We start from the raw sequence: 57492 nt of genomic DNA, 5'->3' as shown, positions 1-57492 counted from the left end.
TCCCGCTCGCCGAGACCGTGCACGAGCGCATGTCGGTGGAGATCTTCCGCGGCTGCACCCGCGGTTGCCGCTTCTGCCAGGCCGGCATGATCACGCGCCCCGTGCGGGAGCGGAGCATCACCGGTATCGGCGAGATGGTCGACAAGGGCCTGAAGGCGACCGGCTTCGAGGAGGTCGGCCTGCTGTCGCTGTCCTCCGCGGACCACACCGAGATCGGTGACATCGCCAAGGGGCTCGCCGACCGCTACACCGAGGACAAGATCGGCCTCTCCCTGCCGTCGACCCGCGTGGACGCCTTCAACGTCGACCTCGCCAACGAGCTCACCCGCAACGGCCGCCGGTCCGGCCTCACCTTCGCCCCCGAGGGCGGCTCCGAGCGCATGCGCAAGGTCATCAACAAGATGGTCTCGGAGGAGGACCTGATCCGCACGGTCTCCACCGCGTACGGCAACGGCTGGCGCCAGGTGAAGCTGTACTTCATGTGCGGCCTGCCCACCGAGACCGACGAGGACGTCCTCCAGATCGGTGACATGGCGGTCAACGTCATCGCCGAGGGCCGCAAGGTCTCCGGCCAGAACGACATCCGCTGCACCGTCTCCATCGGCGGCTTCGTGCCCAAGCCGCACACGCCGTTCCAGTGGGCGCCGCAGCTCTCCGCCGAGGAGACCGACGCCCGGCTGGAGAAGCTGCGCGACAAGATCCGCGGCGACAAGAAGTACGGCCGTTCGATCGGCTTCCGCTACCACGACGGCAAGCCCGGCATCATCGAGGGCCTGCTCTCCCGCGGTGACCGCCGCGTCGGCGCCGTCATCCGCGCGGTCTACGAATCGGGCGGCCGCTTCGACGGCTGGCGCGAGCACTTCTCGTACGACCGCTGGATCAAGTGCGCCGAGCAGACGCTGCCGCCGCAGGGCGTCGACGTCGCCTGGTACACCACGCGCGAGCGCACCTACGAGGAGGTCCTGCCCTGGGACCACCTGGACTCCGGTCTCGACAAGGACTGGCTCTGGGAGGACTGGCAGGACGCCCTCGACGAGACCGAGGTCGAGGACTGCCGCTGGACCCCGTGCTTCGACTGCGGCGTCTGCCCGCAGATGGACACGAGCATCCAGATCGGCCCCACGGGCAAGAAGCTGCTGCCGCTGACGGTGGTCAAGTAATAACGTGAGCCGCGCGGGAGAGCCCATGCTCTCCCGCGCGGCCGCGGGTGAAGGGGAGGCGACGTGACGCCGACGTACCAGGTTCACTTCACGGAGCAGGCCGCCTTCCGCCGTGACCGGCTGGACGATCAGCAGCGTGCCGCGTTCGACAAGGGCATCGCGCTGCTGGCCCGTGACCCCTTCACCGAGCTCTCCCGTCCCATGAGCGCCACCGGCGACGACCGCACCATCCGGCTGACGCAGAACGTCCTCGTCGAGTACACCGTGAGCCTGGGCCGGCTGCTGGTCTTCGTCGTCGAGGTCTTCAACGACAAGGACATCCTCGTCACCGACGAGTCCTGACCCGCCAGGACGCGTCCTTCCCCGAGACACGTACTCTAGGTAGCAGTACGACCGCACTCACGAAGGACAGAACACTGGGCAAGCGACAGCCCGAAGGCCCGCCGCCCGCACCCGTGGTGCAGCGCATTCGCCTGCGCTACACCAAGCGCGGCCGCCTTCGGTTCACCAGCCACCGCGATTTCCAGCGCGCCTTCGAGCGGGCCCTGCGCCGCGCCGAGGTCCCCATGGCGTACTCGGCCGGTTTCACCCCGCACCCCAAGGTGTCGTACGCCAATGCCGCACCCACCGGCACGGGCAGTGAGGCCGAGTTCCTGGAGATCCAGCTCGCCGAGGCCCGCGACCCGCAGGAGCTGCGCAAGCTGCTCGACGAGTCGCTGCCGGACGGGCTCGACATCACGGACGCGGTGGAGGCGCACACCTCCTCCTTCGCCGACCGGCTCGAGGCATCCGTATGGGAGCTGCGGCTGGACGGCGTGGAGGTCGCGGAGGTCCAGCGGGCCGTGGCGGCCTTCCTCGCGGCGGAGACCGTCGAGGTCCAGCGCCGCACGAAAAATGGGTTGCGCACCTTCGACACCCGCGCCGCGGTCGTCCGGCTCGAGGCCCTCGACGCTCCGGCCGATAGGCCCGGCGACGGTCCCTGTGCGATACTGCGGCTGGTTGTTCGGCATTTGACACCTGCCGTTCGACCCGACGACGTCCTGTCCGGTCTCCGCGCTACGGCCGACCTGGCGCCGCCGGTCCCCGCTGCGGTGACCAGGCTGGCGCAGGGGCTGCTCGATGAGGAGTCCGGCACGGTGACCGACCCGCTCGCGCCCGACCGCGACGCTTCCCCGGCCGCAGTAACCACGGCCGCCGGACAGAGCGCCGGTGCCGCGCAGGTGCCGGAAGGTTCTGTGTAAGGACGGCCGTCGCCGCGCCGCCGGTCCACCAGGGAGCCACCCGGGTCCGGCAGGCGCACTGACCAGGAGACTTTCGCCGGTGCCGACGTTTCGGACCCGGCGAGCGAGACGACAGCTCCCGTGCGGCGACCGCGCCCCGGACGGCGGTACCGCGCACATCACGCGGACCGCCGGGACGGACCAAGGCGCGGCGCCCGGGAGCGTGACGGGAGAACCGCCCGCATGCTCGACGAACCCATTGAGCCCGCCAACCACTCCGACAGCGGTCCTGGAGACACGCTGCCGCCGCGACGCCGCCGCCGTGCGGCGTCCCGCCCCGCCGGCCCGCCGTCGGCCGGGGACACGACCGCACAGCCCGTGACGGTCCCCGCCGCCGAGGCGCAGCCGGCGGCCCCGGCGCCCGCCGCCGAGGCCCCGGCCGCCGCCGAAGCGCCGGCCACCCCCGCCCGCCCCCGCCGCCGTGCCACGCGCAAGGCGACGGCCCCTGCGGGCGCCCCCCGGACGGCCGAGCCGGTCGCCGAGGAGACCCCCGAGGCCCCCGCCGCCGTGGCCGCCGAGCCCGAGGCCGCCGAGGCCGCCAAGCCGGCCCGTACGCGCCGTCGCGCCACCCGCAGGGCCAGCGCGCCCGCCGGTGCCCCGCAGCAGGCCGAGACGGCCGCCGAGACGCCCGTGACGGCCGAGCCCGCCGAGACCCAGGCCGAGGCCGCCGAGCCCGAGGCGCCCGCCGCCGAGGCCGCGCCGCCGGCCCGTACGCGTCGCCGCGCCACCCGCAAGGCCACCGCTCCGGCCGGTTCCCCGCAGACCGCGGAGACCGTGGTCGAGCCGGCCGCGCCCGTCGCCCCCGCCGCCCTGGCGGAGGACGAGGACGAGGAGGAGCTGGAGGCCGTCGAGGAGACCCCGGCCCCCGCGCCCCGTACGCGCCGTCGCGCCACCCGCAAGGCCACCGCCCCGGCCGGTTCCCCGCAGGCGGTCGAGGCGCCCGTCGAGGAGGCTCCGGCCGAGGAGGAGGCGCCGGTCGCCGAGACCCGTGGCCGCCGCACGCGCCGCCGCGCCGGTGCCGAGGAGGCCGCCGAGGCCGCCCCGGCCCGTACGCGTGGCCGCCGCCAGGTCGCCACCGGTGACGCCGAGGCCGCCGCCGCCGCGCTGGAGGCCGCCAAGGCCGAGAGCCGTGCGCGGGAAGCCGCCACCGAGACCCCGGCGGAGCCCGCCGAGGCTCCCGCGCGTGGCCGTCGCCGCGCCGTGCGCCCGCCGAGCGCCGTCTTCCAGGCGCCGGTCTTCACCGAGCCGATGTTCCAGACGCCGGAGACCGCCGCGGCGGCCGCCGCCGTCGCCGTGCCGGCGGAGGAGCCCGAGGCGGAGCAGGCCGAGCGTGCCGCCGAGGCCGCCCCGGCCGGCCGCCGTCGCCGCCGCCGTCGTGGCGAGCCCGCCGAGGCCGAGCAGGCCGTGGTGGAGGAGACGGTGTCCACCGTCGCCGAGGAGCCCGAGGTCGAGGACGCCGAGGAGCCCGAGGCCGCCCACGACGAGGAGGAGTCGGACCGCCCCTCGCGCCGTCGCCGCCGGGGTGGCCGTCGCCGCCGCCGCGGTGAGGCCGGGGAGCCCGAGGCCGAGCCCGCCGACGAGGAGTCCGCCGAGGCCGAGCAGGAGGCCGAGGCCGCCGAGGAGGAGCAGGAGGAGGCGTACGGCGAGGAGCCGGGCGCCGGTTCCGCGGGCAGCCGCCGTCGCCGCCGTCGCCGTCGCCGCAGTGGCGACGCCGCCGAGGCCGAGGCGGTCGAGGGCGACCCGGAGCGTACGGTCGTGAAGGTCCGCGAGCCCCGCAAGCGCGAGGAGCGCGAGCTCGGCACCGGCTTCGACGAGGTGCAGTCCATCAAGGGCTCCACCCGCATGGAGGCGAAGAAGCAGCGCCGCCGTGAGGGCCGTGAGCAGGGCCGCCGCCGCGTGCCGATCATCACTGAGGCCGAGTTCCTGGCCCGCCGTGAGGCCGTCGAGCGCGTGATGGTCGTGCGCCAGAGCGGTGAGCGCACCCAGATCGGCGTGCTGGAGGACAACGTCCTCGTCGAGCACTACGTCAACAAGGAGCAGGCCACCAGCTACGTCGGCAACGTCTACCTGGGCAAGGTCCAGAACGTCCTGCCGTCCATGGAGGCCGCCTTCGTCGACATCGGCAAGGGCCGCAACGCCGTGCTCTACGCCGGTGAGGTCAACTTCGAGGCGCTCGGCATGGGCAGCGGCCCGCGCCGCATCGAGACCGCGCTGAAGTCCGGCCAGTCCGTGCTCGTGCAGGTCACCAAGGACCCGATCGGCCACAAGGGTGCCCGCCTGACCAGCCAGGTCTCGCTGCCGGGCCGCTACCTCGTGTATGTGCCCGAGGGCTCGATGACCGGCATCAGCCGCAAGCTGCCCGACACCGAGCGCGCGCGCCTGAAGCAGATCCTCAAGAAGATCGTCCCCGAGGACGCGGGCGTCATCGTCCGTACGGCCGCCGAGGGCGCGAGCGAGGACGAGCTGGCGCGTGACGTGCAGCGCCTCCAGGCGCAGTGGGAAGAGATCCAGAAGAAGGCGAAGAGCGGCAACGCCCCGACCCTGCTCTACGGCGAGCCGGACATGACCGTCCGCGTCGTGCGCGACATCTTCAACGAGGACTTCTCCAAGGTCATCGTCAGCGGCGACGGCGCCTGGGAGACCATCCACGGCTATGTCTCGCACGTCGCCCCGGACCTCACCGACCGGCTGCAGAAGTGGACGTCGGACGTCGACGTCTTCGCCACGTACCGGATCGACGAGCAGCTGATGAAGGCGCTGGACCGCAAGGTCTGGCTGCCGAGCGGCGGTTCGCTCGTGATCGACCGGACCGAGGCGATGGTCGTGGTCGACGTCAACACCGGCAAGTTCACCGGTCAGGGCGGCAACCTCGAGGAGACGGTCACCAAGAACAACCTCGAGGCGGCCGAGGAGATCGTGCGCCAGCTGCGGCTGCGCGACCTCGGCGGCATCGTGGTGATCGACTTCATCGACATGGTGCTGGAGGCCAACCGCGACCTCGTGCTGCGGCGCCTGCTGGAGTGCCTGGGCCGTGACCGCACCAAGCACCAGGTCGCCGAGGTGACCTCGCTGGGTCTGGTGCAGATGACCCGCAAGCGGGTCGGCCAGGGCCTGCTGGAGTCGTTCTCCGAGTCCTGCGTGCACTGCAACGGCCGCGGCGTGATCGTCCACATGGACCAGCCCACGTCCATCGGCGGTGGCGGTGGCGGCAAGCGCGCCAAGAAGAAGGGCAAGGGCCAGCCGCACGAGCACGAGCACGTGCAGGCGGAGGCCGCCGAGCCGGTAGAGGCCGAGGCCGAGGCCGTCCACGAGGAGCCCGAGCTGGAGCCCGTCACGGTGACCGAGGCGGAACTCCAGCCGTCGGTCGGCGGGGACGAGGAGTGGTTCGGCAGCCCGGCCGAGGCGCGCGCCGCCGCCGGTTCGCGCGGTGGCCGTACGCGCCGCCGGGCGACCCGCAAGGCGACCGCCCCGGCGGGTTCGCCGAAGGCCGCCGAGCCGGAGATCGTCGTGGAGACCGCGCCGGCCCCCGAGCCGGTCGCGCCGCCGGTGGTGGCCGAGCCGGTCGCCGAGGCCGAGCCCGTCGTGGAGCCCGCGCCCGAGGCCCCGGTGGAGGCGGCTCCGGCCGCTCCCGCCCGGCCGCGCCGCCGGGTCACCCGCAGGGCGTCCGCCCCGGCGGGCTCGCCCACGGCTGCCGAGGAAGCGGCCGTGGTCGTCGTGACCGCGCCCGCCGCCCTGGCCGCCGAGCCGGAGCCCGAGCCGGCCCTGGTGGAGCTGGAGGCCGTCGTCGAGCCGGCCGCGGAGACCGAGGCGGCGCAGTCCGAGGCCGTGGAAACCGAGGCCGAAAAGGCCCCGGCGCCGGCCAAGAAGACGGCCCGTAAGACGGCCGCCAAGAAGGCCCCGGCGAAGAAGGCCACCGCCACCAAGAAGGCGGCGGCCAAGAAGACGACGACCGCCAAGAAGACCACGGCCAAGAAGACGGCCACCAAGACGGCGGCGAAGAAGGCCCCGGCGAAGAAGACGGCCAAGAAGGCCGCCACGGCCCCGGCCGCGGCTTCCGCCGAGGAATAGGCCGGCGGGTCTTTCCCGGGTGTCTGGCGGCCGGAATCCGGCCGCCAGACACCCGGGGACCCGGCCCGGTGTTCCGCCCGGACGGCCGCTCCGCGGAGCGGCGGCCCGGGGCCGGAGCCCGGTTTGACCCCTTGGGCAGGGCCCCGTAACCTTGCCTTCGGCGTCTGTACGCCAACCCCTGAGCAAATCCCTCCCGGTGAATTCCGGGAGAGGCCGCTCGTCCCTTCGGATATGCGCGGGCTTCGTGCCCACGCGAGCGGCTGGCATCAGAGGTCCCGATTACCAGCGAGAGAGTGAGATCCGCGTGTACGCAATCGTGCGTAGCGGTGGTCGCCAGCACAAGGTTGCTGTCGGCGACATCGTCGAGGTTGACAAGATTTCCGACGGCAAGGTGGGCGACTCCGTCGAGCTCTCCACGCTGCTCGTGGTCGACGGCGAGTCCGTCACCAGCGACCCGTGGGTGCTGGCCGGGATCAAGGTCCAGGCCGAGATTGTGGACCACCACAAGGGTGCCAAGATCGACATCCTGAAGTACAAGAACAAGACCGGCTACCGCAAGCGCATTGGTCACCGCCAGCAGTACACGGCGATCAAGGTCACCGGCATCCCCACGGCTGCGAAGTAAGGGACTGAGAACACATGGCACACAAGAAGGGCGCATCGTCCACTCGGAACGGTCGCGACTCCAACGCTCAGCGGCTCGGCGTCAAGCGCTTCGGCGGCCAGGCCGTCAACGCCGGTGAGATCCTGGTCCGCCAGCGCGGCACCCACTTCCACCCGGGCGCGGGCGTCGGTCGCGGTGGCGACGACACCCTGTTCGCGCTGGCCGCCGGTGCGGTGCAGTTCGGCACCCACCGTGGTCGCAAGGTCGTGAACATCGTCCCGATCGCTGAGTAATCAGCCTTTCGGCGCGACACAGAGCACCTTTCCGAGGGCGGGCCGCTTTTCCTGACGGGGAAGCCGGTCCGCCCTCGGCGTGTTAGTACAGAGACATCCCCGTACGTATCTGGAGGCAACCGCAATGACCACCTTCGTGGACCGCGTCGAGCTGCATGTCGCCGCGGGTAACGGAGGCCACGGCTGCGCCTCCGTACACCGTGAGAAGTTCAAGCCGCTCGGCGGCCCGGACGGCGGCAACGGCGGCCGTGGCGGCGACGTGATCCTGGTCGTGGACCAGTCGGTCACCACGCTCCTCGACTACCACCACAGCCCCCACCGCAAGGCCACCAACGGCCAGCCGGGCGCCGGCGACAACCGCTCCGGCAAGGACGGCCAGGACCTCGTCCTGCCCGTGCCGGACGGCACCGTCGTCCTGGACAAGGACGGCAACGTCCTCGCCGACCTGGTCGGCCAGGGCACCACCTTCATCGCCGGCCAGGGCGGCCGTGGCGGCCTGGGCAACGCGGCGCTGGCCTCTGCCCGCCGCAAGGCCCCCGGCTTCGCGCTGCTCGGCGAGCCCGGCGAGTCCCGTGACATCGTCATGGAGCTCAAGACCGTCGCCGACGTGGCACTGGTCGGCTACCCGAGCGCGGGCAAGTCCTCGCTGATCTCGGTGCTCTCCGCCGCCAAGCCGAAGATCGCGGACTACCCCTTCACGACGCTGGTCCCGAACCTGGGCGTGGTCACGGCCGGTTCGACCGTCTACACCATCGCCGACGTCCCGGGCCTGATCCCGGGCGCCAGCCAGGGCAAGGGCCTCGGCCTCGAATTCCTGCGGCACGTCGAGCGCTGCTCGGTCCTCGTGCACGTGCTGGACACCGCGACCCTGGAGTCCGACCGCGACCCGGTCTCCGACCTGGACGTCATCGAGGCGGAGCTGGCGCAGTACGGCGGTCTCGACGACCGGCCGCGCATCGTCGTCCTCAACAAGATCGACATCCCGGACGGCCAGGACCTGGCCGACATGATCCGCCCCGACCTGGAGGCCCGCGGCTACCAGGTCTTCGAGGTCTCCGCCGTGGCCCGTACGGGCCTGAAGGAGCTCTCCTTCGCGCTGGCCGGCATCATCTCCGCCGCGCGCGCCGCGAAGCCGAAGGAGGAGGCGACCCGCATCGTCATCCGCCCGAAGGCCGTGGACGACGCGGGCTTCACGGTCACGCTGGAGGACGACGGCATCTACCGCGTGCGCGGCGAGAAGCCGGAGCGCTGGGTGCGCCAGACCGACTTCAACAACGACGAGGCCGTCGGCTATCTGGCGGACCGCCTCAACCGCCTCGGTGTCGAGGACGAGTTGCTGAAGGCCGGCGCGCGCGCGGGCGACGGCGTGGCCATCGGTGCCGAGGACAACGCGGTCGTCTTCGACTGGGAGCCGACGATGATGGCGGGCGCCGAGATGCTCGGCCGCCGTGGCGAGGACCACCGCCTGGAGGCCCCGCGACCGGCCGCCACGCGCCGCCGCGAGCGCGAGGCCGAACGGGACGAGGCGCAGCGCGAGTTCGACGGCTTCAACCCCTTCTGACCGGCGGGGAGCAGGCCGCCGCCCGTCTTCCGGGCGCGGCTCGCTGATCGCCCTTGAGCGCCGGGCAGGCTGTGTGCCTGCCCGGCGCTTTCGCGTCCGCGTCGCAGAGGCCCGACGGGCCTGATCCGGGGACGGGCTGGAGGATGCGGGCACGCGAAAGCGCCGGGTGGGCTGGAACTTCCAGCCCACCCGGCGCTTTCGTGCGACCTGACGTCAGACCGACGCCGTCTCGTCCGCCCGCTGCGGCGGGATCTCCGACGCGCGCGCTTCCATGCGCTCACGTCGCGCGTCGGCCTCCGCCGCGAGCGAGAGCGCCGCGGCGTTGAAGCGGACCAGCGACGGCGGGTCGGACGGGCCCAGCAGCTGGACCTTGAGCTCGGCGCGCGCCGCGGCGAAGCCGTCCAGGCGGGGATCGCGGACCGCGGCGAGCAGCCCCGGCACCTCGGTCGCCTCCGGCGTGAGGATCGTCGCCGCGCTCACCGTCGGGAACGCGGCCCGGAACTCCTCCTCGGCCATCCCGCTGGTGTTCGCCACGGCGTACGGCTTCTCGCTGATCAGGTAGTCCGAGACCACGCTGGAGACATCGCTGATCAGCAGGTCGGACTGGTTGAAGCAGGCGTAGAGCGCCGGGCGCGGTCCGGTGATGATCTGGTGCTCCCAGACCGGCAGCGAGGCCCAGTACGCGGCCTCCCAGGCGGCCGTCGCGGCCTCCACGGTCGCGGCGCGCCCCTTCTCGGGCGTGCCCTGGAGCATCATGCGCTCGACCTCGTCGGCGCTGTCCCGGAAGGTGCTGGTGGTGAGCCGGTCCAGCTCGGCCGTGCGGCGCGCCAGCTCGGCGGCCGCCTCGGGGCCGGGCCTCTCCCCGCCGCGCTTGGCGTTGGCCTCGCGGATCATGGCCTGGATGCGCTCGTTGGCGCGCCCGGCGCGCGGGTCGACGGAGCCGGTCATCGGGTGCGGCTTGTAGAGCAGCCGCACCGCGGGGTCGGCCAGCAGCGCGCGGACGATGTTCTCGCCGGCGAGCATGACCGAGGTGTTGCCTGGCTGGCCGTCCCAGCCCTCCCAGGTGGGGGCGTAGAGCACGGTGGTGTACGGCGTGGCGGGTGCCCCGGCGTACGGCTGGATCGGCGCCAGCTGGGGGCGGCCGACCTCGACCACGTCGCGGTCGTCGACACCGATGTCGGCGAGCTGGTAGCGCTCGCGGGCGGCGGGCCCGGCGACCCAGATCTCGTCGTAGGCCTTGGAGTACGGGTTGCAGCTGGAGAGCTTGTCGCTCTCGCCGTGGTTGGTGAAGGCGTGCTTGATGGACGGCATGCGCAGCACCTGCGAGGTCTTACCGGAGTTCGCCGGGTGCAGCATCATCTTCAGCGAGGACTTCTCCAGGGCCATCAGGTGGACGACCTTGGGGATGCACACGATCGGCACGTCGGTGGCGTCGATCTTCTGCACCATGAAGCGCTCGCGGAGCACGATGACCGGGTTGCCGTCCAGCGCGGCGAGCGTGGAGAGCCACATGTTGGCCTGGTAGGCGGAGCTCGTGCCGCCGGAGAAGTACATGCCGACGGTGGGCTTGTAGTCGGCGAGCCAGCGGTCCAGCCACTCCAGCGCCTGCTGGTCGTTCGCGATGCGCTTCTTCGGGCGCAGCCAGCTGGCCAGCCAGGCGGTGCCGCCCAGGGCCAGCAGGAGGGCGACGCCGACGCCGATCTCGCCCCACAGGGGCTTCTCGGTGGCGGCGGTCACCAGCAGGCCCGCGGTGGCGGGGACGGCGAAGCGCAGCAGCCGGCGGCCGTGCTGGCGGGCCAGCAGGCGCGGCGGGGCGGCGGACAGGCGCAGGCCCGTCGTGTCGACGTTCCGGGTCAGGAACGGCAGCGTGCGGCTGCGGCGGACCAGCAGCGCGGTGGCCTGGCAGGCGAGGTGCGCGGCGTAGAAGAGCACGAGGCCGACGAAGACCGGGGCGTAGTCGCGCAGCGAGCCGTCGCCGTGCAGCCGCAGCAGTCCGATCAGCACCATCATGTCGCGCAGCAGCTGCCGCACCATGACGTCGAAGCGGATCTTGCCGAGGACGGCGACCAGACCGGGGTCGCGGTGCTGGAGGTAGAGGTCGAGCGCGAGGCCCGCCGCCGAGGCGGCGATCAGGAGCGGCACGAGGGGCAGCAGCGCCCCGACGAGCTGGGCGGCGAAGAACACCAGCATCGCGAGCAGCGCCACGAGCTGGAGGGCTCGGCGCGAGGCGGTTCCGGCAGAAGGCACTGGGCGGGCTCCTGGCAGGCGGGCGGGGAAGGACGGGGAACGCGGGGGACCGCGGGGCTCCTCCGGGCGGTCGGCCAGGGGAGGAGGACAACGGTCGACCACCGACCGTATGACGGTCGCTGGTCCAGGGGCAATCTTCGCTGATGGCAATCATCGCAAAACAGGGCCGAACGACCACAATCCTCAGACGGTAGATTTGCGTGCCGGAGCAGTCACCACAGGACCGGCGATCACTAGAGGTGTGCGGACGTGACAGGGGCAGGGGCGAGTACGGGGGCAGCGGCGGCGGCGCGGGCGGAGGTGACCGGCGCCCGCAGGATCGTGGTCAAGGTGGGATCCTCGTCACTCACCACCGCGGGCGGGGGGCTCGACGCCGACCGCGTTGACGCACTCGTCGACACGCTGGCCAAGGCCGGCGTGGAGAAGGAGATAGTGCTGGTCTCCTCCGGCGCCATCGCCGCCGGGCTCGCGCCCCTGGGGCTCGACCGGCGCCCGCGCGACCTGGCCCGCCAGCAGGCGGCCGCCAGCGTCGGCCAGGGCCTCCTCGTGGCCCGTTACACGGCGTCCTTCGCGCGCTACGGCCGCCGCGTCGGCCAGGTGCTGCTCACCACGGACGACACCAGCCGCCGCGCGCACTACCGCAACGCCTACCGCACCCTCGACCAGTTGCTGGCGATGGGCGCGGTGCCGGTCGTCAACGAGAACGACACCGTGGCCACGGACGAGATCCGCTTCGGCGACAACGACCGGCTCGCCGCCCTCGTCGCCCACCTCGTACGGGCCGATCTGCTGATCCTGCTGTCGGACGTCGACGGGCTGTACGACGGAGACCCCAGCACCCCGGGCACCTCGCGCATCGCGGAGGTCAGCGGCCCCGCCGACCTCGAAGGCATCTCGATCGGCAGCGCGGGCAAGGCGGGCGTCGGCACCGGCGGCATGGTCACCAAGGTCGAGGCGGCCCGGATCGCGGCCGCGGCCGGCGTGCCCGTGGTGCTCACCTCCGCCAGCCAGGCCGCCGACGCCCTGGCCGGGCGGCCGACCGGCACCTTCTTCCACCGCACCGGCCGCCGCTCCACCGACCGCCTGCTGTGGCTCGCGCACGCCTCCGCGCCGCGCGGGGCGCTCACCCTCGACGACGGCGCCGTGCGGGCCGTGATCGAGGGCAGCGCGTCCTTGCTGCCCGCCGGCATCGCGGCCGTCGAGGGTGAATTCAGCGCGGGCGACCCGGTCGAGCTGCGGGACGCCGCGGGCCGGGCCGTGGCCCGCGGGCTGGTCGCCTTCGACGCGGCGGAGATCCCGCAGCTGCTGGGCCGTTCCACCCGTGACCTGGCCAAGGAGCTGGGTCCCGGCTACGAGCGGGAGGTCGTGCACCGGGACGACCTGGTCGTGCTGCGCCGCTGACGGGCGTCATACAGGGACGAGAAGTCACGATCGGTCCAGCCTTTCCATGGGGACCTTCCGGAAAACCGCCACGCGGCCGCCCGGAGGCTGGTCAACTTTGTTGCGGGGACCGTCACGGGCAGGCGGCTCCCGGCATCGAACACAGGGCGCAGCGAGAGCAGCACGACACGGCTCCGCCGTATGCGCGCGGAGCAGCGATCAACAGGAGGCCGCCGGTGAGACGAGGGCGCCCAGGGGCCATGCCCCGAGGGACGGCGGAGCGCACCCTGACCAGCGTCGGCACGGGGGACGCCGTGGAGGGGCCACGCGGGAGCACGGAGGGCGAACAGCGGGAGGGCGGGGCCCTGGCCGCGGAGCGTGAGGGCGAGGTGTCGCGGCTGTGGCACATCACCCTGAGCGTCTCGGGGGCCGAGGCGCCGCTCGCCGAGGTCCGCCGGGGCCTCGAACAGCTCGCGCACGACCACCCGTTCCTGCTGACCAGCCGCTACGCCAACGACCACGCCGAGATCCGCTACTGGGAGGAGGCGCGCGACCTGCACGACGCGGCGGCCGTCGCGCTGCGGCTGTGGGGCGAGCACCGCTCGTCCGCCCGGCTCCCGCCGTGGGAGATCGTCGGCCTGGAGGTCATCGACCGGGGGACGTACCACCAGCGCATCGCGGAGGGCTACGGCCCGCTGCCGGCCACCCCGGTGGGCGTGCACCCCTTCTGAAGGGCCTCCTGGGGCGCCGCGTTCCGGGCGCCGCGGGGCCCGCGTGCCGTCCGCAGTCCGGAATGCATGGTGGCCCGGGCGCGCGACGCGGCTAGGCTGCGAGCCATGAGCAGCGTTTTCCCCTCCCCCCTCGCCGACCCCATGCCGCAGTCCCCGGTGCTGCGCGCGGCCTACCGTGCCCGCGCCGCGGCCGCCGACCTGGCGCCACTGCCGCGCTCGGTGAAGGACGAGGCGCTGCTGGCGATCGCCGACGCGCTGGAGGTGCGCACCAAGGAGATCGTCGAGGCCAACGCCGAGGACGTCGAGAAGGCCCGCGCCGCCGGCACCAGCGAGACCGTGATCGACCGGCTGACCCTCACCCCCGAGCGGGTGCGGGCCATCGCCAAGGACGTGCGGGACGTCGTGGCGCTGCCCGACCCCGTCGGCGAGGTCGTGCGCGGCTCCACCCTCCCCAACGGCATCGACCTGCGTCAGGTGCGTGTCCCGCTGGGTGTCGTCGGCATCATCTACGAGGCGCGGCCCAACGTCACCGTGGACGCCGCCGCCCTCTGCCTGAAGTCCGGCAACGCCGTGCTGCTGCGCGGCTCTTCCTCCGCCTACGCCTCCAACACCGCCCTCGTGCGCGTCCTGCGCGACGCCGTGGGCGGCGCCGGACTGCCGGCCGACGCCGTGCAGCTGGTCCCGGGCGAGAGCCGGGAGTCCGTGCGGGAGCTGATGCGCGCCCGGGGCATGGTCGATGTGCTGATCCCGCGCGGCGGCGCTTCGTTGATCCGTACGGTCGTGGAGGAGTCCACCGTCCCGGTCATCGAGACGGGCACCGGCAACTGCCATGTCTATGTGGACGCCGACGCCGACATCGACATGGCCGTGGACATCCTCGTCAACTCCAAGGCGCAGCGCCCCAGTGTGTGCAACGCGGCCGAGACGCTGCTCGTCCACCAGGACATCGCGGCGGAGTTCATGCCGCGCGCCCTCGCCGCGCTCGCCGAGGCGGGCGTGACCGTCCACGGCTGCGAGCGGGTGCTCGCGCTGGCGGAGGGCAGCCCGGCGACCGTCGTGCCCGCGACCGTCGAGGACTGGGAGACGGAGTATCTGTCGTACGACATCGCGGCCGCGGTGATGGACGACCTGGACGCCGCCGTACGGCACATCCGGCTGTGGACCTCCGGGCACACCGAGGCGATCGTCACCACGTCGCAGGCGGCCGCCCGGCGCTTCACCCAGCTGGTGGACGCGACGACGGTCGCGGTCAACGCCTCGACGCGGTTCACCGACGGCAGCCAGTTCGGCTTCGGAGCCGAGATCGGCATCTCCACGCAGAAGTTGCACGCCCGCGGGCCGATGGGGCTCCCCGAGCTCACCTCGACGAAGTACATCGTCACCGGTGACGGGCACATCCGCGGCGGAGGCCGTCCGGGAAGCTGAATTCCCGTACCGGCTGCACGGATTGAGCCTTCCCGGGCTACGCTGGACGGGTGCCGGACGACGTGGGGGGTCAGCCGTTCCCGGACGGCGAGGAGCCCGACAGCCACCGCCACGGAGACGCGGACGACGCGTTCGCCTCCGTGGTCTTCGACGAGGAGTTCGTGCGGTCCGCCGCGATCCACGAACCGACCGCGGCCGAGCGGATGCTCGCCGCCGCCCAGGCCCGCGCGGAGGCGGAGGCATCCCGGGCCCGGGCGGGCGGCGGGCCCGCCGACGACGACGCGCTGGATTTCGAGGAGCCCTACGAGGGCGGCTTCGTCGCGGGCCCCACAAGCCACCACAGCGGCCGTGCGAGCGGCTGGTACAGCCTCGCCCACGATCTGGACCCGGACGACGCCTACGGCCCGTACGGGCGCTACGGCGGCGCGCGTGGGCCCTATCGGGGGCACGCCCGGTGGCAGCGCCCCGTGGCGTGGCTGCTCGCCGTGGTGATGGGCATCGGCGTGGTGGCCCTCGCCTTCGCCGCCGTCTACCGGAGCACGTCCTCCGGCAACCGGCCCAGCTCCGACCCGCCGCCCGCCACCACCGGAGTGGACGCCCCGGCGAGCGGGCGGCCGGGCCCGCTGCCGTCGGTGTCGGTCGACTCGGAGCCCCCGGTGGCCTCCGCGGCACCCCGCCGCTGACCAGGTCGGGCGGGGGTTGACATGCGTGCACCCGGCACCCGGAATTTTCCTCACAACTTGTCGTGTACCAGCGCGTTTACCGAGGCCCCGACGGACCTACTCTTGAGGTATGGACGGGCCTGGAGACCCACCTGAGGGGACGCCCGAGGGTGTCCCCGGGGGCGGGGAGGACGAGTACCGATCCGTCGTCTTCGACGAATCGTTCATCCGCGCTGCCCGCCTTCAGGAGTTCTCCGCGCGCGAGCGGATGGGTGACCACGCGCTCGCCGTGCGCAACCGCCATGTGTGGGCCCGCGTCAGCACCTCGCGACAGGTGCTCGTCCTGGTGATACTGATCGCCCTGGCCTTCGGCACGGCTGTCTACATGGGCCTGCGCCATCCCTACAAGGACGCGGTGGTGCCCGTCGCGGAGCCGATGCGCTCCACGGTCATACCCCTCGCCCCGCGCGATCCCGTGCCCGGCGGCCCGGCGGCGCAGCTCTTCGACCACAGCCCGGCCGCGCAGTTCCGGCTGGGCGAGGAGGGCCTCACCCTGCCCCCCGCGCGCAGCACGCAGCACTTCTCCGAGAGCCAGGTGATGGCCGCGCTGGCCGCCGCCAAGGAGTACGTGGTGAAGTCCGCGACCGACCCGGCCGTCCTGGCCGGCGGGGCGCAGCGCACGCTGCGGGTGCTGCTCGACCCGGCGCAGCTCGACCAGTTCGACCGCAGCTTCGACCACCCCTCCGGCGACGGGCGGCACGCCGCCACCGGCTGGCTGATCCGCTTCGACCCCGCCCAGGTGGCCCTGGTGAACACGCCCGTGCGGACCCAGGGCGTCTTCTCCGTCTCGGAGACGGCCCCCGGCACGCTGGAGGTCTCGGGCGACCACACGTTCGTCTACGCGCTGCGGCCCGCGAAGGCGGGCGCCGACCTCGGTGCCGAGACGGACGGCGCCTCGCTGTTCACCGTGCGCCGCACCATGCGCTTCCGCTTCGACCGGGACAGCCTCCAGGACCACCACCTGACCGTGGTGCAGAGCTATCTCCAGGCAGGCCCGGAGTCCTGCTCGGCCGACGACGCGGGCTTCCTCCGCCCCCTGCTGGCGGGCGAGCGCGCGAGCGGGGACGGCCCGGCGGTCACCAACCCCTACACGACGGGCCAGGACGGGACGGCGCTCTGCGGCTCGCTGGCGGCGAGCGCGCAGCCGACCCGTTAGCGGGCCCCGGCCCGGCGGGGCCAGGCCGCCGGCGCCCCTCAGTGGCCGTCTAAGGCCGCGGCGTGCCGCCGCCCGGCTTCCTGTCCTCCGGACCGTCCCCGGGCCTCTCGGGCCCCTCCGAGGCGCTCCGCTCGCCCTCGGAGGAGGACGGCCCCGAAGAGCTCCGGCCGGTGAACGTGTCGCGCAGGCGCCCACCGAGGTCACTGGCCCCGCCCGCGAGGTCCCGTACCAACCCCATCAGCGGGTCCTTGCTGGCCCGCACGGAGTCCGCGTAATGGCTCGCCGACTCCCGGAAGGAGTCCGACACCGAGGTGTTCCCGTCCTCCGAGCGCCGCGGGTAGTGGCCGTCCATGATCCGCTGGTGGTCGCGGCTCCCGGCCCACTTCTTGAGCTCCGCCGCCCGCACGGTCGTGAAGGGGTGCGTGCGCGGCAGCACGTTCATGATCTTCAGTACGGAGTCGCGCAGGTCACCGCCCGCCTCGTACTCCTCGGCCTGCGCGAGGAACGCGTCCACGTTCATCTCGTGCAGGTGGTTGCCGCCCGCGATCTTCATCAGGCCGCGCATCGACGCCTCGAGGTCCTGGCCCACCAGCAGGCCCGCCCGGTCCGCCGACAGCTCCGACTTGCGGAACCACTCGCGCAGCGCCGTCACGATGGCCATCACCGCGAGGTTGCCCAGCGGGATCCAGGCGATCTTCAGCGCGAAGTTGGTGAGGAACAGCAGTATCGTCCGGTAGACCGCGTGGCCCGAGAGCGCGTGGCCGACCTCGTGGCCGACGACCGCCCGCATCTCCTCCTCGTCCAGCAGCTCGACGAGGCCCGTGCTGACCACGATGATCGGCTCGTCCAGACCGATGCACATGGCGTTGGGCTGCGGGTCCTGGGTGACGTACATCGGCGGGACCTTCGGCAGGTCCAGGATGTAACAGGCGTCCAGCAGCATCGTGTGCAGGTGCTGGAACTGCTGGTCGCTCACCCGCACCGAGTCGGAGAGATACAGCAGCCGCAGGCTGCGCTCCGGCAGCAGCCCGCTCAGCGCCTTGAAGACGGTGTCGAAGCCGCTCAGCTTGCGCAGCGCCACCAGGGCCGAGCGGTCCGCGGGGTGCTCATAGGCGCGCGAGGAGATCTCGGGGAACCGCTGCCGCTGCCGGCCGGGCGCCCGCTCGTGCCCCTCGCCGGCCGTGCCGGGAGCGTTCTCGCCCGTGGCGCCGTCGTCCGTGTCGCTCATCAAGACCCCCTCCACGCACTGATCATGGCCCGGCGGCCGTCACCCGCCCGGCTGCCCAACCCCACAGTAGGCGCTGCCCCGGACATGGCTACCGTTGGAGGCATGCCCGACATCCACGCTTTCACCGCGAACCCCGGCCTCACCGAACTGCTCGCCGTCTCCAAGGGCGACCAGGGCCCCGGCGACCTCATCCGAACGGTCCTCGTCGTCGGCGTCGTCGGCATCGTCTTCCTCGCCTGGTTCCTGCTCCGCGGGTACGGCAAGAAGGACTGACCTGTGGAGTCGGCGTGAGGCCGCGCAGGCCCCCCGCATACGATGTGGCAGAAGTCTCTGCCCGACTACCGTCCCGGATAGGTCCTGCCGACGATGAGCGCTTTCGCCTCAGCACACACAGCCCTGGCCACTCTCGCCTCCGAGGGCGAGCACGTGGACACCCACCCGAGCCTCAGCCCGTACATGACCGGCGGAGCCGCCCTGGTCATCCTGGTGCTCCTCCTGTGGATCACGACCCGCTTCAACCGCGACCGCTGAGCACACCCGGTCCCTGCGGGTCCGGCGTCCCGCCGCGCCCAGTAGGGTCTGCACGCATGGGAGAGCAGACAGGGCCCGTGAAGCGGCGGCTCGGAGTGATGGGCGGGACGTTCGACCCGATCCACCACGGCCACCTGGTCGCCGCCAGCGAGGTGGCCGCGCAGTTCCACCTCGACGAGGTCGTTTTCGTACCCACGGGTCAGCCGTGGCAGAAGAGCCACCGGACGGTGTCACCGGCCGAGGACCGCTATCTGATGACGGTGATCGCCACCGCGTCCAACCCGCAGTTCTCGGTCAGCCGCATCGACATCGACCGCGGCGGGCCGACGTACACCACCGACACCCTCCGCGACCTGCGTGCCCTCAACGACGACGCCGACCTGTTCTTCATCACCGGCGCCGACGCGCTGGCCCAGATCCTCACCTGGCGGGACACCGAGGAGCTCTTCTCGCTGGCCCACTTCATCGGTGTGACCAGACCGGGCCACATACTGGCCAACCCCGGTCTGCCCGAGGGCGGCGTCTCGCTCGTCGAGGTGCCCGCGCTCGCGATCTCCTCCTCCGACTGCCGCACGCGCGTGGCGAAGGGCGACCCGGTCTGGTATCTGGTGCCCGACGGTGTGGTGCGCTACATCGACAAGCGCGACCTGTACCGGCACTGAAGGCACGTGAGGGGCACCGGTGAACGACCGACAGGACCCGTACGCGCAGGACCCGTACGGCCGTCAGCCACAGGTCCACGGCTATGACGCCTATGGACAGCCGGTGTACCGGCCGGACGCCCCGGAGCGGGTGTACGACGAGTACGGGCAGCCGGTGCAGCCCGTACAGCAACAGCCCCAGCAGGGCTACGGCTACGAGGGCCAGGGCTACGACCCGTACGCGCGGCCCCAGCAGCTGAACGAGCAGCAGCACCCGTTCTACGAGCCGCAGCAGCAGCCCATGCAGCCCATGCAGCCCGTGCAGCCTGTGCAGTCCGTACAGCCTGTGCAGCCCGTGCAGCAGACCCAGCAGCAGGAGTGGATCCCCCGGCAGGCCAGTGCCCCCGCGCACGAGGCGGGCGAGGCGCCGCGGGAGGAGCGGCAGGAGCCGTCCCCCAGGGTGCCCGGTCAGGCGCCCGCGCCGGACTACCGCACCGAGCAGTTCTCCTTCATCGAGGAGCCGGACGAGGACTCCGAGGACGTCATCGACTGGCTCAAGTTCAGTGAGAGCCGCACCGAACGGCGCGATGAGCGCAAGCGCAAGGGGCGCAACCGCGTCATCGCCCTCGTCGTGGTGCTCGTGCTCGCTCTGGGCGGCGCGGCCGCCTACATGTGGTGGGCCGGTTCCCGTGACACGAAGGGCACGGCCGCGGCGCACGGGGCGCAGAAGCGCGACGTGATCGTCGTCCACCTGCGGCAGACGCAGGGGGGCGGCAGCTCCACCGCGCTGCTGGTCGACAACGAGACCACCAAGAAGGGCACGACGGTCCTGCTGCCGAACGCCCTGGCCGTCGCCAAGGAGGGCGGCGGTTCCACCACCCTCGGCAAGTCCGTCCAGGACGACGGCACCGGCGCGACCCGCGACGCCCTGAACACCCTGCTGGGCGCGGACATCAAGGGCAGCTGGCGGCTGGACACCCCCTATCTGGAGAACCTCGTCGAGCTCGTCGGCGGGATCGCCCTGGACACCGACACCGACGTCCCCGGCGCGAAGCCCGGCGACAGTCCGGTGGTGCGCAAGGGTGCCGCGCAGAACCTGGGCGGCCAGATGGCGGTGGCGTACGCCACCTACCGGGCCTCCGGCGAGGACCCCGGCAAGCAGCTGGCCCGCTTCGGGCAGGTCATGCAGGCGGTGCTGAAGAAGCTGTCCGGCGACCCCGCGGCCGCGACCCGCACGATGGAGTCCCTCGCGCAGATCCCGGACCCCTCCCTGTCCGTCGAACAGCTCGGCGCCTCCCTGGCCCGGCTGGCCACGCTCGCCAAGGCGGGCGCGTACGACACCACGGCGCTGCCCGTGCAGACCGACGGGACGCTCGGCGACCAGGCGACCGGCAAGGTGGTCAAGGACATCCTCGGCGGCACGGTGAAGGACACCGGAGGCAGGAACGCGACGCCCCGGGTCAGCGTGAAGAACGCCACAGGGGCCAAGAGCGCGTCCGGGAGCGCCCAGGTCACGCTCGTCAACGGCGGCTACACCGTCGTCGACGCGGGCACGGCGGGCACAGCCGAGGCGGCGTCCGCGGTGACGTACGCGGACGACCGGCGGGAGGCCGACGCCAAGGAGGTCGCCAAGACGCTGGGCCTGCCCGCGGGCGCCGTGAGGAAGGGCGCCGGAGCCGCCAACGCCGATGTCACCGTGGTGCTGGGCAAGGACTACAAGAGCTGACGGCTGGACCGGCCGGGCGAGAGCCCGGCCGGCCGTGGCGAAAAGGCCAGGAGTGCTGTCGGCGGGTCGTGAGACCCTTGAGGCGTACTGACCCTCTTTATCGAAAGCATGGCTTGTGACCGCCACGGACCGCTCCATCGAGCTCATCAAGGCCGCCGCACAGGCGGCCGCAGACAAGCTCGCGCACGACATCATCGCGTACGACGTCAGCGACGTACTGTCGATCACCGACGCCTTCCTGCTGGCCTCGGCCCCCAACGACCGCCAGGTCAAGTCGATCGTCGACGAGATCGAGGAGCAGCTGAGCAAGCAGCTCGGCGCCAAGCCGGTGCGCCGCGAGGGCGACCGCGAGGCCCGCTGGGTGCTGCTCGACTACGTCGACATCGTCGTCCACGTGCAGCACAGCGAGGAGCGTGTCTTCTACGCCCTGGAGCGGCTGTGGAAGGACTGCCCCGAGATCGACCTCCCGGCCGACGCCGTCGCGACCCGCGGCAAGGCCGAGGAGCACGCCAAGACGCAGGCCGGTGGGGCCGACCTGGACGGTGAGCTGAGCTGAACGGCAGCGCGGGCGGTACGGGAGCGGGCGCCGCGGCCACCAGGGGCCGGCGCATCGTCCTCTGGCGGCACGGCCAGACCGCATGGAATCTGGAGCGCCGCTTCCAGGGCTCCACGGACATCGAGCTGACCGGCACCGGCGTCGCGCAGGCACGCCGGGCCGCCCGGCTGCTGGCCGCCCTGCGGCCGGACGCCATCGTCGCCTCCGACCTCAAGCGGGCCGCGGCGACCGCCGCGGAGCTGGCGGCCGTCACCGGCCTGCCGGTCGCCCACGACGCCGCCCTGCGCGAGACGTACGCGGGCGAGTGGCAGGGCCTCACGCACGAGGAGATCATCGGGCGGTACGGCGAGCAGTACGCGGCGTGGAAGCGCGGCGAGCCCGTGCGGCGCGGCGGCGGCGAGCTGGAGACCGAGGTCGCCGACCGGGCCGCCCCGGTCGTCCTCGCCCAGGCCGACAAGCTGCCCGAGGGCGGCACGCTCGTCGTGGTCAGCCACGGCGGCACCATCCGTACGACGATCGGCCGCCTGCTCGGCCTGGAGTCCTCGTCCTGGGAGGCGCTCGGCGGCCTCACCAACTGCTGCTGGTCGGTGCTCGGTGAGGGCGCGCGCGGCTGGCGGCTGCTGGAGCACAACGCGGGGACGCTGCCCGAGCCGGTGCTCGGCGACGACGACTGAGCGGCCCGCCCGGCGGCCGCCCACGGCCCGATTTCACATCTGGCCAGGTCACAGGCTAAAGTTCTTCTTGTTCGCGGGGAACGCGGAGGGAAACCTCCGGGGAAGCCGAGAACAGCGGGGCTATAGCTCAGTTGGTAGAGCGCCTGCATGGCATGCAGGAGGTCAGGAGTTCAATTCTCCTTAGCTCCACAATCCGGACGATCCCGTCTCTCCGTCAAGGAGAGGCGGGATTGTTGCTGTTCCGACAGGGTCTCGTGGCAGAATCGGACGGCCGGTAGCGGACGGGACCAAAGGGGAGGGAACGGCTGACCCATGGGTGCACACAGCCGGAAGTGCGACTGGTGCGGCAGCGGGACGCCGATCGTCCGCGACATGGAGCCGCTCAACCCCTCCTACCAATACTGGTGCGTGGAGTGCGCGCGGGCGCTGATCATAAAAGGCGACCCGATCGAGACCTACCGCGAGCTCGAGGGCGAGCCCATCTACGGCCGACTGCTCGACGAACACTGCACGTTGAAGCGTTTCTACTCCTTCGCCACCGCCTGAGAGCCCGCCCCCGCCGGCCCTTCCGCCCGATTTTTCACGCCACTTCGGGCAACCCCTCTCGTGCGCGGGCGCGTCCTGAGGGTTGAGAGCTGCCGCCGGAAACGGCCGGCGGCACGGGGGAAGCCGACGGAGGTCACCACGTGACCGAAACAGCGATCGACCCTGCGGCGAAGCAGGAAGCCGCAGCCGAGCTCACGCCCTTCCTGGACCGCCTGCGCGTACCACCGGTACTGCGGCCCGGCCGCACGGAGGCGCTGGAGGGCATCGAGATCGAACTGACCGCCACCTGGGTCCGGCTGCACTCGCAGCTGCCGCCCACCCGGGTGTGGACGTACGAGGGCCACTTCCCGGGGCCGACCGTGGAGGTCCGCCGGGGCCACCGGCTGCGGGTCGCCTGGACCAACCGCATCAGCGGTGACTATCCCGTGACGGCCGTCGAGGCCGCGCCCGTGCCGGGCTCGCCGCCGCCGGGCGACGTGCCGGGCCGCAGCGGGGCCACGCCGCTCCCGGAGGTAGCCGCGCTGCCGCCGTGGACGGTGACGCACCTGCACGGCGCCCGCACCGGCGGCGGCAACGACGGCTGGACGGAGAACGCCGTCTCGCCCGGCGACAGCCAGCTGTCCGAATACCCCAACGACCACCGCGCGGTGGCCTGGTGGTACCACGACCACGCCATGGACATCACCCGGTGGAACGTCTTCACCGGCCTCGCCGGGATGTACCTCGTCCGGGACGAGGAGGAGGACGCCCTCCGGCTCCCGCGCGGCGAGCACGAGATCCCGCTGATCGTCCAGGACCGCAACCTCGACCAGGACGACGACGGGCGGCTCACCGGGCGGCTCCTGCACAAGACCGAGATCGTCGGCCGGGACGCGCAGGGCAAGAACGTCACCAAGCCGTTCACCGGCCCGTACACGCTCGTCAACGGCGTCATCTGGCCGCACCTGGACGTCGAGGCGCGCTGGTACCGCTTCCGGCTGCTCAACGCCGCCAACGCGCGGATCTTCCAGTTCCGTCTGATCGACGAGGACACCGGCGAGCCGGTGCGCGGCGCCGCCTGGCAGATCGGCACGGACGGCGGGCTGCTGCCGCGCCCGGTGCCGCTGGACGGGCCGCTGTCCGTGGCGCCCGCCGAGCGGATGGACCTCCTCGTCGACTTCGGCAGGCTGCGCGGACGCCGGATGCGACTGGTCAACGCGGCGCCCGGGGTGCGCTTTCCGCAGGTGATGCAGTTCCGGGTCGGACGGGATCCGGTGCACGAGTCGTTCGTGCTGCCGGAGGTCATCTCCAGCTCGTTCCGCCGCATCACCCATGAGACCGCGCCCAAGCACGGTCACCGGCTGATCGCCCTCACCCCGCCGGGCACCGCGGGCAACGGCCACCCGCAGCTGTGGGAGATGCGTCAGGTCGACCCCGGCCAGGTGCGGGTCCCCGGCGAGGGCGTGATCCAGATCAAGGCGGCGGACGGCACGGTCCGTACGTACCTCAGGGGCGCTCGTGCCTTCGACGACGCGCTCGGCTTCATGGTCGGGCACGACTCCTGGGAGCAGTGGAGCTTCCTCAGCCTCGGCGGTCCCACGCACCCGATGCACATCCACCTGATCGACTTTCAGGTGCTCGGCCGCGACCTCTACCCGTCACCCGCGGGCGGCGGCTTCGACCAGACGCTGGGCGGCACCCGCACCCCGCTGGAGCGCACCGGGCAGGCGCCGGTGTCGGACGGCGACGCGGGCTGGAAGGACGTGATCCAGGTGCCCGCCGGGCAGATGGTCAATGTGATCGGCCGCTTCCACGGCGCGAAGGGCCGCTTCATGTACCACTGCCACCTGCTGGAGCACGAGGACATGGGGATGATGCGTCCCTTCGTGGTGATGCCGGACGAGGTAATGGCGTTCCACCACGGGGGCGGCGCCGGTCAGCACGGTGGTCACTGAGCTCGGCCGGCCCGGGGCGCGGTGTTCTGACGGCGGCCAGCAGCAGGAAGGCCGCTCCGGCCGCCGGATAGCCGGCCGAGAGCAGCATCTGGCCGCCGCTCTGGTGGAGTTCGAGCCGCGCCGCTGAGGTGTGGGGCACCCGCCACGGCGCGTACGAGCAGAAGAGCGCTCCGGCCGCCGCGGCCGCCGCCCACCAGGCGGCGCGGCGGCGGCCGGTGGCCGTGGCGGCCTCCGAGGCGAGCAGCAGCACCATGGGCACGCACCACACCCAGTGGTGCGACCAGGAGACGGGGCTGACGAGCAGGGCCGTCGCCGCGCAGCAGAGCACGCCCCAGGCGTGCGCGGTGGGCTCCGGTCCGTACAGCCGCGCCCGGACCGCGACGGCGAGCCCGAGCGCGGCCACCACGGCCGCCGTGGCGGCCCACCAGGGCCCGGGGTCGCCGGTGTGCAGGAGCCGGGCCAGGACGCCGCGCAGGGACTGGTCGGCGGCGTCCTCGGCGTGCCCGACGCGGTCGGCCGCGAACAGCATGTCGGTCCAGTAGCGCCAGGAGTCGTACGGCAGGGCGAGCGCGCCCACGGCCGCCGTGCCGGTGAAGGCGGCGCAGGCGAGGGCGGCCTGTCGCAGTTCGCCTCCGGACGCCTCTCCGGGGCGGCGGGTGAGCCCGGTGGCGGCCAGGAAGACGGCGAACAGCGCCGGGGTGAGCTTGATGCCCGCCGCGAGGCCGATGCCCACGCCCGCCCAGCGTCCGCCCCGCCCGGCGGCCCGCGTCAGGTCCCACAGCACCAGCACGGCGAGGAGGAGGTTGACCTGTCCATAGCGCAGGGTCGTCCACACCGGTTCGCACCAGACGCACAGCGCGGCCGCGACGAGCGTCACGGCGGCGCGAGGCGGCCGTCCGGTCAGCCGGAGCGACAGATGGGTGAGGGCGAGCAGCAGCGCGAGGTTGACGGCGGTGGCCAGGGCGCGCAGCGGGGCGGTGGCGAGCAGGGTCAGCGGGGTGAACAGCAACGCCGCGAAGGGCGGGTAGGTGGTGGGCAGGTGCGCGTGGGTGGCCCGCATCGCGTAGAGGTCGCCGCCGGTGCGCACGGTCCAGCCCTCGGCGCGGTAGACGAGCAGATCGATCGTCGAGACGTGGGCCGCGCGCTGGGCGAGCCAGAAGCAGACGAAGGACGCCAGGCACACCGATGCGGCGATCGGTGCGGCACGGCGGGCTGTCACGGGGCGCGACTCCGGGTCCATAAGCGACAAATAGGGCACAGAGGGCCGACGCTACCCCGTTCCCGGTCGTTCCAAGCGCTGCCGGGCAAGCGATTTGGCAGATGGGGGGGAGGTCCGTGTAATGTAATCCGTGTCGCCAGGGAAACCGGGCGGAAAACAGAACAAGGGGCTATAGCTCAGTTGGTAGAGCGCCTGCATGGCATGCAGGAGGTCAGGAGTTCAATTCTCCTTAGCTCCACAGTGAATGAGCGGGTCGTCCGGAAACGGACGGCCCGCTCTTCTTTTGTTCCGCGCATAGGGTCAGAGCCCGTCGGCTCCCTTGTCGAGATGCAGTGCCAGCGCCGGGCAGCGGCGTACCGCCCGCAGCGCGCGCCCGCGCAGGTGCGTCGGCACCCCGGCGTCCGCGAGCGCCGGATAGCCGTCCGGGCCCAGCCGTACGAGTTCGGGCAGCAGCCCCGCGCACAGCCCGTGGCCCTCGCACAGCGTCCAGTCCACCGCGAGCCGCTCGGCGCTCTCCGGGTTCGCGGCGCTAGCCCCGGCGGGCAGGGGGAGCGGCAGCACCCCGGCCGTGCCGCGGCCGCAGCCGCCGCCCAGCACGTGCGCGGCCAGGTCGTCGGTGAACGCGGACAGCGCGCTCAGCGTGAAGCGCGCCGCCCCGTCCGGGTGCCCGCAGGCACCGCGCCCGCGCACCCCTCCCGCGGCCTCCCGCACGGCCTCCAGGGCGCCCCGCCCGCCCCCGGCCAGCACGTCCGCCAGCGCCCCGGCCACCGACGGCAGCCCGAGCCGGCACGGGCCGCACTGCCCCGCCGACTCGGCGGCCAGCCAGTGCGCCACCCGGAGGGTCTCGCCCAGCGGGCAGGTGTCCACGGGCAGCGGCACCACCGCGCCCGCGCCCAGTGCCCCGCCGCAGGCCGCGAGGGACGCGTGGGAGACCGCGGCGCCGTACGCGGTCGTCGTGTCCAGCCACGCGCCGTGGTAGCCGCCGGTCAGCACCCCCTGGAGCGCCGGGTCGGCGCCGCACGCCCGCAGCGCGTACGCCAGCGGCACGCCGCTCGGCACCTCGACGACCCGGGGCTCGGGCACCGCGCCGGACACCGTGAGCAGCAGTGTCCCGGGCGCGTCCGCCGTGCCTGTCGAGGCGTAGCGGTCGGCGCCCAGGCGTGCGGCGACGGCGAGTTGGGCGTAGGTCTCGGTGTTGGACAGCAGCGTCGGCGCGCCGCCGAGCCCCTCCTCGGAGGCGCGGGCGTGGCGGCCGGGCGGCAGCGGGAGCCCGCCGTCGGCGGCCCGCAGCAGGGCGGAGGACTCGCCGGAGACCAACCGCTCGGGGAGGCGCACCACCCGGGCGCGCAGGGCCCGGCCGCGCCGGTCGGCGAGTCCGCGCTCGGCCAGCGCCTCGCGTACGGACGCCTCGGTCGCCGCCCGGGTCACGCCGACGACGAACGTGCCCGCCCCGAGCGCCTCGGCGGCGAGCAGGGCGCCGTCGAGCACCAGGTGCGGGGCGCGCGCGAGCAGGACGGCGTCCTTGCGGCAGGCGGGCTCGCCCTCGCACCCGTTGACCACCACCGCCGGACGCAGCCCCCGCCGCCGCGCCGCCCGGCCCACGGCCCGCAGCTTCCGCGCGAAGGGGAAGCCCGCGCCGCCACGGCCGCGCAGCGCGACGGTCTCGGCCAGCTCGGCCGCCTGGGCCTCCGTGAGCCGGGGCGCCGAACCGTGCACGGCGAGGTGGGCCCTGCGGTCGAGCCGCAGGGCGGTGTCGAAACCGGCCGTCAGCCGCGGCAGGCCGAGTGCGAGCACGTCGGGCAGGCCGGGAAGCGGGCCGCTCACCGGGCCTGCCCCGGGGCGCGGTGCGCGCCGGTTCTCGGTGTGCCGGCCTCGGCGGTGAGGGCGGCGGGAGCGCGCCCGGCGAGGGCGTGCGCGCCGGGCGTGTGGGCAACGGCGGCGCGCGGGCCGGGAACGCGGGCGCGGGCCCGGTGCGAGGTGACCGTGCGCACCGGAGCCGCCGCCATCGTGTGCCTGCCGGGCGGGGGCGCGGCGGGCGCCGGGGGTTCCGATCCGGCGGGGTGTGCGCGGCGGGCGCGTACGAGCCGGAGGAGCAGTGCCGCCGCCACCGCGACGAGGCACAGCCCGTAACTCGTCGCCACCCAACCCGCCGGTGCGCGGCCGGATTCGAGGCCGTGCAGCACGGCGGCGCACCACGCCGGATACGCGCAGGCGTGCAGCGCGCGCCAGCGGCGGGCGCGCCCCTTGCTCGCGAAGGCGCTCCGCAGGACTCCGGTCGCTCCGGCGAGCACCATCAGATACGCCGCGAGGGCGCCGAGTCCGAGCAGGCCGCCCGCGCCCCGCACGCCGGAGGAGAACGGCACCAGGGCGGCGAGGAGCGGCGCGTGGGCCTCCGTGACCTTGACGCAGACGTGCACCAGGAGGAAGCCGAGGGCGCCGATGGCGGTCGCCCGGTGGACGGCTTGCGAGAGCAGCCGGGCGCGCGGGGTGAGCAGCAGCCGGTCGGTGGCGATGAGCCCCCACACGACGGTCGCGGTGAGCGAGACCAGGGTGAGGACTCCACCGGTGTGGTCGAGGAAGCGGTTCATACGGCAGCACGCTAGGCAGGCCGGCGGGGGCGGTGGGTCCGCTTGGCACAACCCCGGTGCGGCGGCCCGAACCACTGCTAACGTCTGTTCGTTCGGCGGCACTTCGCACATATGCCGCCCACCGTCGAGGCCCTGTCGGGATGTCGGCCGACTCGTGGGTTTACTTGCGCCCCCCTGACTGACTGCTGACTCTTCCTTGGTCGCATCTTGGCGAACTCATGTCCCCTGGATGAACAGTTCATCGAAAGAGTGGCGCGACGTATGTGCGTGTCCGTGCCATGTCAGCGCGCGGACGGCCTTACGCGACCATTCGCATCCAGGGGGTTCCATGAGTTCTACCCGCTCCAGAGGACGCGCCGGACTGGCCTTGGTGGCATCGCTGCCGCTGGTCGCCGGGGCGCTCGCGCTCGGTGTTCCCACCGCCCAGGCCGACTCCGGCCCGCACGGCCGGCAGTCGCTCCAGGGAACGAAGCCACTGTGGGCCACGCCGTCGGCCGACCGCGGCACCGTCGCCGAGTCCAACAAGGTCACCGCCCGGGTCTACCTGGCCGGCCAGGACGCCAAGGGCCTCGCCGACTACGCCCGCGCGGTCTCCGACCCGAAGTCGCCCTCGTACGGCAAGTACCTGTCCGCCAAGCAGGCGCAGGAACGGTTCGGCGCCACCAAGGCCCAGATAGCCAAGGTCACCGGCTGGCTGACCGACTCGGGCCTGAAGGTGACCGGCACCAACAAGCACTACATCACCGTCACCGGTGACGCCGCCGCGGCCAAGAAGGCGTTCGGCACGGAGCTGCACAACTACACCAAGGACGGCCGCACCTACCACGCGCCGTCCAGCAACGCCTCCGTCCCCGCCTCGATGAACGGCGCCGTCCTCACCGTCGTGGGCCTGAACAACGCCCCGCGCCTCGCCCGGCACGACGAGACCCTGCCCCCGCCGAGCGCCGCGTTCGTCAACGCCGGCCCCTTCTCGTCGTACTACGGCTCGAAGACCAACGACAGCCTCCCGTCGGCCTACGGCTCGCACGCGCCGTACGCCATCAAGGGCTACACCGGCAAGCAGCTGCGATCCGTCTACGGCGCGAAGAACTACACCGGCAAGAACGTCACCGTCGCCATCACCGACGCGTACGCCTCGCCGACCATCGCCAAGGACGCCGCCGAGTACGCCAAGCGCAACGGCGACAAGGGCTACCGCAAGGGCCAGTTCACCCAGGTGCTGCCCGCCGACTACACCCACACCGGCACCGGTGAGGGCGGCTGCGACGCGGCCGGCTGGTACGGCGAGGAGACCCTCGACATCGAGGCCGTGCACGCGGTCGCCCCGGACTCCGACATCGTCTACGTCGCGGGTGCCTCCTGCCAGGACGACGACCTGATCGACTCCCTGCACAAGATCGTCGACGGGCGCCTCGCGGACATCGTCTCCAACTCCTGGGGCGACGTCGAGGCCAACGAGACCCCCGACGTGGCCGCGGCCTACGACCAGGTCTTCCAGACCGGCGCCGTCGAGGGCATCGGCTTCTACTTCTCCTCCGGTGACGACGGCGACAACTCCGCCAAGCACGGCAGCAAGATGGTCGACACCCCGTCGAACTCCCAGTGGGTCACCTCCGTCGGCGGCACCTCGCTCGCCGTCGGCAAGGGCGACACGTATCAGTGGGAGACCGGCTGGGGCACCCACAAGGCGGTGCTGTCGAAGGACGGCAACACCTGGGAGGGCTTCCCCGGCACCTTCACCGGCGGCGCCGGCGGCGGCACCAGCAAGCTCGTGCAGCAGCCCTTCTACCAGCGCGGCGTCGTCCCCGACGCGCTGTCCAAGGTGAACGGCTCCACCCCGATGCGCGTCGAGCCGGACATCGCGGCCGTCGCCGACTCCAGCACCGGCTTCCTCGTCGGCCAGACGCAGACGTTCCCCGACGGCTCGCAGAAGTACAGCGAGTACCGCATCGGCGGCACCTCGCTCGCCGCCCCGGTGATCGCCGGTGTCCAGGCGCTGGCCCAGCAGGCCCGCCACGGGGTGCCGATCGGCTTCGCCAACCCGGGCATCTACGACCGGTACGGCACCTCCGCCTACCACGACGTCACCGACCACCCGCTGGGCGCGGGCCAGGGCCTTGCCGTCGTGCGCTCCGACTACGTCAACGGCGTCGACGCCAAGGGCGGTGTGGTGACGTCCCTGCGCAGCCTGGGCGGCGACACCTCGCTGTCGGCGACCGTCGGCTACGACAACGTCACGGGCGTCGGCACGCCGGCCGACAACTACGTGACCTCGTACGTGCCGGGTCACCGCCGCTGACCGGCCGGGCCCGCGCCGGATACTCGGTGCGGGCCCTTCGGCCCCTGCGGTAACCTGACCCCATGCGTGCCGTACGCCTTCTGCTTAGCGGGCCGCGCTGATCAGTACCGACCGGTGACCGGTCGGCATCGGCGCGGCGTCCCCTCCTGTGCGAGGGGATTTTTCATTTCCGCAGGTGCCCGCAGGTAGAGACGACGATCGATGGAGCTTTGAGGACGATGAGCGAGACCAACACCGCCGCCGAGGTGGCTGCCCCGCACCGCTACACGGCCGCGCTGGCCGCTGACATCGAGGCACGCTGGCAGGACTTCTGGGACGCGGAGGGCACCTACGACGCCCCCAACCCCGACGGCGACCTGGCGGGCGACCCCGCGGTCGTCGCCCGGCCCAAGAAGTTCATCATGGACATGTTCCCGTACCCCTCGGGTGCGGGCCTGCACGTCGGCCACCCGCTGGGCTACATCGCGACCGACGTCTATGCGCGCTACCACCGCATGACGGGCCACAACGTCCTGCACACCCTCGGCTTCGACGCCTTCGGCCTGCCCGCCGAGCAGTACGCCGTGCAGACCGGCACCCACCCGCGGGTCTCCACCGAGGCCAACATGGAGAACATGAAGGCGCAGCTGCGCCGGCTGGGTCTGGGCCACGACAAGCGCCGGTCGTTCGCGACGATCGACCCGGAGTACTACAAGTGGACCCAGTGGATCTTCCTGCAGATCTTCAACTCCTGGTACGACCCGGAGGCGGGCAAGGCGCGCCCGATCGCCGAGCTGGTCGAGCAGTTCGAGCGCGGTGAGCGCCAGGCTCCCGGCACGCGCGCGTGGAGCGAGCTGACGGCCGCCGAGCGCGCCGACGTGCTGGGCGAGTACCGCCTGGCGTACGCCTCCGACGCGCCCGTCAACTGGTGCCCCGGCCTGGGCACCGTCCTGGCCAACGAGGAGGTCACCGCCGACGGCCGCTCCGAGCGCGGCAACTTCCCCGTCTTCAAGTCCAAGCTGCGCCAGTGGAACATGCGGATCACCGCCTACGCGGACCGCCTGATCGACGACCTGGAGGCGCTGGACTGGCCCGAGGCCATCAAGCTCCAGCAGCGCAACTGGATCGGCCGCAGCGAGGGCGCCCGCGTCGCCTTCGACGTCATCGGCCACGACGAGAAGATCACCGTCTTCACCACCCGCCCGGACACCCTCTTCGGCGCCACCTACATGGTGCTGGCCCCCGAGCACGACCTGGTCGACACCGTCGTCCCGGCCGAGTGGCCCGAGGGCACCAAGGACGCGTGGACCGGCGGCGCCCGCACCCCGGCCGACGCCATCGCCGCGTACCGCAAGCAGGCACAGTCCAAGACCGACGTGGAGCGCCAGACCGAGGGCAAGGACAAGACCGGCGTCTTCACCGGCGCGTACGCCCGTAACCCGCTGACCGGCGAGCCCGTCCCGGTCTTCGTCGCCGACTACGTCCTGATGGGCTACGGCACCGGCGCGATCATGGCCGTGCCCGGCCAGGACGAGCGCGACTGGGAGTTCGCGACCGCCTTCGAGCTGCCGGTCGTGCGGACGGTCCAGCCGCCCGAGGGCTGGGAGGGCGAGGCGTACACCGGCCAGGGCCCCGCCATCAACTCCGCCAACGACAAGCTCGACCTCAACGGCATGGCCGTCGACGAGGCCAAGCGCACCGCCATCGCCTGGATCACCGAGCAGGGCATCGGCGAGGGCACCGTCAACTTCCGCCTGCGCGACTGGCTGTTCAGCCGTCAGCGCTACTGGGGCGAGCCCTTCCCGATCGTCTACGACGAGCAGGGCGTCGCCCACTCGCTGCCCGAGTCGATGCTGCCGCTGGAGCTGCCGGAGGTCGAGGACTACTCCCCGCGCACCTTCGAGCCGGACGACGCCGACACCTCCCCGGAGACCCCGCTCTCCCGGAACGAGGAGTGGGTCAACGTCACCCTGGACCTCGGCGACGGCCCCAAGCGCTACCGCCGCGAGACCAACACCATGCCCAACTGGGCCGGTTCCTGCTGGTACGAGCTGCGCTACCTGGACCCGCACAACAGCGAGCGCCTGGTCTCCGCCGACGCCGAGCGCTACTGGATGGGCCCGCGCGAGGGCCAGCCGCACGGCGGCGTCGACCTGTATGTCGGCGGCGCCGAGCACGCCGTGCTGCACCTGCTGTACGCCCGCTTCTGGTCCAAGGTCCTCTTCGACCTGGGGCACATCTCCTCGAACGAGCCGTTCCACAAGCTCTACAACCAGGGCATGATCCAGGCGTACGTCTACCGCGACAGCCGGGGCATCGCCGTACCGGCCGCCGAGGTGGAGGAGCGCGACGGCGGGTTCTCCTACCAGGGCGAGAAGGTCAGCCGGCTGCTCGGCAAGATGGGCAAGTCCCTGAAGAACGCCGTCACGCCGGACGAGATCTGCGCCGAGTACGGTGCGGACACCCTGCGTCTGTACGAGATGGCGATGGGCCCCCTGGACGTCTCCCGTCCCTGGGACACGCGCGCCGTCGTCGGCCAGTACCGCCTGCTCCAGCGCCTGTGGCGCAACGTGGTGGACGAGGCCACCGGCGAGGTCACCGTGGTCTCCGCCGAGCCCGACGAGGCCACGCTGCGGGCCCTGCACAAGGCCATCGACGGCGTCACCCAGGACATGGCGAACCTGCGCTTCAACACCGCCATCGCCAAGGTCACCGAGCTGAACAACTTCGTGACCAAGCTGAGCGACGTCCCGCGGACGGTCGCCGAGCAGATGGTGCTGCTGGTCGCCCCGCTGGCCCCGCACATCGCCGAGGAGCTGTGGCGCAAGCTGGGCCACACCGGTTCGGTCGTCCACGCGGACTTCCCGGTCGCCGACCCCGCGTATCTGGTCGACGAGGCCGTGACCTGCGTCGTCCAGATCAAGGGCAAGGTCAAGGCCCGCCTGGAGGTCGCCCCGTCGATCTCCGACGAGGAGCTGGAGCAGGCCGCCCTGGCCGACCCGGCCGTCGTCGCCGCCCTGGGCGGCGCGGGCATCCGCAAGGTCATCGTGCGGGCGCCGAAGCTGGTGAACATCGTCCCGGCGTAGCGGGCACGGAGGGGCCTTCGGGGTTTCTCCCTACGGGCGGGTTGGGGGTTCGATCGGAACCCCCGGCCCGCCCTTTCCGTTTACGGTGGAGGGGTGGCGCGGGTCCCCCGGATCCGCGGCGCGCGCCGTGCCCCCAGCCCCTGTGGGCTCCCGTGGGGCGACCCGACCGAGCTCGCTGAGGAGCGCTCATGGAAGCCGTGGCCGTGATCGTCGCGCTGATCTTCGCGGTCCTCGTCACGCTCGGGGTGATCGCCACGGTCAAGACCGTGCGCGCGGTCAAGCGCGGGGTCGACCGCACGGTCACCCAGGCCCGCCGGACGGTCGAGGACACCCGCCTGAAGGCCAGGCAGTACGCCCAGCCCGGCGCGGCCGGCGAGGTCGCGCAGCTGCGGCTCTCCCTGCGGACGTCGATGCGCGCCACCCAGGAGGCGCTGCGGCTCGCCGCCGCCGAGGACGCCTCGCTGTCCGAGGCACAGGCCCTGTTCGGGCGGCTCAGCGCGCACGGCCATGAGCTCGACGACGACCTCAAGCGCCTGGAGAACGAGCCCGACAGGGCCAGGATCGCCGCCTGCCTGCCCGAGCTGCGCGAGCGCACCGAGCGCGTCAAGGGGTCCGCGGACTCCCTCCGCTGGGCGGCGCAGGACCGGGCCCGCCGCTTCGCCGAGGACGACCTGGAGACGCTGAGCGGCCAGATCCAGATGGAGGCGGGCGCGCTGCGGCACTGGATGACGGCGGAGTCGGGGGAGGCCGCCGGATCCTCCGCGCCGGGGCCGTCGGCCGCGTCAGGCTCGCCGTCCGGTGAGCAGGCGCCTGCCGAAGGGGCGTCCGGGGCCGGCGGTCGCGCTGCGGAGGGGGAGCGGTCCGCGATCGCCGGGCGCAAGACCTGGCAGCAGCCCGGCTACTCCTGGCAGAAGAGCCACCGCCCGGAGAGCACCACCTGAGCGCACGGGCTTTCCTGGCCGTACGGCCTTGCTCGGCCGCAGGGGCTTATCTGGCCGTACGGTCTTGTCTGGCCATACCGTCTTGCCCGACCGTATGGTCCTGCCTGGCCGTGCAGGCTTGCCCCGCAGCACAGCACTACCCGACCGCACGGCCCGCTGTCCGGTCTTCCGGCGGAACGATCACGCGTACGGGGTCCGCCCTGCCGTGGAAGCGGCCTGGCGGGTAACCTCCGGAACATGTCCCGCCATGTCGCTGTCGTCACGGATTCCACGGCCTATCTGCCACAGCGAGCGATGGAGCGGCACGACATCACCGCCGTACCGCTCACGGTCGTCCTGGGCGACGAGGCGCTCGAGGAAGGCACCGAGATCTCCGCGCGCTCGGTCGCCCAGGCGCTCCAGAAGCGCCGGCCGGTGACCACCTCCCGGCCGAGCCCCGAGGTCTTCGCGGCCGCCTACCGCGCGGCGGCCGAGTCGGGCGCGGAGAGCATCGTCTCCCTCCACCTCTCCGCCGAGATCTCGGGCACCTACGACGCGGCGGTCCTCGCGGCGGCGGACGCGCCCGTCCCGGTGCGGGTCGTGGACACCGGCATGGTCGCCATGGCACTCGGCTTCTGCGCGCTGGCCGCGGCGGAGACCGCGGAGGCGGGCGGCACGCTCGACGAGGCCGTCGCCGCCGCCGAGAAGCGCGCGCAGGGCACGGTGGCGTACTTCTACGTCGACACCCTCGACTACCTCCGCCGCGGCGGCCGGATCGGCGCGGCGCAGGCGCTGCTGGGGTCGGCGCTCGCGGTCAAGCCCCTGCTCCAACTCGACGACGGCCGGATCGAGTTGCGGGAGAAGGTCCGTACGGCCTCCAAGGCCATCGCCCGCCTCGAGGAGATCGCCGTGGAACGGGCCGGCGCGGCGCCCGTCGACATCGCCGTCCACCACCTCGCCGCGTCCGACCGGGCCACGCTCCTCGCGGATCGCTTGCGGGAGCGGGTGCCAGGGCTGCTCGACCTGCACGTCAGCGAGGTGGGCGCGGTGATCGGGGCCCACACGGGGCCGGGGCTGCTGGGCGTGGTGGTGGCGCCGCGCTGAGGGATGGCCCGCGGTTTCAGGGCGCCGGTGGGGGCGCTTCCGCTCCTCGGGGGCTTATCGCGGTGCTTGTGGGGGCCGCTTCTCGTGGGGCTTCTCGTGGCGCTTCGCGTGGTGCTTCTCGGGGTGGTGGAACGCTTCGTTCGGGTGGTGGAGTTATCCACAACTAGCCGGTTATCCACGGAATTTGGGCGGCATCGGCGGGATCGGGCGAACGCGCCTACCGTCGTGACATGACTGATCGCCGGAACACCCTGACACTTGATCCGCCACGCTCGGGCGCCGGGGCCCGAGCCGACCGCTCGCCTGAGGAGCGGGCGGCGACGCTGTTCCCGGAACGGCGGACCGGGCGTGGCAGCCCCGATCCGCCCGCCGGGAGCGTGCCCAAAACGCCTCGCGCGCACGGGGGTTGGCGGGCGGCCGTGGTGGACCGGCTCCCGATGTGGGTGCGGCTCCGCTGCGGGATCGAGCCGAAGACACTGGCCGCGCTCGCGGTCGTGCTGGTCGCGGCGTGCGTGTTCGCCGCGTACCACTTCTGGGCGGGCCGCCCGCGGACCGTGCGTCCGCCGGACCGGGAGACACCTGCCGCGGTGGCCGCCGTCCCGACGATGGTGCCTCCGGCCGACCGCGCGAGTCCCCCGAACCGTGGTGGCGGCAGCGTGGTGGTGGACGTGACGGGCAAGGTGCTGCGGCCCGGCATCCAGCGGCTGCCGTCCGGGTCGAGGGTGGTCGACGCGCTCGACGCCGCCGGAGGCGCGCGGCCGGGCACGGACACCACGGGGCTCAACCGGGCCCGGGTGCTCATGGACGGCGAACAGATCGTCGTGGGTGGGCCGCCGGTGCCGGCGGGCGGGCCGGCGCCCGGAGCCTCGGCAGGCGGCAGACCCGCCGGTCCCGTCAGCCTCAACTCCGCGACGGTCGAACAGCTCGACGCCCTGCCGGGCGTGGGCCCCGTCCTCGCCCAGCACATCGTCGACTACCGCACCGAGCACGGCGGTTTCCGCTCCGTGGACGAGCTCCGCCACGTCAACGGCATCGGCGCCCGCCGCTTCACGGACCTCCGCTCTTTGGTCCAGCCGTGACCCCGCCGGACGCTCGCCTGCCCGGCACCGGTCCACTGGATGCCCTCCGGCCTGACGGCAGCCTGCTCGATGCCCGCCCGCCGGGCGCCCTGCGGCCTGACGCCCGCCCACCTGATGCCCATCAGCCCGACGCCCACCGCCCCGACGCCCGTCCACCTGAGGCACAGCCTGACCCATCTCCGCCCGACGACCCGCACTTTGACGACTCCCGCCCCGCCGCCCGCCCACCTGACGCACCTGCGCCCGATGACCCCCACCCCGACGAGCCCCGTCCTGACGGGCCTCTGCCTGACAACTCCCGCCCCGACGGTCCTCCGCTTAATGACCCCTGCCCCGGCAACCCCCCACCCGGCAACCCCCCACCCGGCAACCCCCCACCCGGCAACCCCCCACCCGGCAACCCCCCACCCGGCAACCCCCCACCCGGCAACCCCCCACCCGACCTGCGCCTGGTGATGCCCGCCGTGGCCGCCTGGGTGGCCGCGGCGCTGGCTCTGGTCGCGGACGGCACGACGGTGGCAGCGGTGGCAGCGGTGGGTGCGGCGGTGGCGTGCGTGGTGCTGGTGGCCCTCCGGCGAAAGGGCACGCGTGCGGGGCTTGGCGCGGAGGAGGATCCCGTCGGCCTCCCCTCGCCCGGAGCCGCGGCGAAAGCCACCGTCAGCGCCGTCGCGGCGATGCTGCTCTGTGCCACCGCCGCAGCCACAACGGCCGCTCTGGCCACCGCCGAAGCGCACGCGGGCCCCGTCCCCGCCCTCGCCGCTCACTACGCCGAGGCGACCCTCGACGTCACGGTCACCGACGACCCGCACGCCGCTCACTCCCGTCCCCGGACATCGGAGACCCCCACCGTCGTGGTGGAGGGCGAAGCGACCCGCCTGGTCACCGCGGACCACGAGATGGCCGTCCGTACGCCCGTCCTGCTGATCGCCCACCCGTCCTGGCTCGGACTGCTGCCCTCCACCACGGTCCGGGTCACCGGGCGCCTCGCCCCGCCCGCCCGGCAGGGCGACAAGATCACCGCGGTCGTCCGTGTCAGCGGGCAGGACCCACCCCACGTCGTCGAGCGGCCGAACGCGCTCCAGCGGACGGCCGCCGGGCTCCGGGCGGGCCTGCGTGATGCCACGGACGGGCTGGCGCCGGATGCCCGGGCGCTCCTTCCAGGGCTGGTGGTGGGGGATACGTCACGCATCCCGCCCGACCTCGAAGACGCCTTCCGGGCCACGGATCTGACGCACCTGCTGGCCGTTTCCGGGAGCAACCTCGCGATCCTGATCGCGGTGCTCATCGGCCCGCCGCACCTCGCCACGCGGGCCGAAAGACGCGGCCTGGCCGCCCGGTTGGGGCTGCCGCTGCGGCTCACGGCGGTGCTGGGCGCGGTGCTGGCGCTGGGGTTCGTGGTCGTGTGCCGCCCGGAGCCGAGCGTGCTGCGCGCGGCCGGATGCGGGCTGATCACGCTGCTGGCCATCGGCACGGGCAGGCGCCGCAGCCTGCTGCCCGCGCTCGCGGCCTCCGTGCTGCTGCTCCTGCTCTGGGACCCATGGCTGGCCCTGAGCTACGGCTTCCTGCTGTCGGTCCTGGCCACCGGTGCCCTGCTCACCCTCGCTCCGCGCTGGGGCGACGGGCTGCGGCGGCGTGGGGTCCCGCCCCGCGCCGCGGAGGCCCTGGCCGCGGCCGCGGCGGCGCAGGCCCTGTGCGGGCCGGTGATCGTGGTCATGGCGGCGCGGGTGAGCCTGGTCGCCGTTCCGTGCAATCTCCTGGCGGAGCTGGCCGTCGCTCCCGCGACGGTGCTCGGCTTCGCCGCCCTGGTCGCCGCGCCGTTCGTCCCGCCCCTCGCCGAGGGGCTCGCGTGGCTCGCGGGCTGGCCCGCCTCCTGGGCCGCGGGCGTGGCCCGTACGGGAGCGAGCCTGCCCGGCGCGGAGCTCGGCTGGCCGAGTGGCTGGTCCGGCGGGCTGCTGCTGGCGGTGGTGACCGCGGCCGCCGTGTTCGCCGCCCGCCGGACGCTCCACCGGCCCTGGGTGTGCGCGGCCTGCGCGCTGCTCCTGATCGTCGCGATCGTCCGCCCGGTGCCCCTGACCCGGGTCGTCACCGGCTGGCCGCCGCCCGACTGGAGGTTCGCGGCGTGCGACGTGGGGCAAGGTGACGCGTTGGTCCTGGCAGCGGGGGAGGGCACTGCCCTGGTGGTGGACGCCGGGCCCGAGCCCCGGGCCGTCGACCGCTGCCTGCGTGCCCTGGGCGTGGAGCGCGTGCCGCTCTTGCTGCTCACGCACTTTCACGCGGATCACGTCGACGGCTTGCCCGGCGTGCTGCGTGGCCGGACGGTCGGGGCGATCGAGACGACGACGTTCGCCCAGCCGCCGGGCAGGGCCGCGTTCGTGCGCCGGGAGGCGGAGCGGGCGCGGGTTCCGGTCGTGGAGGCGGCGCCGGGGGAGCGGCGGCACCTGGGAGAGCTGTCCTGGGAGGTGCTCTGGCCGCCACCGCCGGGGGCGTCCGGCGCGGCGGAGGACGGGCCGAACGACGCGAGCGTCACCCTCCTGGTCCGGAGCGCCGGGCTGACCCTGCTGCTGCCCGGCGACCTCGAACCGCCCGCCCAGCAGGCCCTGGCGGCGGCCCGGCCCGACCTGCCCCCGGTGGATGTCCTCAAGGTCGCCCACCACGGCTCGGCCCATCAGGACCCCCAGCTGATACGCGGGCTCCGGCCACGGCTGGCGGTCGTCTCCGTGGGCGCGGGCAACCGCTACGGGCACCCGTCACCCCGCACCGTCCACGCCCTCCAGGCCCAGGGCGCGACGGTGGTGCGCACGGACAGGGACGGGCCGGTGGCGGTGACCGGCGATGCCGCGGCGGTCCTGGCGAAATGAGGAGGAAGCCGGTCCGGGCGCCGCCGCGTCACTCCGATTCGAGCCAGCCGTCGTACTCCTCGGCGAGCTCGCGCAGGGCGTCGGGGGAGAGGGTGCCGCGGGGGTCCTCCAGGACCACGAGCCACTGGGCGTCCTCGGCGTCGTCCTCGCCCGCGAGAGCCTCGCGCACCACCTGCGGCTCCTCGTCCAGGGCGAAGCGCTGGGCCGCCTCGTCCGCCGCCTCGTCGGCGGCGTCGCGGTCGGGGAGCACCAGCAGGTGCCGTACGGGGCCGGCCGCGTCGAAGGTGGGCGACGGGGAGGAGGCCGGAGAAGACGGAAAGGAAGGGGGAACGCTGCTCACCCGATCATTGTGCGGTATGCCCCTCCGGCCATGCGGGCGGGAGTGTCACCGGTGCGTGGGATGCTGGACGCGATGGCCAGGAAGACTGCAACCGACGACATGCTCGCCCCCGTCACGCTCGCCGTGGGCCAGGAGGATCTCCTCCTGGACCGCGCCGTGCGCGAGGTGGTGACCGCCGCCCGTGCCGCCGACGCGGACACCGACGTCCGGGATCTCACCTCGGACCAGCTCCAGCCGGGCACGCTGGCGGAGCTGACCAGCCCGTCGCTGTTCGCCGAGCGCAAGGTCGTGATCGTGCGCAACGCGCAGGACCTCTCGGCCGACTCGGTGAAGGACGTGAAGAGCTATATCGGGTCGCCCGCCGAGGAGATCACTCTCGTCCTGCTGCACGCGGGCGGTGCCAAGGGCAAGGGCCTGCTGGACGCGGCCCGCAAGGCCGGGGCCCGGGAGGTCGCCTGCCCGAAGATGACCAAGCCGGCCGACCGCCTGGCGTTCGTGCGCTCGGAGTTCCGGGCGACGGGCCGCTCCGCGACCCCGGAGGCGTGCCAGGCCCTGGTGGACGCGATCGGCAGCGATCTGCGCGAGCTGGCCAGTGCCTGCGCCCAGCTCGTCGCCGACATCGAGGGCACGATCGACGAGGCCGTCGTGGCGCGCTATTACACCGGCCGCGCCGAGGCGTCCAGCTTCACCGTCGCCGACCGGGCCGTGGAGGGCCGGGCGGCCGAGGCCCTGGAGGCGTTGCGCTGGGCGATGTCCACCGGCGTCGCCCCCGTGCTGATCACCAGCGCCCTCGCGCAGGGCGTCCGGGCGATCGGCAAGCTCGCCTCCGCGCCGCGGGGCGCCCGCCCGGGTGACCTGGCCCGGGAGCTGGGCATGCCGCCGTGGAAGATCGACCGCGTGCGCCAGCAGATGCGGGGCTGGTCGGCGGACGGCGTCGCCGTCGCGCTCCGGGCCGTCGCCGCGGCGGACGCGGGTGTGAAGGGCGGCGGGGATGACCCGGAGTATGCCCTGGAGAAGGCCGTCGTCGCCGTGGCCCGCGCGGCCCGCAGCCGCGGCTGAGCCGCTTCGATCACCGGAGGGCCGAACGACCGGCCTTCCGATCACCGGGGGACGGGAGACCGGCCTTCCGGCACACCACCGCGCGCCCGAAGGGCCCCGCCGCCACGATCGGCGCAAACGGCCTGCGGAATTCTGCCACGGGCAAGCCGAAGGCCCCGTACCCGCCCGGGGAAGGGCTGGGCACGGGGCCTTCGGATCGTTCAGCGAGCCGTGAGGCTCATGCCGCACCCGCGTGGCGAACGACCGAGTGCGGCGAAGGGTGCCGGGACGGAGCGGTAGAGAGGGTCCGCTGGGTCCGTACCGACGGGTCGGGGCTCAGGCCCCGGAAAGGCTTCAGGCCTTGATGGCCGCGGCCTGCTTGGCCAGCGCCGACTTCTTGTTGGCAGCGGCGTTCTTGTGCAGAACACCCTTGCTGACGGCCTTGTCCAGCTTCTTGCCGGCCAGGGCGACGGCGGCGGTGGCCTTGGCGGCGTCGCCGGCGGCGATCGCCTCGCGGGCCGCGCGGACAACGGTCTTGACCGAGGACTTGACGGCCTTGTTACGCAGGCGCGCCTTCTCGTTGGTCTTGTTCCGCTTGATCTGGGACTTGATGTTCGCCACGAAAGAGCCTTTTCAGGTTCGTTGGATTTCGATGTTGCGCACTCGCACGTGAGAGGGCACGAGGCACAGTGGACCAGGCTACCAGCAGGCGCTCCGGGCTCCCAAACCGGACCGTACCCGCCGCTCATGGGACGATGGAGGGGTCGTATACCCGACTCCCGCCGAGACTGGCGTTCAAGCGCCGAAGTCACCGAATGGATCCTGCGTGCCCGCGACCCCTACCAACGTGCCCGAGCCGAGCCGTACCGACCCGGCTCTGATCCGTAACTTCTGCATCATCGCGCACATCGACCACGGCAAGTCGACGCTCGCCGACCGGATGCTTCAGCTGACCGGCGTGGTCGACCAGCGGCAGATGCGCGCGCAGTACCTCGACCGGATGGACATCGAGCGCGAGCGCGGCATCACGATCAAGTCGCAGGCGGTCCGGCTGCCCTGGGCCCCCACCGAGGACAAGGGCAACACCCACATCCTCAACATGATCGACACCCCTGGTCACGTCGACTTCACCTATGAGGTCTCGCGCTCCCTCGCCGCGTGCGAGGGCTGCATCCTCCTCGTGGACGCGGCCCAGGGCATCGAGGCGCAGACCCTCGCCAACCTCTATCTGGCGATGGAGAACGACCTCACGATCATCCCGGTCCTCAACAAGATCGACCTGCCGGCCGCCCAGCCCGAGAAGTTCGCCGCCGAGCTGGCGCACCTCATCGGCTGCGACCCCTCCGACGTGCTCAAGGTCTCCGCGAAGACCGGCGTCGGCGTGGACGCGCTGCTCGACAAGGTCATCGCCGAGGTCCCGGCCCCGGTCGGCGTCAAGGACGCCCCCGCCCGCGCGATGATCTTCGACTCGGTCTATGACTCCTACCGCGGCGTGGTCACCTACGTCAGGGTCGTGGACGGCGAGCTGAAGAAGCGCGAGCGCATCAAGATGATGTCGACCGGCGCCACCCACGAGCTGCTGGAGATCGGCGTCTCCTCGCCCGAGATGACCCCCTCCGACGGCCTGGGCGTCGGCGAGGTGGGCTACATCATCACCGGTGTGAAGGACGTCCGGCAGTCCAAGGTCGGTGACACGATCACCTCGTTCGCCAATGGCGCCACGGAGCCCCTGGGTGGCTACAAGGACCCCAAGCCGATGGTGTTCTCGGGCCTTTATCCGCTGGACGGCTCGGACTACCCCGAGCTGCGCGAGGCCCTGGACAAGCTCCAGCTCAACGACGCCGCGCTGGTCTACGAGCCGGAGACCTCGGCCGCCCTCGGCTTCGGCTTCCGCGTCGGCTTCCTCGGCCTGCTCCACCTGGACGTGATCCGCGAGCGGCTCGAGCGCGAGTTCGGCCTGGACCTCATCGCGACCGCCCCCAACGTGGTCTACCGCGTCAACATGGAGGACGGCACCGAGCACATCGTCACCAACCCGAGCGAGTTCCCCGAGGGGAAGATCGCCGAGGTGCACGAGCCGGTCGTCAAGTCCACCATCCTCGCGCCGAACGAGTTCGTCGGCGCGATCATGGAGCTCTGCCAGTCCCGCCGCGGCTCGCTGCTGGGCATGGACTACCTCTCCGAGGACCGCGTCGAGCTGCGCTACACCCTGCCCCTCGCGGAGATCGTCTTCGACTTCTTCGACCAGCTGAAGTCCAAGACCCGCGGCTACGCCTCGCTGGACTACGAGCCCACCGGCGAGCAGCAGGCCAGCCTGGTCAAGGTCGACATCCTGCTGCACGGCGACAAGGTCGACGCGTTCTCCGCGATCACGCACAAGGACAAGGCGTACGCGTACGGCGTGCGGCTCGTCGCCAAGCTGCGCGAGCTCATCCCGCGGCAGAACTTCGAGGTGCCGATCCAGGCCGCCATCGGCTCGCGGGTCATCGCCCGTGAGACGGTGCGCGCGATCCGCAAGGACGTCCTCGCCAAGTGCTACGGCGGCGACATCTCCCGTAAGCGCAAGCTGCTGGAGAAGCAGAAGGAAGGCAAGAAGCGGATGAAGATGGTCGGCAGCGTGGAGGTGCCCCAGGAGGCATTCATCGCGGTGCTGTCCTCGGACTCCGACGGCGGCGAAAAGGGCAAGAAGTAGCACGCCGGACCAAGTCCGGCAGGCCGTGAGCGCCCGTCCCCCGCGTGGGGGCGGGCGCTTCGCGTTCCCCGGAAGGCGCAGCTCGAACCGGGTGCGGGCGCCGTCCGGACGTTCGGCCGGTCACAGCTTCGACAAGCCGTCCACAGCCCCTTACGCAAGGGCCGAACGGGCTCTAGTCTGATCACTGCTTGGAAGGTTACTCGCGAGTCACCAGCAACGAATCGGGCCCCGGAGGACGCCGTGACCGAGACACAGGCTTTGATCGAGAACCGTCCGCCCTCCGTGGCGACGATCCTCGTCGAACGCGTAGAGGCGACCCCCGACGCCGAGGCGTACCGCTATCCGGTGCCCTCGCCCTCCGGCAGCCGCCCCGACGTCTGGGCCTCGCTCACCTGGCGGGAGGCCGCCGACCGCGTCTTCGCCATCGCCGCCGGCCTGATCGACCTCGGCGTGCGCCCCGAGGAGCGGGTGGCGCTCGCCGCCTCCACCCGGGTGGAGTGGATCCTCGCGGACCTCGGGGTGCTCTGTTCCGGCGCCGCCACCACCACGGTCTACCCCAGCACCAACGCCGAGGAGACGGCCTTCATCCTGGCCGACTCCGAGAGCCGGGTGCTGATCGCCGAGGACGCCGCCCAGCTCGCCAAGGTCCGCGAGCACCGCGCCGACCTGCCCGGACTCGTCCACGTCGTGGTGATCGACGCCGAGGACGCCGCCCCCGCCGAGGACGACCCGGAGGGCTTCGTCCTCACCCTCGCCGAGCTGGAGCGGCGCGGCGCCGCCCACCTGAAGGCCGGCCCCGACGCCGTGCGGGACCGGATCAAGGCCCTGCGGGCCGACCAGCTCGCGACCCTGATCTACACCTCCGGCACCACCGGCCGCCCCAAGGGCGTACGCCTGCTCCACGACTCCTGGGCCTACATGGCGCGCGCCATCCAGGCGTCCGGCCTGGTGCGCGCCGACGACGTGCAGTATCTGTGGCTGCCGCTCGCGCACGTCTTCGGCAAGGTGCTCACCGTCAGCCACATCAGCACCGGGCACGTCACCGCCGTGGACGGGCGCGTGGACCGCATAGTGGAGAACCTCGCGGTCGTCCGGCCCACCTACATGGCCGCCGTGCCGCGCATCTTCGAGAAGGTCTACAACGGCGTCGCGGCCAAGGCGCGCGAGGGCGGCGGAGCCAAGTACAAGATCTTCCACTGGGCCGCCGAGGTCTCCCGCGAGTACGCCAAGACCGCCCAGGACAACTACCGCCGCACCGGCAGCAGAACGGTCCCCTTCGGGCTCGCCGCCCGGCACAAGGTCGCCGACGCGCTCGTCTACACCAAGATCCGCGAGGCGTTCGGCGGGCGGCTGCGCGCGTGCGTCTCCGGCGCCTCCGCGCTCGCCCCGGACATCGGCTATTTCTTCTCCGGCGCGGGCGTCCACATCCTGGAGGGCTACGGCCTCACGGAGACCAGCGCCGCCAGCTTCGTCAACCCCGGCGAGTCCTACCGCACCGGCACCGTCGGCAAGCCGCTGCCCGGCACCGAGGTCCGGATCGCCGACGACGGCGAGGTCCTGCTGCGCGGCCCCGGCGTCATGGCCGGCTACCACGGGCTGCCCGAGAAGACCACGGAGGTCCTGGAGTCCGACGGCTGGTTCCACACCGGCGACATCGGCGAGCTGTCCCCGGACGGCTATCTGCGCATCACCGACCGCAAGAAGGACCTGATCAAGACGTCGGGCGGGAAGTACGTCGCGCCCGCCGAGGTCGAGGGCCAGTTCAAGGCCGTCTGCCCCTTCGTCTCGAACATCCTGGTGCACGGCGCCGACCGCAACTTCTGCACCGCGCTCATCGCCCTCGACGAGCCCACCCTCATGGTGTGGGCCGCCGAGCACGGCCTCGGCGGCAAGCCGTACGCCGAGGTGGTCGCCGCCAAGGAGACCGAGGAGCTCATCGACGGCTATGTGCGGCGGCTCAACGAGGGCCTCCAGCGCTGGCAGACGATCAAGAAGTTCCGGCTGCTGCCGCGCGACCTCGACGTCGAGCACGGCGAGCTCACCCCGAGCCTCAAGCTCAAGCGGCCCGTCGTGGAGCGGCAGTACAAGGACCTCATCGAGGAGATGTACGCGGGCGCCCGCGAGGCCTGAGGCCGAGGCGTGGATCATCGGCCTGCCGGCCGGGACGTACCCGGGCGCCCGCGAGGCCCGGGCCGGGCGGAGGTGAGGAGTCCGGCGGCCGATGCCGGACAATGGACCCATGCCTTCCGTACTGCCTGACGGCGAACCCATGCCCGAGGACGGGGCGCTGCCCCACCACGCCCTGGAGGGCGCCGGGCGGCGGCCGCTCGGCTTCTATCTGCACGTGCCGTACTGCGCGACGCGCTGCGGGTACTGCGACTTCAACACCTACACCGCGAGCGAGCTGCGCGGCTCCGGCGGGGCCCTGGCCTCCCGGGAGAACTACGCCGAGACGCTCGCCCACGAGGTCCGCCTCGCGCGGAAGGTGCTCGGCGACGACCCGCGCCCGGTGGAGACCGTCTTCGTCGGCGGCGGCACGCCCACGCTGCTGCCCGCCGCCGACCTCGTACGGATGCTGGGCGCGATCCGCGACGAGTTCGGGCTCGCGGAGGGCGCGGAGATCACCACCGAGGCCAACCCGGAGTCCGTCGACCCCCGCTATCTCGCGGAGCTCCGCGAGGGCGGCTTCAACCGGATCTCCTTCGGCATGCAGAGCGCCCGGCAGCACGTGCTGAAGATCCTCGACCGCACGCACACCCCGGGCCGCCCGGAGGCATGCGTCGCGGAGGCGCGGGCCGCCGGGTTCGAGCACGTCAACCTCGACCTGATCTACGGCACACCGGGGGAGTCCGACGACGACTGGCGCGCCTCCCTCGACGCCGCGATCGGCGCGGGCCCCGACCACGTCTCGGCGTACGCGCTGATCGTCGAGGAGGGCACCCAGCTGGCCCGCCGGATCCGGCGCGGCGAGGTCCCCATGACGGACGACGACGTCCACGCCGACCGCTATCTGATCGCCGAGGACCGGCTCACGGCCGCGGGCTTCAGCTGGTACGAGGTCTCCAACTGGGCCACCAGCGAGGCCGGGCGCTGCCGCCACAACGAGCTCTACTGGCGCGGCGCGGACTGGTGGGGCGCGGGCCCCGGCGCACACTCCCATGTGGGGGGCGTGCGGTGGTGGAACGTCAAGCACCCGGGCGCCTACGCGCAGGCCCTCACCGAGGGCCGCTCCCCGGGCGCGGGCCGCGAGGTCCTGCCGGACGAGGACCGGCGCGTGGAACGCATCCTGCTGGAACTGCGCCTGATCGACGGCTGCCCGCTGTCCCTGCTGGCCCCGGCCGGCGCGGAGGCCGCGAAGCGGGCTCTGGAGGACGGCCTGCTGCAGGCGGAGCCGTACGAGCAGGGACGCGCGGTCCTGACGCTGCGGGGGCGACTGCTGGCGGACGCGGTGGTGCGGGATCTGGTGGACTGATCACCTGTTCGGGTGAACTGACGAGCATGGGCCGCACGCCCGCCTACGCTGTCCATAGGCTGCCGCTAAATGTCACGCGGCGCATGTGGAGGACCACGGAGATGACCGCTGTGGATGACCGGATGAAGATTGCGACCTTCGAGAACCTTGAGGTTCCCGAGGGCTGGCGGGTCGAGCTGTTGCGGGGGGAAATTGTGATGATGGCAGGGCCCGACTGGGTCCACAACATAAACATTCTGCTCATCGAACGGCAGATCCCCCTGGAACGCTGGTATCCACTCCAGACGCAGGACATCGCCATCCCCGGCGAGGCAAGCGAACCGCAGCCGGATCTTGTCGTGCACGAGCACGGAGCATTCAAAGGCCCCGGGCGGCTCCTCCCCGCACCGGCAGTCACTTTGGTCGTGGAGATGGTTGCGAAGACCAGCGTCCACCGCGACTATGTGATCAAGTCCTCGATTTACGCGGCCGGGCGGGTGCCCGCGTACTTGATCGTGGATCCGATCAAGTCCAACTGTGTCCTCCTCACCGGCCCCATGGGCGTCGGCGAGGAAGCGAGTTACCGGACGCGGAACACGTACAAGTTCGGGGAATCGTTGCCCATTGAGGCGCTCGACCTGACCTTGGACACTTCCATGCTGCACAGCTTTCCCAGCGCCTAATCGACCACCGTCACAAAGTCGATCAGCTCCTCGACCCTCCCGAGGAGCTCCGGCTCCAGGTCCTTGTACGAGCGCACACTCGACAGAATCCGCTGCCAAGCCGCCCCCGTATTCACCGGCCACCCCAGCGCCCGGCACACCCCCGACTTCCAGTCCTCCCCTCGCGGCACCCGAGGCCACCCCTCAATACCCACCGACGCCGGCTTCACCGCCTCCCACACGTCGATGTACGGATGGCCCACCACCAGGACGTTCTCGTCCGTGACGGACGCCGCGATGCGGGACTCCTTCGAGCCGGGCACCAAGTGGTCGACCAGGACGCCCAGCCGCGCGTCCGGGCCGGGGGCGAAGGAGCGCACGATGGCGGGGAGGTCGTCGATGCCCTCCAGGTACTCCACCACCACGCCCTCGATCCGCAGGTCGTCGCCCCACACCCGCTCCACGAGCTCCGCGTCGTGGCGGCCCTCGACGTAGATACGCCCCGCGCGGGCCACCCGCGCCCGCGCTCCGGGGACGGCGAGCGAGCCGGAGGCCGTACGGGCCGGGCCCTGCGGCGCGTTCGCGGCCGCCGGGCGCACGAGCGTCACCACGCGCCCCTCCAGCAGGAACCCGCGCGGCTCCATCGGGAAGACGCGGTGCTTGCCGAACCGGTCCTCCAGGGTGACCGTGAGCCCCTGCGCGGTCTTCTCACAGCGGATCACCGCCCCGCAGAACCCGGTGGTGACCTCCTCGACCACGAGATCCGGCTCGGCAGCCACCTCGGGTGCGGGCTGCTGACGCTTCCACGGAGGGGTGAGATCGGGACCGTATTCTCTGCTGCGCATGGCGACCATTCTGCGAGAGCGGCAAGCGTCCCCGGCCGGGGGTCCGGGGGTCCTCCCCCGGGAGAACGCAGCCTCTGCTGCGCATGTGCGCCATTGTGGATCAAGATCCGGACGTCGCGGCACACCTCACCCCCCACCTCACCCCTCACCTCACCCCTCACCTCACCCCTCACCTCACCCCCCACCTCACCCCCGCCTCACGACACGCCGAACCGCGCCGCCAACGCGTCACGTTGTTCCCGTACGAACGCAGCGTCCACCACGGCACCGTGCCCCGGTACGTACAGCGCGTCCGCGCCCCCCAGCGCCAGCAGCCGGTCCAGCGCGGCCGGCCACTGCCGGGGGAGCGCGTCCGGGCCCGCCTGCGGATCGCCCGACTCCTCGACCAGGTCACCGCAGAAGACGATCTCCGGCGCCCCGTCCGCCCCCGCCACCAGCACCGCCAGGTCGTGCGCCGTGTGGCCGGGACCCACGTTGGCCAGCAGCGCCTGCCGCCCGTCGCCGAGGTCGAGCGTGAGCTCGCCGGAGACCGGGTGGCGGGGCCGTACGAGCAGGTCCGCGGCCTCCGCGGCGGCCGTCGGGTCGGCGCCGTGCCGCACGGCGTCCCGCGCCAGCTCCTCGCGCTCGCGGAGGAGGACGTCGGCGAGCCCCACCGCGCCGTACACCTCCACCCCGGCGAACGCCGCCGTGCCGAAGACATGGTCGAAGTGGGGGTGCGTCAGAGCGATGTGTGTCACGTCACGGCCGATGAGCTCCCGCACCTCCCGCCGGACCTCCGCGCCCTCGCGTACCGTCGCCCCGGTGTCGACGAGCAGGACGGCCGCCGGGCCCGCGATCACCCCGATCGTGGCGTCCCACACGGGCATTCTGCGGCGCGCGACCCCTGGCGCGAGCCGCTCCCAACGGGCTGTCCCCTCATGGCTCTCCATACCCGGACGCTAGCCGGAGCGCGGTACGGTTGCCCGCCCGACGGGCGTGCGGCGGCGGTGTGTGCGGGCGCACGGCGGGACCGCTCTTGCCCTCGCCGCGGTGCACGGCCGTACACTGGCTGAAGGGATCTGGCACTCGTGACCATGGAGTGCCAGGGAAGGACCCCGTAAGACGGCTGGACTGGAGGTGCGCGGTGCTGAGCGAACGCAGGCTCGAGGTGTTGCGCGCCATCGTCCAGGACTATGTGGGCACCGAGGAGCCCGTCGGCTCCAAGGCCCTCACCGAGCGGCACCGCCTCGGCGTGTCCCCGGCGACCGTGCGCAACGACATGGCCGCGCTGGAGGACGAGGGCTTCATCGCCCAGCCGCACACGAGCGCCGGCCGCATCCCGACCGACAAGGGTTACCGCCTCTTCGTCGACAAGCTCGCGGGCGTCAAGCCCCTGTCGACGCCGGAGCGGCGCGCCATCCACAATTTCCTCGACGGCGCCGTCGACCTCGACGACGTCGTGGGCCGCACGGTGCGGCTGCTCGCGCAGCTGACCCGGCAGGTCGCGGTGGTGCAGTATCCCTCGCTGACCCGCTCGACCGTGCGACACGTGGAGCTGCTCTCGCTGGCCCCCGCACGGGTGATGCTGGTGCTGATCACGGACACCGGCCGGGTCGAGCAGCGCATGGTCGACTGCCCGGCGCCGATCGGCGAGACCTCGCTGGCGGATCTCCGCGCGCGGCTCAACAGCCGGGTCGTGGGCCGCCGGTTCGCGGATGTGCCGCAGCTCGTGCAGGACCTCACCGAGTCCTTCGAGCAGGAGGACCGAGGAACCGTTTCGACGGTCCTCGCGACCCTGCTGGAGACCCTGGTCGAGGAGACCGAGGAGCGGCTGATGATCGGCGGCACCGCCAATCTCACCCGCTTCGGGCATGACTTCCCGCTGACGATCCGGCCGGTGCTGGAGGCGTTGGAGGAGCAGGTGGTGCTGCTCAAGCTGCTCGGCGAGGCCAAGGACTCGGGCATGACGGTGCGCATCGGTCATGAGAATGCTCACGAGGGCCTGAACTCCACATCCGTCGTCGCCGTCGGCTACGGTTCGGGCGACGAGGCAGTCGCCAAACTCGGCGTGGTCGGACCGACCCGCATGGACTACCCCGGAACGATGGGAGCGGTACGCGCAGTGGCACGTTACGTCGGACAGATCCTGGCGGAGTCGTAAGTGGCCACGGACTACTACGCGGTCCTGGGCGTACGGCGCGATGCCTCGCAGGACGAGATCAAGAAGGCATTCCGCCGCCTCGCCCGTGAGCTGCACCCGGATGTGAACCCGGACCCGAAGACGCAGGAGCGGTTCAAGGAGATCAACGCCGCTTACGAGGTGCTCTCGGACCCGCAGAAGAAGCAGGTCTACGACCTCGGCGGCGACCCGCTCTCCGCGAACGGCGGCGGCGGGGGTGGCGCCGGCGGCTTCGGCGCGGGCTTCGGCAATTTCTCCGACATCATGGACGCCTTCTTCGGCCAGGCGTCGCAGCGCGGCCCGCGCTCGCGCACCCGCCGTGGCCAGGACGCCATGATCCGGCTCGAAGTCAGCCTCAGCGAGGCCGCGTTCGGCACGACCAAGGAGATCCAGGTCGACACCGCCGTCGTCTGCACCACGTGCAGCGGCGAGGGCGCGGCCCCCGGCACCTCCGCGCAGACCTGTGACATGTGCCGCGGCCGCGGTGAGGTCTCGCAGGTCACCCGGTCCTTCCTCGGCCAGGTCATGACATCGCGGCCCTGCCCGCAGTGCCAGGGCTTCGGCACCGTGGTGCCGACCCCGTGCCCGGAGTGCGCCGGTGACGGCCGCGTCCGGTCGCGCCGCACCCTGACGGTCAAGATCCCGGCCGGTGTCGACAACGGCACCCGCATCCAGCTGGCGGGCGAGGGCGAGGTCGGCCCCGGCGGCGGCCCCGCCGGCGATCTCTATGTGGAGATCCACGAGACCGCGCACCCGACCTTCCAGCGGCGCGGCGATGACCTGCACTGCACGGTCACCATCCCGATGACGGCCGCGGCCCTCGGCACGAAGGTGCCGCTGGAGACCCTGGACGGCGTCGAGGAGATCGACATCCGCCCGGGCACGCAGTCCGGCCAGTCGATCCCGCTGCACCAGCGCGGTGTCACGCACCTGCGGGGCGGCGGCCGTGGCGACCTCGTGGTCCACGTCGAGGTGATCACGCCCAACAAGCTCGACCCCCAGCAGGAGGACCTCCTCCGCCAGCTGGCGAAGCTGCGCGGCGAGGAGCGCCCCATGGGCGAGTTCAAGCCGGGGCAGCAGGGGTTGTTCTCGCGGTTGAAGGACGCGTTCAACGGGCGGTAGGCGCTGGGCCGGGGGTCCGGGGGTTGGTCCCCCGGGCGGGCACGGTAAGCCGGGGCAGCAGGGGCTGTTTTCGCGGTTGAAGGACGCGTTCAACGGGCGGTAGGCCGCGTGAAGTACGTACCGACGGATGGGCTGGAGCGATCCAGCCCATCCGGCGTTCGCGGGCACCCCGCAGTCGGGAACCACCGTCGTCCACAGCCCACCCGCCGGTGCCACCCGCGTGTGACACGATGTGGTCATGGCCATCGACACCCGGGGTGACGCCGTGCTGACGGACCTGCTCCGGCACCCCATCGTGCAAGCCCCCATGGCCGGCGGCGCCTCCGGCCCGCCGCTCGCCGCCGCCGTCTGCGAGGCCGGTGGCCTCGGATCGCTGGCAGCGGGCTACAAGACCCCGGCCGCGATGTACGAGGAGATCAAGCAGCTCCGCGCCTGCACGGCCGCGCCCTTCGGCGTGAACCTGTTCATGCCGCAGCCCCCCGCCGCCGACCCGGCCGCCGTCGAGGTGTACGCCGAGCAGCTCGCGGGCGAGGTCACCTGGTACGAGACGCCGCTCGGCGACTGGTGCCAGGGCGGCGACGACGCGTACGAGGCGAAGCTCGCGATCCTCCTCGACGACCCCGTCCCGCTGGTCTCCTTCACCTTCGGCTGCCCGTCCGCCGCCGCGCTGGAAGCGCTGGCCAAGGCCGGTACGGTCACCGTCGTCACCGTCACCTCCGCCGCCGAGGCGCGGGCCGCCGAGCTGGCGGGCGCGCACGCGGTGTGCGTCCAGGGCATCGAGGCGGGCGGCCACCAGGGCACCCACCGCGACGACCCGCACCTGGACGGCGCGGGCGCCGGCGTCGGCCTGCTGGCGCTGCTGGCCGAGGTCCGCGAGGCCGTCCGCATTCCCATGATCGCCGCGGGTGGCCTGATGCGCGGCGCCCAGATAGCCGCCGTGCTCGCCGCCGGCGCCAGTGCCGCGCAGCTCGGCACCGCGTTCCTGGTGTGCCCCGAGTCGGGCGCGCAGGCCGTCCACAAGCGGGCCCTGACCGACCCGCTGTTCGTCGGCACCGAGCTCACGCGCGCCTTCTCCGGCCGCCCGGCCCGGGGCCTGGTGAACCGTTTCATCCGCGAGCACGGCCCGTACGCGCCCGCCGCCTATCCGCAGGTGCACTACCTGACGGCGGGGCTGCGCAGGGCGGCCGCTGCGGCGGGCGACCCGCAGGGCATGAACCTGTGGGCCGGCCAGGGCCACCGGCTGGCCCGCGAGCTGCCGGCCGCGCGGCTGGTCGAGGTGCTCGCCGCCGAACTGGCCGTGGCGCGGGCCGCGTTGGCGGACGGCACGTCGGCGGGCGACGGGAGCGCGGGGGCAAGACCGGGGGGAAGTGAAATGCGAGGGAGCGAGTCATGACAGCGCCGGTCTTCCTGGTCGAGGAGGACGCCCTCACGGGCGTCTTTCCCGGTACGGTCTTCCCGCTCGGCGGCCCCGAGGGGCGGCACGCCGTCTCCGTGCGGCGGCTGCGCGTGGGCGAGGAGATCGTGCTGACGGACGGCGCGGGCACGGGCGCGTTCGGCACCGTGGCCGCCGTCGAGGGCAAGGACCGCCTCGACGTCGCCGTCACCTCGGTCCGCTCCGAACCCCTGCCGGAGCCGCACATCACCGTCGTGCAGGCCCTGCCGAAGGGCGACCGCGGCGAGCTCGCCGTCGAGACCATGACCGAGACGGGCGTGGACGCGGTCGTCCCCTGGGCGGCGTCGCGCTGCATCACGCAGTGGAAGGGCGAGCGGGGCGCGAAGGCCCTCAGCAAGTGGCGTGCCACCGCCCGCGAGGCGGGCAAGCAGTCGCGCCGCCTCCGCTTCCCGCCGGTGTCCGAGCTCCTGACGACCAAGCAGGTCTGCACGCTGCTGGCGGACGCGGCGTTCGCGGCGATCCTCCACGAGGAGGGCCACAGCGCCCCGCTCGCCACGGCCGAACTCCCCCTCACGGGCAACATCGTCCTCGTGGTGGGCCCCGAGGGCGGCGTCTCCCCCGAAGAACTCGCCGCCTTCGCGGAGGCGGGCGCGAAGCCGTACCGCTTGGGCCCGAGCGTCCTGCGCACGTCGACGGCGGGCACGGCGGCGACGGCACTGCTGCTGGGGCGGACGGGGCGTTGGTCGTAAGGCGGCCCGGCGAGGGCGACGGCAGAGCCGACTGGCCGTGCGGCCGTGGAGGACTTCGTCAGGTTCGGTGAGGCGTAGGGCACCCCACCCGGCGGGCAGGTCGGAAGTCGGCTGTCCGTCAAGGGATTTCCACCGTCAGGGCAAGCGGCTCCCATGAGCGGGTAAGAAAAGCCGCTGGTCACCACATGTTCACCTCGCGGCTCTACCCGCATAGATCTCTTGAGTGGTGTCATGCCCACAACAGCCCGGATCGGCCGGGCCTCATTGTGGAGCCCCCCATGCGCTCTTCGTACGGACTCGCCGCCGCCTCGGCCTCCCTGGCGCTCGCCGCCTCCGGCCTGCTCGTCGGTGCCGCCCATGCCACCCCGCACGCCGCGGGCCTCGCCTCCTCGTGCAGCCAGTCGAGGCTGCCGCTGCCCGACCCGGCCTGTCAGCCCGGCGCGTACAACCCGGACGTCACGCAGGACACGATCGGCTCGACGATATGCGTGCCGGGCTGGACGAAGACCGTGCGCCCGCCCGTCTCGTACACCACGCCGCTGAAGATCAAGCAGATCGGCGAGTACGGCTACAGCGACACCAGCACCGCGGACTACGAGGAGGACCACCTCGTCCCCCTCGAACTCGGCGGCGCCCCGAAGGACCCCAAGAACCTCTGGCCCGAGCCGCGTTACGGCGATGAGCCCGCTCAGAGCAAGGACACCGTCGAGAACCGGCTCAAGACCGCCGTCTGCGGTGGCAAGGTCACCCTCGACGCGGCGCGCAGCGCGATCGCCCAGGACTGGACCACCGCTCTGTCGAACCTCGGCCTCAACTGACAGCTGTGCAGGCGGGCGGCCGTGGACGCGGCCGGCTGTGCAGGCGGGGCGGCGTCAGTGGCCGTCCACGCCGTCACCGGGAACGGCGGCCTGTAGCGAGGTGTGCCAGTTGGTGACGACCGGCCTGTCGACGGTGATGCCGCCGGTCGTCAGGCCGACCGGCCCGGTCGGGTCGCCCTCGCCCACCGAGACCGTGATGCTGTGCAGTTCCTTGCCGCCCGCGGAGTTGGTGGTCTTGGGGTTCATCCCGGCGTACGCGGTGACGCCGCCGCTCAGCCTCACCTCTTCGGTGACGGCCTGTTCGGCGGGCCCCGCCTCGGTGCCGTCGGAGCCGAAGGCCACCACGGGGTGCACGCCCGGGAGCGTGCAGGTGATGCCCGGCTTGGCCTTCACCGAGATGAGGATGTAGCCGCCGGCCTGCGTCTCGGACCTGGCGCTCCAGGACAGGTCGTTGGTGCCGCAAGCCTGACCGTAGCCGCTCTTGCCGCCGCCGCCCCCGCCGGTGGACGCCTTGCCGCCGGTGCCGCCCTTGCCACCGGTCGAACTCCCGCTGTGCGCAACCGCCGAGTGGGCGGGGGACGCGGAGACCTTGGCGCTGCCTCCCGCGCCGCCGTCCGCCTCCCGTCCGCCCTGGTCCGCGGAGCCCGACGTGCTGGGTGAGGACGGAGCGGCGGCACCGGCCGAGGGCGAAGCGGCGGCATCGGCCTTGCCTCCGCCCCCGCCGCAGGCGCTCAGCGACAGGACGCCGGCCAGCGCCGTGGCGGCCAGGGCGGTCGTGCGGAGGGGGTTCTTGCGCATGGGTGTTCCCGTCTTGGTGGTGTGAGTGGTTCGGCCGGACACGGTGCGAAGCGCACGCCGCTGTCGACGGGAACGAGCTTCGCGGCGGGCCGGCCGAACCCGCAACGGGCTGCGGGAAAGACGGGACGCCGGAATGGTCAAACGGCATTTGACCTGCGGAAATGACGTCCCCATGGAACGGTCTCCTGGATCGCGCGGACGGGCCGGGAGCGTATGGCGCCGCGAATCGGCCTCGCGGCCGTGCCATCCGCCTGCGGTGCGGACCCAGCCGCGCCCCACCGGATCAATGCGAATCAACGTGCGATTATGTGACGCTGAGCGAGCGTCATCCCTCGGCCGATGGCGCGTACCGGTGGGGGAGGCAAGCGATGGGTGCGAGCCCGAGCGGCGACGACAAGGTCCTGGACATCAAGACGGCGGACCTGAAGTCGGCGGCACCGGTCTTCCACGAGCAGAGCAAGCACCTGAGCGAGGCGCTCACCACGCTCGTCAAGACGCTCGACGGGCTCGGCAAACCGTGGGGCGAGGACGACGCGGGCAAGCAGTTCGAGGACTTCTACAGCCCCCAGCAGAAGCTGATCGAGAGCGCCACCGGCACCCTCGTCCTCGGCCTGGTCAGCATCCACGAAGCGCTCACCGACATGTCGGACGGCCACGTCGACAACGACGAGCTGATCGCCGGGATGTTCACCAAGAAGGGCGTCGCCGCCGGTGACGAGCACGGCAAGGGGAGCAAGTGAGCGTCGCCGACGAGGCCAGGCACGTCCTCGAGAAGCTGGGCCTGAAGTGGCCCGACGGCGACCCGGGCAAGCTGCGCGAGGCCGCCGACGCCTGGCGGGCCTTCGCCGACAGCGTCGACAAGGTCCGTACGCCCGTCGACAACGCGGCCCAGGCGCTCATCCACAACAACAAGGGTGAGTCGATCGACGCCTTCGAGACCTTCTGGTCCCGCTACGCGGGCAAGGGGGACAAGGGCTGGCTGAACGACATCCCCAAGGCCGCCCGCGAGCTGGCCAAGAATCTGGACAAGCTGGCCCACGCCATCGACGACGCCGTCGACAAGCTGTGGACCAAGATCGGCATCGAGGCCGGTGTCATCCTGGCGGGCGTCGGCCTGGCCTGGCTCACCGTCGGCCTCTCGACGGCCGCGTCGGCGGCCGCCGCCACGGCGGTCATCGAGCTCGGCACCGCCGTCGGCGTCACCATCTCCACCGTGGTCGCCGAGGTCGCCGCGACCACGCTCGTCATGGCCGCCTTCGCGGGCGTCGAGTCCGTCACCGTCGACCTGGCCGTCGCCCAGCCCATGAAGATCAGCGCCGGGCTGCAGCAGGGCCTGAGCCTGGACGAGGTCAACGCCGCCGCCAAGGACGGCATGCTCTACGGCGGCCTGTTCGGCGGTTACGGCAGCCTGGCACGCAACAGTGTCGAGGTCGGCGGCATGCGGAACCTGCTGCTTAGGGGCGCCCGCCCCGACCTGGTCGAGCTGCCCGCCGCCGCCCGGCCCACGGAAAGCCTCAAGTGCGTCCGGGACCCGATCGACGTCGCGACCGGCGCGATGCTGCTGCCACAGACGGACGTCACCCTGCCCGGCGCGCTCCCGCTGGTCGTCGAGCGCACCCATCTGTCGACGTACCGCGCGGGCGGCTGGTTCGGCCCGACCTGGGCCTCCACGCTCGACGAGCGGGTCCAGCTCGACGCCGAGGGCGTGGTCTACGCCGCCGCCGACGGCATGCGCCTGGTCTACCCCGTGCCGGTGCCCGGCGAGCCGGTCCTGCCCGTCAAGGGCCCGCGCTGGCCGCTGACCTGGGACGGCATACCCGACGGCGTCATG

At 72.5% G+C, this 57492-nt stretch carries 47 protein-coding genes, 2 tRNA genes and 1 pseudogene (2 of these 50 running past the window's edge); 40 read left to right on the top strand and 10 right to left on the bottom strand.

The annotated features are described in order from the left end of the window. From ACZ4A5_RS03510 to obgE, 7 genes are all read left to right on the top strand, one after another. Nucleotides 1-1160: the 3' portion of a TIGR03960 family B12-binding radical SAM protein gene (locus ACZ4A5_RS03510; protein ID WP_398868545.1), read on the top strand. 766 nt of this gene lie to the left of the window's left edge; the window shows 1160 of its 1926 coding nt (coding positions 767-1926); its start codon lies beyond the left edge, outside the window; the stop codon is at nt 1158-1160. A 63-nt stretch (nt 1161-1223) separates the two neighbouring features. Beyond that, complete coding sequence (locus tag ACZ4A5_RS03505) at nt 1224-1502, top strand: type II toxin-antitoxin system RelE family toxin (RefSeq protein ID WP_467577981.1); 279 nt, start codon at nt 1224-1226, stop codon at nt 1500-1502. A gap of 116 nt (nt 1503-1618) precedes the next feature. Further along, a complete protein-coding gene (locus ACZ4A5_RS03500) occupies nt 1619-2401 on the top strand; it encodes a TIGR03936 family radical SAM-associated protein (RefSeq protein WP_467578156.1) in 783 nt (260 codons plus the stop codon). A gap of 222 nt (nt 2402-2623) precedes the next feature. Beyond that, complete coding sequence (locus ACZ4A5_RS03495; protein ID WP_467577978.1) at nt 2624-6508, top strand: Rne/Rng family ribonuclease; 3885 nt, start codon at nt 2624-2626, stop codon at nt 6506-6508. Nucleotides 6509-6812: 304 nt separating this feature from the next. Continuing rightward, a complete protein-coding gene (rplU, locus tag ACZ4A5_RS03490; protein ID WP_087928145.1) occupies nt 6813-7133 on the top strand; it encodes a 50S ribosomal protein L21 in 321 nt (106 codons plus the stop codon). 14 nt (nt 7134-7147) lie between these two features. After that, a complete protein-coding gene (gene rpmA, locus ACZ4A5_RS03485; RefSeq protein WP_361535646.1) occupies nt 7148-7405 on the top strand; it encodes a 50S ribosomal protein L27 in 258 nt (85 codons plus the stop codon). 124 nt (nt 7406-7529) lie between these two features. Continuing rightward, nucleotides 7530-8966, top strand: coding sequence for a GTPase ObgE (gene obgE, locus ACZ4A5_RS03480; protein WP_398868549.1), 1437 nt, complete (start codon nt 7530-7532; stop codon nt 8964-8966). A 213-nt stretch (nt 8967-9179) separates the two neighbouring features. Here the strand turns inward: obgE and ACZ4A5_RS03475 are convergent, their stop codons facing one another. After that, nucleotides 9180-11213, bottom strand: a complete 2034-nt coding sequence (locus ACZ4A5_RS03475; RefSeq protein WP_467577973.1) for a hypothetical protein — start codon at nt 11211-11213, stop codon at nt 9180-9182. 300 nt (nt 11214-11513) lie between these two features. Between ACZ4A5_RS03475 and proB the strand changes: the two genes are divergently transcribed. From proB to ACZ4A5_RS03450, 5 genes are all read left to right on the top strand, one after another. Continuing rightward, nucleotides 11514-12614, top strand: coding sequence for a glutamate 5-kinase (proB, locus tag ACZ4A5_RS03470; RefSeq protein WP_467578154.1), 1101 nt, complete (start codon nt 11514-11516; stop codon nt 12612-12614). 215 nt (nt 12615-12829) lie between these two features. After that, nucleotides 12830-13324: a hypothetical protein gene (locus ACZ4A5_RS03465; RefSeq protein ID WP_467577970.1), complete on the top strand. Its 495-nt coding sequence runs from the start codon at nt 12830-12832 to the stop codon at nt 13322-13324. A gap of 105 nt (nt 13325-13429) precedes the next feature. Then, the gene (locus ACZ4A5_RS03460; RefSeq protein WP_467577968.1) at nt 13430-14749 is read left to right on the top strand and encodes a glutamate-5-semialdehyde dehydrogenase; all 1320 of its coding nucleotides are present in this window, start codon (nt 13430-13432) and stop codon (nt 14747-14749) included. A 50-nt stretch (nt 14750-14799) separates the two neighbouring features. After that, nucleotides 14800-15432, top strand: coding sequence for an SCO2584 family spore wall biosynthesis protein (locus ACZ4A5_RS03455; RefSeq protein ID WP_467577966.1), 633 nt, complete (start codon nt 14800-14802; stop codon nt 15430-15432). Nucleotides 15433-15541: 109 nt separating this feature from the next. Next, nucleotides 15542-16627, top strand: coding sequence for an SCO2583 family membrane protein (locus ACZ4A5_RS03450; protein ID WP_467577963.1), 1086 nt, complete (start codon nt 15542-15544; stop codon nt 16625-16627). Nucleotides 16628-16676: 49 nt separating this feature from the next. On the opposite strand, the gene ACZ4A5_RS03445 is transcribed toward ACZ4A5_RS03450, so the two are convergent. Continuing rightward, complete coding sequence (locus ACZ4A5_RS03445) at nt 16677-17855, bottom strand: M48 family metallopeptidase (RefSeq protein ID WP_467577961.1); 1179 nt, start codon at nt 17853-17855, stop codon at nt 16677-16679. Between the two features lie 102 nt (nt 17856-17957). Between ACZ4A5_RS03445 and ACZ4A5_RS03440 the strand changes: the two genes are divergently transcribed. The 9 genes and pseudogenes from ACZ4A5_RS03440 to phsA form a co-directional block, all read left to right on the top strand. Beyond that, a complete protein-coding gene (locus ACZ4A5_RS03440) occupies nt 17958-18128 on the top strand; it encodes a hypothetical protein (protein ID WP_467577958.1) in 171 nt (56 codons plus the stop codon). Nucleotides 18129-18221: 93 nt separating this feature from the next. Then, entirely contained in the window at nt 18222-18386 is a 165-nt protein-coding gene (locus ACZ4A5_RS03435) for a hypothetical protein (protein ID WP_366005538.1), read from the top strand. Nucleotides 18387-18442: 56 nt separating this feature from the next. Then, entirely contained in the window at nt 18443-19048 is a 606-nt protein-coding gene (gene nadD, locus ACZ4A5_RS03430) for a nicotinate-nucleotide adenylyltransferase (RefSeq protein ID WP_467577954.1), read from the top strand. Between the two features lie 19 nt (nt 19049-19067). Further along, nucleotides 19068-20753 carry an LCP family protein gene (locus ACZ4A5_RS03425; RefSeq protein WP_467577951.1) on the top strand — a complete coding sequence of 562 codons (1686 nt, stop codon included), beginning with the start codon at nt 19068-19070 and terminating at the stop codon, nt 20751-20753. A gap of 115 nt (nt 20754-20868) precedes the next feature. Then, entirely contained in the window at nt 20869-21309 is a 441-nt protein-coding gene (gene rsfS, locus ACZ4A5_RS03420) for a ribosome silencing factor (RefSeq protein ID WP_398868562.1), read from the top strand. After that, complete coding sequence (locus ACZ4A5_RS03415; protein WP_467578152.1) at nt 21306-21983, top strand: histidine phosphatase family protein; 678 nt, start codon at nt 21306-21308, stop codon at nt 21981-21983. Before rsfS ends, ACZ4A5_RS03415 begins: the two co-directional genes overlap by 4 nt. Before the next feature lie 116 nt (nt 21984-22099). Further along, a tRNA-Ala gene (locus ACZ4A5_RS03410) sits at nt 22100-22172 on the top strand. A 123-nt stretch (nt 22173-22295) separates the two neighbouring features. Next, nucleotides 22296-22529, top strand: a complete 234-nt coding sequence (locus ACZ4A5_RS03405) for a hypothetical protein (protein WP_361530883.1) — start codon at nt 22296-22298, stop codon at nt 22527-22529. 140 nt (nt 22530-22669) lie between these two features. Further along, nucleotides 22670-24373 (top strand): annotated as a pseudogene (gene phsA, locus ACZ4A5_RS03400) (O-aminophenol oxidase PhsA); the annotation flags it as partial. Here the strand turns inward: phsA and ACZ4A5_RS03395 are convergent. Beyond that, the gene (locus ACZ4A5_RS03395) at nt 24339-25703 is read right to left on the bottom strand and encodes a glycosyltransferase 87 family protein (RefSeq protein WP_467577946.1); all 1365 of its coding nucleotides are present in this window, start codon (nt 25701-25703) and stop codon (nt 24339-24341) included. The pseudogene phsA and the gene ACZ4A5_RS03395 overlap by 35 nt on opposite strands. Before the next feature lie 144 nt (nt 25704-25847). Here ACZ4A5_RS03395 and ACZ4A5_RS03390 point away from each other — a divergent pair. Next, nucleotides 25848-25920: transfer RNA gene (locus ACZ4A5_RS03390), tRNA-Ala, on the top strand. 62 nt (nt 25921-25982) lie between these two features. Here the strand turns inward: ACZ4A5_RS03390 and ACZ4A5_RS03385 are convergent. Both ACZ4A5_RS03385 and ACZ4A5_RS03380 read right to left on the bottom strand, forming a co-directional pair. Then, on the bottom strand, nt 25983-27506 hold the full coding sequence (locus ACZ4A5_RS03385; protein ID WP_467577943.1) for an NADH-ubiquinone oxidoreductase-F iron-sulfur binding region domain-containing protein: 1524 nt from the start codon (nt 27504-27506) through the stop codon (nt 25983-25985). Then, the gene (locus tag ACZ4A5_RS03380) at nt 27503-28270 is read right to left on the bottom strand and encodes a hypothetical protein (protein WP_467577941.1); all 768 of its coding nucleotides are present in this window, start codon (nt 28268-28270) and stop codon (nt 27503-27505) included. Before ACZ4A5_RS03380 ends, ACZ4A5_RS03385 begins: the two co-directional genes overlap by 4 nt. Nucleotides 28271-28598: 328 nt before the next feature. On the opposite strand from ACZ4A5_RS03380, the gene ACZ4A5_RS03375 reads away from it, so the two are divergent. The 6 genes from ACZ4A5_RS03375 to ACZ4A5_RS03350 all read left to right on the top strand — a co-directional run bounded on the left by ACZ4A5_RS03375 (nt 28599) and on the right by ACZ4A5_RS03350 (nt 39595). Beyond that, a complete protein-coding gene (locus ACZ4A5_RS03375) occupies nt 28599-30569 on the top strand; it encodes a S53 family peptidase (RefSeq protein ID WP_467577939.1) in 1971 nt (656 codons plus the stop codon). Nucleotides 30570-30787: 218 nt separating this feature from the next. Continuing rightward, nucleotides 30788-33634, top strand: a complete 2847-nt coding sequence (leuS, locus tag ACZ4A5_RS03370) for a leucine--tRNA ligase (RefSeq protein ID WP_467577937.1) — start codon at nt 30788-30790, stop codon at nt 33632-33634. A 188-nt stretch (nt 33635-33822) separates the two neighbouring features. Then, nucleotides 33823-34575: a hypothetical protein gene (locus ACZ4A5_RS03365; protein ID WP_467577935.1), complete on the top strand. Its 753-nt coding sequence runs from the start codon at nt 33823-33825 to the stop codon at nt 34573-34575. 237 nt (nt 34576-34812) lie between these two features. Then, a complete protein-coding gene (locus tag ACZ4A5_RS03360; RefSeq protein ID WP_467577932.1) occupies nt 34813-35658 on the top strand; it encodes a DegV family protein in 846 nt (281 codons plus the stop codon). A gap of 437 nt (nt 35659-36095) precedes the next feature. Beyond that, nucleotides 36096-36737, top strand: coding sequence for a ComEA family DNA-binding protein (locus ACZ4A5_RS03355; RefSeq protein WP_467578150.1), 642 nt, complete (start codon nt 36096-36098; stop codon nt 36735-36737). 455 nt (nt 36738-37192) lie between these two features. After that, nucleotides 37193-39595, top strand: a complete 2403-nt coding sequence (locus ACZ4A5_RS03350; RefSeq protein ID WP_467578148.1) for a ComEC/Rec2 family competence protein — start codon at nt 37193-37195, stop codon at nt 39593-39595. 28 nt (nt 39596-39623) lie between these two features. On the opposite strand, the gene ACZ4A5_RS03345 is transcribed toward ACZ4A5_RS03350, so the two are convergent. After that, entirely contained in the window at nt 39624-39851 is a 228-nt protein-coding gene (locus ACZ4A5_RS03345; RefSeq protein ID WP_467578146.1) for a hypothetical protein, read from the bottom strand. A 156-nt stretch (nt 39852-40007) separates the two neighbouring features. Here ACZ4A5_RS03345 and holA point away from each other — a divergent pair, with 156 nt between their 5' ends. Continuing rightward, the gene (gene holA / locus ACZ4A5_RS03340; protein WP_467577929.1) at nt 40008-40994 is read left to right on the top strand and encodes a DNA polymerase III subunit delta; all 987 of its coding nucleotides are present in this window, start codon (nt 40008-40010) and stop codon (nt 40992-40994) included. 333 nt (nt 40995-41327) lie between these two features. On the opposite strand, the gene rpsT is transcribed toward holA, so the two are convergent. Then, a complete protein-coding gene (gene rpsT, locus ACZ4A5_RS03335) occupies nt 41328-41594 on the bottom strand; it encodes a 30S ribosomal protein S20 (protein ID WP_361522860.1) in 267 nt (88 codons plus the stop codon). A gap of 205 nt (nt 41595-41799) precedes the next feature. Here rpsT and lepA point away from each other — a divergent pair, with 205 nt between their 5' ends. From lepA to ACZ4A5_RS03315, 4 genes are all read left to right on the top strand, one after another. Then, complete coding sequence (lepA, locus tag ACZ4A5_RS03330; RefSeq protein WP_398868572.1) at nt 41800-43665, top strand: translation elongation factor 4; 1866 nt, start codon at nt 41800-41802, stop codon at nt 43663-43665. A gap of 240 nt (nt 43666-43905) precedes the next feature. After that, nucleotides 43906-45795: an AMP-dependent synthetase/ligase gene (locus tag ACZ4A5_RS03325; protein ID WP_467577924.1), complete on the top strand. Its 1890-nt coding sequence runs from the start codon at nt 43906-43908 to the stop codon at nt 45793-45795. Nucleotides 45796-45904: 109 nt separating this feature from the next. Continuing rightward, nucleotides 45905-47137 carry a radical SAM family heme chaperone HemW gene (hemW, locus tag ACZ4A5_RS03320; RefSeq protein WP_467577921.1) on the top strand — a complete coding sequence of 411 codons (1233 nt, stop codon included), beginning with the start codon at nt 45905-45907 and terminating at the stop codon, nt 47135-47137. 101 nt (nt 47138-47238) lie between these two features. Next, complete coding sequence (locus tag ACZ4A5_RS03315; protein WP_467577918.1) at nt 47239-47799, top strand: Uma2 family endonuclease; 561 nt, start codon at nt 47239-47241, stop codon at nt 47797-47799. Here the strand turns inward: ACZ4A5_RS03315 and ACZ4A5_RS03310 are convergent. Both ACZ4A5_RS03310 and ACZ4A5_RS03305 read right to left on the bottom strand, forming a co-directional pair. Next, complete coding sequence (locus tag ACZ4A5_RS03310) at nt 47796-48623, bottom strand: DUF3097 domain-containing protein (RefSeq protein ID WP_467577915.1); 828 nt, start codon at nt 48621-48623, stop codon at nt 47796-47798. The genes ACZ4A5_RS03315 and ACZ4A5_RS03310 overlap by 4 nt on opposite strands. 197 nt (nt 48624-48820) lie before the next feature. After that, nucleotides 48821-49552 carry an MBL fold metallo-hydrolase gene (locus tag ACZ4A5_RS03305; RefSeq protein ID WP_467577912.1) on the bottom strand — a complete coding sequence of 244 codons (732 nt, stop codon included), beginning with the start codon at nt 49550-49552 and terminating at the stop codon, nt 48821-48823. 194 nt (nt 49553-49746) lie between these two features. Here ACZ4A5_RS03305 and hrcA point away from each other — a divergent pair, with 194 nt between their 5' ends. The 5 genes from hrcA (at nt 49747) to ACZ4A5_RS03280 (ending at nt 54863) form a co-directional block, all read left to right on the top strand. Next, nucleotides 49747-50763: a heat-inducible transcriptional repressor HrcA gene (gene hrcA / locus ACZ4A5_RS03300; RefSeq protein ID WP_116211761.1), complete on the top strand. Its 1017-nt coding sequence runs from the start codon at nt 49747-49749 to the stop codon at nt 50761-50763. Beyond that, nucleotides 50764-51903 carry a molecular chaperone DnaJ gene (dnaJ, locus tag ACZ4A5_RS03295; protein WP_361522840.1) on the top strand — a complete coding sequence of 380 codons (1140 nt, stop codon included), beginning with the start codon at nt 50764-50766 and terminating at the stop codon, nt 51901-51903. 238 nt (nt 51904-52141) lie between these two features. After that, a complete protein-coding gene (locus tag ACZ4A5_RS03290) occupies nt 52142-53296 on the top strand; it encodes a nitronate monooxygenase (protein WP_467577908.1) in 1155 nt (384 codons plus the stop codon). Then, the gene (locus tag ACZ4A5_RS03285; RefSeq protein ID WP_467577906.1) at nt 53293-54045 is read left to right on the top strand and encodes a 16S rRNA (uracil(1498)-N(3))-methyltransferase; all 753 of its coding nucleotides are present in this window, start codon (nt 53293-53295) and stop codon (nt 54043-54045) included. Before ACZ4A5_RS03290 ends, ACZ4A5_RS03285 begins: the two co-directional genes overlap by 4 nt. Before the next feature lie 278 nt (nt 54046-54323). Continuing rightward, nucleotides 54324-54863, top strand: coding sequence for a hypothetical protein (locus ACZ4A5_RS03280; RefSeq protein ID WP_467577904.1), 540 nt, complete (start codon nt 54324-54326; stop codon nt 54861-54863). Nucleotides 54864-54917: 54 nt separating this feature from the next. Here the strand turns inward: ACZ4A5_RS03280 and ACZ4A5_RS03275 are convergent, their stop codons facing one another. Continuing rightward, a complete protein-coding gene (locus tag ACZ4A5_RS03275; RefSeq protein ID WP_467577902.1) occupies nt 54918-55661 on the bottom strand; it encodes a DUF4232 domain-containing protein in 744 nt (247 codons plus the stop codon). Nucleotides 55662-56029: 368 nt separating this feature from the next. Between ACZ4A5_RS03275 and ACZ4A5_RS03270 the strand changes: the two genes are divergently transcribed. Both ACZ4A5_RS03270 and ACZ4A5_RS03265 read left to right on the top strand, forming a co-directional pair. After that, nucleotides 56030-56401, top strand: a complete 372-nt coding sequence (locus ACZ4A5_RS03270; protein ID WP_467577900.1) for a hypothetical protein — start codon at nt 56030-56032, stop codon at nt 56399-56401. Further along, on the top strand, nt 56398-57492 hold the start of the coding sequence (locus tag ACZ4A5_RS03265; RefSeq protein ID WP_467577898.1) for a DUF6531 domain-containing protein. 3072 nt of this gene lie beyond the right edge of the window; only the first 1095 of its 4167 coding nucleotides appear in the window; its start codon is at nt 56398-56400; the stop codon falls past the right edge of the window. Before ACZ4A5_RS03270 ends, ACZ4A5_RS03265 begins: the two co-directional genes overlap by 4 nt.

It is taken from the genome of Streptomyces sp. NPDC025618, assembly GCF_055558795.1.
The sequence above is the reverse complement of the archived record's forward strand: the minus strand, read 5'-3'. Positions and strand labels throughout refer to the sequence as shown.

What these genes read in the sequence shown, in the direction of transcription:
- ACZ4A5_RS03460 (WP_467577968.1), top strand. Translation starts at nt 13,430, where the DNA reads ATGAGCAGCGTTTTCCCCTCCCCCCTCGCCGACCCCATGCCGCAGTCC.
- ACZ4A5_RS03495 (WP_467577978.1), top strand. Translation starts at nt 2,624, where the DNA reads ATGCTCGACGAACCCATTGAGCCCGCCAACCACTCCGACAGCGGTCCT.
- hemW (WP_467577921.1), top strand. Translation starts at nt 45,905, where the DNA reads ATGCCTTCCGTACTGCCTGACGGCGAACCCATGCCCGAGGACGGGGCG.
- ACZ4A5_RS03350 (WP_467578148.1), top strand. Translation starts at nt 37,193, where the DNA reads ATGCCCGCCGTGGCCGCCTGGGTGGCCGCGGCGCTGGCTCTGGTCGCG.
- ACZ4A5_RS03280 (WP_467577904.1), top strand. Translation starts at nt 54,324, where the DNA reads ATGCGCTCTTCGTACGGACTCGCCGCCGCCTCGGCCTCCCTGGCGCTC.
- ACZ4A5_RS03275 (WP_467577902.1), bottom strand. Translation starts at nt 55,661, where the DNA reads ATGCGCAAGAACCCCCTCCGCACGACCGCCCTGGCCGCCACGGCGCTG.
- ACZ4A5_RS03290 (WP_467577908.1), top strand. Translation starts at nt 52,142, where the DNA reads ATGGCCATCGACACCCGGGGTGACGCCGTGCTGACGGACCTGCTCCGG.
- holA (WP_467577929.1), top strand. Translation starts at nt 40,008, where the DNA reads ATGGCCAGGAAGACTGCAACCGACGACATGCTCGCCCCCGTCACGCTC.
- ACZ4A5_RS03395 (WP_467577946.1), bottom strand. Translation starts at nt 25,703, where the DNA reads ATGGACCCGGAGTCGCGCCCCGTGACAGCCCGCCGTGCCGCACCGATC.
- ACZ4A5_RS03270 (WP_467577900.1), top strand. Translation starts at nt 56,030, where the DNA reads ATGGGTGCGAGCCCGAGCGGCGACGACAAGGTCCTGGACATCAAGACG.
- leuS (WP_467577937.1), top strand. Translation starts at nt 30,788, where the DNA reads ATGAGCGAGACCAACACCGCCGCCGAGGTGGCTGCCCCGCACCGCTAC.
- ACZ4A5_RS03310 (WP_467577915.1), bottom strand. Translation starts at nt 48,623, where the DNA reads ATGCGCAGCAGAGAATACGGTCCCGATCTCACCCCTCCGTGGAAGCGT.
- ACZ4A5_RS03380 (WP_467577941.1), bottom strand. Translation starts at nt 28,270, where the DNA reads ATGAACCGCTTCCTCGACCACACCGGTGGAGTCCTCACCCTGGTCTCG.
- ACZ4A5_RS03440 (WP_467577958.1), top strand. Translation starts at nt 17,958, where the DNA reads ATGCCCGACATCCACGCTTTCACCGCGAACCCCGGCCTCACCGAACTG.
- ACZ4A5_RS03315 (WP_467577918.1), top strand. Translation starts at nt 47,239, where the DNA reads ATGACCGCTGTGGATGACCGGATGAAGATTGCGACCTTCGAGAACCTT.
- ACZ4A5_RS03365 (WP_467577935.1), top strand. Translation starts at nt 33,823, where the DNA reads ATGGAAGCCGTGGCCGTGATCGTCGCGCTGATCTTCGCGGTCCTCGTC.
- obgE (WP_398868549.1), top strand. Translation starts at nt 7,530, where the DNA reads ATGACCACCTTCGTGGACCGCGTCGAGCTGCATGTCGCCGCGGGTAAC.
- rpmA (WP_361535646.1), top strand. Translation starts at nt 7,148, where the DNA reads ATGGCACACAAGAAGGGCGCATCGTCCACTCGGAACGGTCGCGACTCC.
- ACZ4A5_RS03445 (WP_467577961.1), bottom strand. Translation starts at nt 17,855, where the DNA reads ATGAGCGACACGGACGACGGCGCCACGGGCGAGAACGCTCCCGGCACG.
- ACZ4A5_RS03375 (WP_467577939.1), top strand. Translation starts at nt 28,599, where the DNA reads ATGAGTTCTACCCGCTCCAGAGGACGCGCCGGACTGGCCTTGGTGGCA.
- nadD (WP_467577954.1), top strand. Translation starts at nt 18,443, where the DNA reads ATGGGAGAGCAGACAGGGCCCGTGAAGCGGCGGCTCGGAGTGATGGGC.
- ACZ4A5_RS03405 (WP_361530883.1), top strand. Translation starts at nt 22,296, where the DNA reads ATGGGTGCACACAGCCGGAAGTGCGACTGGTGCGGCAGCGGGACGCCG.
- ACZ4A5_RS03285 (WP_467577906.1), top strand. Translation starts at nt 53,293, where the DNA reads ATGACAGCGCCGGTCTTCCTGGTCGAGGAGGACGCCCTCACGGGCGTC.
- ACZ4A5_RS03435 (WP_366005538.1), top strand. Translation starts at nt 18,222, where the DNA reads ATGAGCGCTTTCGCCTCAGCACACACAGCCCTGGCCACTCTCGCCTCC.
- ACZ4A5_RS03360 (WP_467577932.1), top strand. Translation starts at nt 34,813, where the DNA reads ATGTCCCGCCATGTCGCTGTCGTCACGGATTCCACGGCCTATCTGCCA.
- ACZ4A5_RS03450 (WP_467577963.1), top strand. Translation starts at nt 15,542, where the DNA reads ATGGACGGGCCTGGAGACCCACCTGAGGGGACGCCCGAGGGTGTCCCC.
- ACZ4A5_RS03355 (WP_467578150.1), top strand. Translation starts at nt 36,096, where the DNA reads ATGTGGGTGCGGCTCCGCTGCGGGATCGAGCCGAAGACACTGGCCGCG.
- ACZ4A5_RS03305 (WP_467577912.1), bottom strand. Translation starts at nt 49,552, where the DNA reads ATGGAGAGCCATGAGGGGACAGCCCGTTGGGAGCGGCTCGCGCCAGGG.